44 protein-coding genes and 1 tRNA gene are annotated in these 57,671 nt (G+C 58.2%); 16 read left to right on the top strand and 29 right to left on the bottom strand.

What is annotated here, in order from left to right:
* Positions 1–71: 71 nt before the first annotated feature.
* From glsA to J5W70_RS00215, 3 genes are all read right to left on the bottom strand, one after another.
* Positions 72–1,013, bottom strand: coding sequence for a glutaminase A (glsA, locus tag J5W70_RS00225; protein WP_022397049.1), 942 nt, complete (start codon positions 1,011–1,013; stop codon positions 72–74).
* Entirely contained in the window at positions 1,006–2,574 is a 1,569-nt protein-coding gene (gene gadC, locus J5W70_RS00220) for a glutamine/gamma-aminobutyrate antiporter GadC (RefSeq protein ID WP_290503835.1), read from the bottom strand. Before gadC ends, glsA begins: the two co-directional genes overlap by 8 nt.
* Positions 2,575–2,853: 279 nt before the next feature.
* A complete protein-coding gene (locus tag J5W70_RS00215; RefSeq protein ID WP_022397051.1) occupies positions 2,854–3,273 on the bottom strand; it encodes a hypothetical protein in 420 nt (139 codons plus the stop codon).
* A 143-nt stretch (positions 3,274–3,416) separates the two neighbouring features.
* Here J5W70_RS00215 and J5W70_RS00210 point away from each other — a divergent pair, with 143 nt between their 5' ends.
* From J5W70_RS00210 to J5W70_RS00200, 3 genes are all read left to right on the top strand, one after another.
* A complete protein-coding gene (locus J5W70_RS00210; protein ID WP_180973716.1) occupies positions 3,417–3,581 on the top strand; it encodes a hypothetical protein in 165 nt (54 codons plus the stop codon).
* 266 nt (positions 3,582–3,847) lie between these two features.
* A complete protein-coding gene (locus J5W70_RS00205; protein WP_022397053.1) occupies positions 3,848–9,601 on the top strand; it encodes an RHS repeat-associated core domain-containing protein in 5,754 nt (1,917 codons plus the stop codon).
* On the top strand, positions 9,598–10,149 hold the full coding sequence (locus J5W70_RS00200; RefSeq protein WP_022397054.1) for a hypothetical protein: 552 nt from the start codon (positions 9,598–9,600) through the stop codon (positions 10,147–10,149). Before J5W70_RS00205 ends, J5W70_RS00200 begins: the two co-directional genes overlap by 4 nt.
* A 545-nt stretch (positions 10,150–10,694) precedes the next feature.
* Here the strand turns inward: J5W70_RS00200 and J5W70_RS00195 are convergent.
* On the bottom strand, positions 10,695–10,961 hold the full coding sequence (locus tag J5W70_RS00195) for a hypothetical protein (protein WP_146020083.1): 267 nt from the start codon (positions 10,959–10,961) through the stop codon (positions 10,695–10,697).
* A 68-nt stretch (positions 10,962–11,029) separates the two neighbouring features.
* On the opposite strand from J5W70_RS00195, the gene J5W70_RS00190 reads away from it, so the two are divergent.
* Positions 11,030–11,218, top strand: a complete 189-nt coding sequence (locus J5W70_RS00190) for a hypothetical protein (RefSeq protein WP_146021375.1) — start codon at positions 11,030–11,032, stop codon at positions 11,216–11,218.
* Between the two features lie 210 nt (positions 11,219–11,428).
* Here J5W70_RS00190 and J5W70_RS00185 read toward each other — a convergent pair whose 3' ends face one another.
* The 5 genes from J5W70_RS00185 to J5W70_RS00165 all read right to left on the bottom strand — a co-directional run bounded on the left by J5W70_RS00185 (position 11,429) and on the right by J5W70_RS00165 (position 15,365).
* Complete coding sequence (locus J5W70_RS00185) at positions 11,429–12,049, bottom strand: tyrosine-type recombinase/integrase (protein WP_257228351.1); 621 nt, start codon at positions 12,047–12,049, stop codon at positions 11,429–11,431.
* A 64-nt stretch (positions 12,050–12,113) separates the two neighbouring features.
* Positions 12,114–12,188, bottom strand: a tRNA-Gly gene (locus tag J5W70_RS00180).
* 235 nt (positions 12,189–12,423) lie between these two features.
* Positions 12,424–12,810: a hypothetical protein gene (locus J5W70_RS00175; RefSeq protein ID WP_146020081.1), complete on the bottom strand. Its 387-nt coding sequence runs from the start codon at positions 12,808–12,810 to the stop codon at positions 12,424–12,426.
* A gap of 287 nt (positions 12,811–13,097) precedes the next feature.
* The gene (gene proS, locus J5W70_RS00170) at positions 13,098–14,618 is read right to left on the bottom strand and encodes a proline--tRNA ligase (protein WP_022397058.1); all 1,521 of its coding nucleotides are present in this window, start codon (positions 14,616–14,618) and stop codon (positions 13,098–13,100) included.
* Between the two features lie 54 nt (positions 14,619–14,672).
* Positions 14,673–15,365, bottom strand: coding sequence for a site-2 protease family protein (locus tag J5W70_RS00165; protein WP_022397059.1), 693 nt, complete (start codon positions 15,363–15,365; stop codon positions 14,673–14,675).
* A gap of 103 nt (positions 15,366–15,468) precedes the next feature.
* Between J5W70_RS00165 and J5W70_RS00160 the strand changes: the two genes are divergently transcribed.
* The 6 genes from J5W70_RS00160 to J5W70_RS00135 all read left to right on the top strand — a co-directional run bounded on the left by J5W70_RS00160 (position 15,469) and on the right by J5W70_RS00135 (position 21,600).
* Entirely contained in the window at positions 15,469–16,188 is a 720-nt protein-coding gene (locus tag J5W70_RS00160) for a hypothetical protein (RefSeq protein WP_022397060.1), read from the top strand.
* Positions 16,189–16,263: 75 nt separating this feature from the next.
* Complete coding sequence (locus J5W70_RS00155) at positions 16,264–17,172, top strand: nucleotidyltransferase family protein (protein ID WP_257228303.1); 909 nt, start codon at positions 16,264–16,266, stop codon at positions 17,170–17,172.
* Between the two features lie 12 nt (positions 17,173–17,184).
* Positions 17,185–18,279: a phosphotransferase enzyme family protein gene (locus J5W70_RS00150; protein ID WP_022397062.1), complete on the top strand. Its 1,095-nt coding sequence runs from the start codon at positions 17,185–17,187 to the stop codon at positions 18,277–18,279.
* Between the two features lie 29 nt (positions 18,280–18,308).
* Positions 18,309–19,235, top strand: coding sequence for an NAD-dependent epimerase/dehydratase family protein (locus J5W70_RS00145; RefSeq protein WP_022397063.1), 927 nt, complete (start codon positions 18,309–18,311; stop codon positions 19,233–19,235).
* Between the two features lie 437 nt (positions 19,236–19,672).
* Positions 19,673–19,999, top strand: a complete 327-nt coding sequence (locus J5W70_RS00140; protein ID WP_215832859.1) for a hypothetical protein — start codon at positions 19,673–19,675, stop codon at positions 19,997–19,999.
* 230 nt (positions 20,000–20,229) lie between these two features.
* On the top strand, positions 20,230–21,600 hold the full coding sequence (locus J5W70_RS00135) for a replication-associated recombination protein A (protein WP_022397065.1): 1,371 nt from the start codon (positions 20,230–20,232) through the stop codon (positions 21,598–21,600).
* Positions 21,601–21,865: 265 nt separating this feature from the next.
* Here the strand turns inward: J5W70_RS00135 and J5W70_RS00130 are convergent, their stop codons facing one another.
* From J5W70_RS00130 to J5W70_RS00115, 4 genes are all read right to left on the bottom strand, one after another.
* The gene (locus tag J5W70_RS00130) at positions 21,866–23,083 is read right to left on the bottom strand and encodes a tetratricopeptide repeat protein (RefSeq protein WP_022397066.1); all 1,218 of its coding nucleotides are present in this window, start codon (positions 23,081–23,083) and stop codon (positions 21,866–21,868) included.
* 26 nt (positions 23,084–23,109) lie between these two features.
* The gene (locus J5W70_RS00125; RefSeq protein WP_022397067.1) at positions 23,110–25,338 is read right to left on the bottom strand and encodes a tetratricopeptide repeat protein; all 2,229 of its coding nucleotides are present in this window, start codon (positions 25,336–25,338) and stop codon (positions 23,110–23,112) included.
* A gap of 109 nt (positions 25,339–25,447) precedes the next feature.
* The gene (locus J5W70_RS00120) at positions 25,448–26,041 is read right to left on the bottom strand and encodes a manganese efflux pump MntP (protein ID WP_215832858.1); all 594 of its coding nucleotides are present in this window, start codon (positions 26,039–26,041) and stop codon (positions 25,448–25,450) included.
* Between the two features lie 797 nt (positions 26,042–26,838).
* Positions 26,839–27,558: a GDSL-type esterase/lipase family protein gene (locus tag J5W70_RS00115; protein WP_022397069.1), complete on the bottom strand. Its 720-nt coding sequence runs from the start codon at positions 27,556–27,558 to the stop codon at positions 26,839–26,841.
* A gap of 142 nt (positions 27,559–27,700) precedes the next feature.
* Here J5W70_RS00115 and rpoN point away from each other — a divergent pair, with 142 nt between their 5' ends.
* Both rpoN and J5W70_RS00105 read left to right on the top strand, forming a co-directional pair.
* Entirely contained in the window at positions 27,701–29,098 is a 1,398-nt protein-coding gene (rpoN, locus tag J5W70_RS00110; RefSeq protein ID WP_215832857.1) for an RNA polymerase factor sigma-54, read from the top strand.
* 150 nt (positions 29,099–29,248) lie between these two features.
* Positions 29,249–30,403 carry an MFS transporter gene (locus J5W70_RS00105; protein WP_102726718.1) on the top strand — a complete coding sequence of 385 codons (1,155 nt, stop codon included), beginning with the start codon at positions 29,249–29,251 and terminating at the stop codon, positions 30,401–30,403.
* Positions 30,404–30,426: 23 nt separating this feature from the next.
* Here the strand turns inward: J5W70_RS00105 and J5W70_RS00100 are convergent, their stop codons facing one another.
* A complete protein-coding gene (locus J5W70_RS00100) occupies positions 30,427–31,377 on the bottom strand; it encodes a zinc-binding metallopeptidase family protein (protein ID WP_022397072.1) in 951 nt (316 codons plus the stop codon).
* A gap of 3 nt (positions 31,378–31,380) precedes the next feature.
* Positions 31,381–32,523 carry a metabolite traffic protein EboE gene (gene eboE / locus J5W70_RS00095; protein ID WP_022397073.1) on the bottom strand — a complete coding sequence of 381 codons (1,143 nt, stop codon included), beginning with the start codon at positions 32,521–32,523 and terminating at the stop codon, positions 31,381–31,383.
* 217 nt (positions 32,524–32,740) lie between these two features.
* Between eboE and J5W70_RS00090 the strand changes: the two genes are divergently transcribed.
* Positions 32,741–35,113, top strand: coding sequence for a glycoside hydrolase family 95 protein (locus tag J5W70_RS00090; RefSeq protein ID WP_022397074.1), 2,373 nt, complete (start codon positions 32,741–32,743; stop codon positions 35,111–35,113).
* A gap of 214 nt (positions 35,114–35,327) precedes the next feature.
* Positions 35,328–36,080, top strand: a complete 753-nt coding sequence (locus tag J5W70_RS00085; protein WP_343123158.1) for a GNAT family N-acetyltransferase — start codon at positions 35,328–35,330, stop codon at positions 36,078–36,080.
* Between the two features lie 342 nt (positions 36,081–36,422).
* On the opposite strand, the gene J5W70_RS00080 is transcribed toward J5W70_RS00085, so the two are convergent.
* From J5W70_RS00080 to pheA, 7 genes are all read right to left on the bottom strand, one after another.
* Entirely contained in the window at positions 36,423–37,868 is a 1,446-nt protein-coding gene (locus tag J5W70_RS00080) for a Gfo/Idh/MocA family protein (RefSeq protein ID WP_022397076.1), read from the bottom strand.
* A gap of 489 nt (positions 37,869–38,357) precedes the next feature.
* Positions 38,358–38,966, bottom strand: a complete 609-nt coding sequence (locus tag J5W70_RS00075) for a hypothetical protein (RefSeq protein ID WP_022397077.1) — start codon at positions 38,964–38,966, stop codon at positions 38,358–38,360.
* 133 nt (positions 38,967–39,099) lie between these two features.
* On the bottom strand, positions 39,100–40,368 hold the full coding sequence (locus J5W70_RS00070; protein WP_022397078.1) for a DEAD/DEAH box helicase: 1,269 nt from the start codon (positions 40,366–40,368) through the stop codon (positions 39,100–39,102).
* Between the two features lie 483 nt (positions 40,369–40,851).
* Complete coding sequence (pgsA, locus tag J5W70_RS00065) at positions 40,852–41,460, bottom strand: CDP-diacylglycerol--glycerol-3-phosphate 3-phosphatidyltransferase (protein WP_022397079.1); 609 nt, start codon at positions 41,458–41,460, stop codon at positions 40,852–40,854.
* Between the two features lie 253 nt (positions 41,461–41,713).
* The gene (gene ligA, locus J5W70_RS00060) at positions 41,714–44,098 is read right to left on the bottom strand and encodes an NAD-dependent DNA ligase LigA (RefSeq protein WP_022397080.1); all 2,385 of its coding nucleotides are present in this window, start codon (positions 44,096–44,098) and stop codon (positions 41,714–41,716) included.
* A gap of 24 nt (positions 44,099–44,122) precedes the next feature.
* A complete protein-coding gene (locus J5W70_RS00055; RefSeq protein WP_022397081.1) occupies positions 44,123–45,739 on the bottom strand; it encodes an alpha-L-fucosidase in 1,617 nt (538 codons plus the stop codon).
* A gap of 44 nt (positions 45,740–45,783) precedes the next feature.
* Positions 45,784–46,941 carry a prephenate dehydratase gene (gene pheA / locus J5W70_RS00050; RefSeq protein WP_022397082.1) on the bottom strand — a complete coding sequence of 386 codons (1,158 nt, stop codon included), beginning with the start codon at positions 46,939–46,941 and terminating at the stop codon, positions 45,784–45,786.
* 141 nt (positions 46,942–47,082) lie between these two features.
* Here pheA and J5W70_RS00045 point away from each other — a divergent pair, with 141 nt between their 5' ends.
* Positions 47,083–47,862 (top strand): hypothetical protein, encoded by a 780-nt coding sequence (locus tag J5W70_RS00045; protein ID WP_022397083.1) that lies wholly within the window; start codon positions 47,083–47,085, stop codon positions 47,860–47,862.
* Between the two features lie 397 nt (positions 47,863–48,259).
* Positions 48,260–48,793, top strand: a complete 534-nt coding sequence (locus tag J5W70_RS00040) for a TlpA family protein disulfide reductase (RefSeq protein WP_022397084.1) — start codon at positions 48,260–48,262, stop codon at positions 48,791–48,793.
* A 62-nt stretch (positions 48,794–48,855) separates the two neighbouring features.
* Here the strand turns inward: J5W70_RS00040 and J5W70_RS00035 are convergent, their stop codons facing one another.
* The 7 genes from J5W70_RS00035 to dnaA form a co-directional block, all read right to left on the bottom strand.
* Entirely contained in the window at positions 48,856–49,827 is a 972-nt protein-coding gene (locus J5W70_RS00035; protein ID WP_022397085.1) for an RluA family pseudouridine synthase, read from the bottom strand.
* A gap of 16 nt (positions 49,828–49,843) precedes the next feature.
* Entirely contained in the window at positions 49,844–50,620 is a 777-nt protein-coding gene (locus J5W70_RS00030) for a Nif3-like dinuclear metal center hexameric protein (protein WP_022397086.1), read from the bottom strand.
* Between the two features lie 13 nt (positions 50,621–50,633).
* Positions 50,634–52,688: a DUF4340 domain-containing protein gene (locus J5W70_RS00025; protein ID WP_022397087.1), complete on the bottom strand. Its 2,055-nt coding sequence runs from the start codon at positions 52,686–52,688 to the stop codon at positions 50,634–50,636.
* A gap of 27 nt (positions 52,689–52,715) precedes the next feature.
* The gene (locus tag J5W70_RS00020) at positions 52,716–54,287 is read right to left on the bottom strand and encodes a DUF7088 domain-containing protein (RefSeq protein ID WP_022397088.1); all 1,572 of its coding nucleotides are present in this window, start codon (positions 54,285–54,287) and stop codon (positions 52,716–52,718) included.
* A 42-nt stretch (positions 54,288–54,329) separates the two neighbouring features.
* Positions 54,330–55,112, bottom strand: coding sequence for an ABC transporter permease subunit (locus tag J5W70_RS00015; protein ID WP_022397089.1), 783 nt, complete (start codon positions 55,110–55,112; stop codon positions 54,330–54,332).
* A gap of 54 nt (positions 55,113–55,166) precedes the next feature.
* Positions 55,167–56,102 (bottom strand): ABC transporter ATP-binding protein, encoded by a 936-nt coding sequence (locus J5W70_RS00010; protein ID WP_022397090.1) that lies wholly within the window; start codon positions 56,100–56,102, stop codon positions 55,167–55,169.
* A 162-nt stretch (positions 56,103–56,264) separates the two neighbouring features.
* Complete coding sequence (gene dnaA / locus J5W70_RS00005) at positions 56,265–57,671, bottom strand: chromosomal replication initiator protein DnaA (RefSeq protein WP_022397091.1); 1,407 nt, start codon at positions 57,669–57,671, stop codon at positions 56,265–56,267.

Here is a 57,671-nt window from a genome sequence, read left to right as displayed (position 1 = left end):
GGCCGGGATACAGTAAACCCGCGGGTATCCTTTCGGATCTTGGCTCCGCGGGTTTACCTTCTCATCCCGGATTAGCTCCGGAAAAGGTTCAGATTCAATTCCTTGATAATGGATTGAAGAGCTGCCTGGCCCTTCACGGTGTTTCCGGCGGGGTCCAGGGGCGGGGAGAAGGCCGCCATGGCCATCTTGCCGGGGACCACGGCCACTAGGCCGCCACCCACGCCGGACTTGGCCGGAACGCCTGCCTTGTACATCCAGTCCCCTGTGGAATCATAGAGGCCGGACATGCACATTTCCGCGAGGATGGGAGAAACGTTCTCATCCTTCACCACCCGCTTTTTGCTGACGGGGTTGACGCCCCCGTTGGCATAGCAGGCGCCCATCAGCGCCAGCTGGGAGGTGGTGATGTTCAGAGAGCACATGCGGGTGTACAGGTCCACGATCATGGGCGGCGTATTGTAAAAATAGCCGTAGCTGTCCAACAGCCACGCGATGCCGCGGTTGTGCTGGTTGGTGGCGCTTTCCGACTTGTAAATCTCCTGGTTCACGGTCAGGGCCGTATTGGCGAAGTTGTTGAAATTATGGATCATGTTCGCCCATATTTCATCGGAGTCCGAACCGTTGACCAGGCTGACTGTCGCCATGGCCCCTGCGTTGACCAGGGGGTTGAGGGGCTTGCCGCCGTGCAGCTCAATCGCCATCACGGAGTTGAAGGGCTCCCCGGTGGGGTCTGCCCCGATCTTCGTGCGCAGCTCCTTCATTCCGATCAGATCCATGACGTAGGCCAGGTTGAAGGCCTTGGAGATGGATTCAATGGCAAAGGGCGTGTCCGCGGAGCCTGCGGTCAGGATATCTCCGTTGACAGTGACTACGGCAATCGCCAGCAAGTCTGAGGGGACTTGCGCCAGAGCGGGGATGTAGGAGGCGTTTTTGCCTCCCTGGACCGTTTTGGCGTAGGCGTACGCGTTGTCCACAGCCGTCTGGATTTGTTCATTGGAAGGGACGTTACTCATGGGATATGGTATGGATTGGGGTTACTGTAGAATGGGTTCCATTGGTTTTTTCCCATCCGAAGGGTTCGAAGGCGTCTTCAGGATCCACAGGCCGCTTCCAGGAGGGCTTGGCCATGGCATGGATGATGAAAGGAATGCCGGCGAAGATGAAGGTGCCTATCACCAGAAGCATAATGTACATCGTATTGCTGCCGACGGTAATTTGGTTCGGCGGAATGAAGCTCACCAGGAAGGCCGCCAGGCTGGCCAGGAAGCCGAGGCCGCCTACAATCCACATGCCGAGGGTCTTGCCTCCGGGAATGCGGAAAGTGCGGGGCGTATTCGGTTCCCGGTAGCGCAGATAAATGCCGGAGGCGAACATCAGCATGTACATGATGAGGTACAGGATGATGGTAAGCTGGGAAATAATCTGGTAGGCGGACTGCACGGAAGGCATGATCACGAACATGATGGAAAGCAGGGTGACGATGCAGCCCTGAATGAGCAGGATGCCCATCTGGACGTTGTTCTTGTTCCGCTTCTGCATGACGGGCGGCAGGTTGCCAGCCAAGCCTACCTGGTACAAGCCTTTGGAAGGACCTCCCACCCACGCTGTTACCTGGGCCAGAACGCCTACGGCCAGCGCAAGCGCCAGAATCCAGTTCATCCAGCCGAGGCCGAAGAAGCTGAAGTAACTGTCATAAGAAATCAGCAGGCTCTGCACCAGGTTAATCTGGGAGTTCGGAATGATGAAGCCGATGGCCAGCGTGCCCAGAACGAAAATGAGTACCGTAATGATGGCGGAAATCAGAATGGCCAGCGGATAGTTGCGGCCGGGGTCATTCACGTCCTTCACATGCACGGCGGACATTTCCATCCCTGCGTAGAACAGGAAGATGCTGGCGGCCAGAACGAGGTTGTTGAAATTGCTCATGTCCGGTATCAGCTTGTCCCAGCTCATGTCCAGCAGAATCGGGTTGCCTCCGGCCCAATAGCTCAGGCCCAGCAGAATCAGGATGGCGCCCGGAATGATGGTTCCGATGATGGTGCCCCATTTGGTGACGCCTGCGGAAGTCTTCATGCCACGCAGGTTGAGCAGGGTAGCTGCCCAGTACACACACAGCACCACGATGAGCACATACCACTTGTTGGCGGCAAGAGCTTCATCCCATCGCTGTCCGGGCCCCATGAAAGCCAGGGAGACGGCGGCGAAGGTCAGTACGGTCGGGAACCAGATGGTGCTTTCAATCCATTGCAGCCAGATGGCCAGGAACCCCCATTTTTTCCCGAAGGCTTCGCCTACCCAACGGTAAACGCCGCCTTTCTGCGGCCATCCGGTGGTGAGTTCCGCGGCTACCAGGGAGACGGGCACCAGGAAAAAGACCGCTGCAAAAATATAGTAAAAAACGGAACTGAGTCCGTACGTGCTTTCCGCAGGCATGCCGCGCAAGCTGACAATGGCGGAAACGTTAATCATGGCGAGCGTAAATACCCCCATGCGAAGGACGGATTTTACCGCCGGAGCGTTATTGGTTGTAGCGGGACCTGTTGGAGAGGTCCCTGATTGAGTCGTATTATTCATTGGTTTATTCCGGGTTGAGAATTGGGACAGCGTATAGAAGTGCCGACACCGACCTTATCTGAACGACCAGAAAAAGAGCTCTTTCGTTGAAGAGATGGTGCAGATAGGGGTGCCGGAGTCTGTCTTAACGGCGGTTACCGCTTTCCGGATGGAGAAGGAAAGCCGCCCGCTTTCATGCTGGCGCTTTTTTGAGCGGCAAAGCAGGAGCATACGGGTAGAACGTCCGGAATGGCTCTCCGGCTGCGGGGGATTATCTGCCAGGAATGAAAATGAACGCTACTAATGCCACTTAAGGGGATTCCATTGTTTCAACCCAGTTTTCTGTTTCCCGGGGGACGGCTCCGTGTAGAAAAACGGGTAAGAACGGAAAATGGATTGGTATGGTCCAATTTTTCCCTTCTGGCGGAATTCCGGAGGGGGGCTTCGGCTTGTAATGATCATCGCCCTTTTGACGGGGTTCCACTCGTAGGAATAAACCTTGACGGGAGCTCCCTGCGGGACGGCTTCTCCGCGAACATTCCTGGAAGCCTGGGAGACTCCGTATTGGGAGATGGTGAGGTTGTTGGAGGAACGGCTGAAACTCAGCATGCCGTCCCTGGAACTGGTGATGCTGTTGATGTTCCCCTGGCTGTTTTTGGAAATCTGGACCTGGGAATCGTAGGACTGTTTCGAAATAATGGCCCCGGTTTTGGTGGTCATGGAATGGACGCTGCCGGTGGAGAGATTCAACGTCTGGGAAGAACCGTCCGGCTGGACAACTTTAGCGAATGCGGCGTTGCCAGTGGTGCAAATATCATCGCAGGGATCAGAACAGGATTGGCAGGGATTGCTTTCCTTGGTCGGTGGAACGCTGCTGGAGCTGGAAGACTCGGAGGGACGCGCAGTTCCGCGTGGAGGCCCGTTCCGAATACGTGGACGTGCGCGAACAGATCACCGTGAAAGCTGCCCTGGGTGCCACGCGCCTGGACAACAAGACCGTCTTCCTGATGCCCTGCAAAGAGGCATAGGTATAAATGTGCGGTAGCATAACGTGTCCGGATGTTTGCCTGTAAAGTAAAGATCATCAATTATTCAGACAATACAAAAAATCCATTATTTTACAAAAAATCCGACGTTGTGCTATCACACCTCATGAATGGCCGAGGGAGATAACCCACTGCACTTTTTTTTCTGTATATTTCTCCCGGAAAGGTCCCTGGCAGCCGCCAGTCTTCCGGGCATTTTCCAGGGCGGTTGCACCTTCATATCAACATCAACAAATTAAATTAAAATCATGAATACTCCTGTTACTTTACTTGAAGCGGAATTTCCCCTGGACAAATGGGAAGGCCAACTGAAAGGCGACCAGCCCCATTTGAATGTGGAAGCTCCCGCTCCCGAAAAGACGACCCTTTGGGACGGCTACATCAAAATTGAAACCGCAGGCTCTTATGAAATCAAAATCGGCGCGGACGATTATGGTTATTTTACGCTGGGAGGCCAGACAGCCAGCATTGCCGATTCGGGACAATACCGGGAATCCGATCCTGTCACCGTGGAACTGGAAGCGGGATGGCACCAGGCCTTCCTTTCCCACACCAACATCGACTACAAGCCGGAATCCGGCAACGTCTCGCGTTTCGACTCCTACCTCAACGGAGTCCAGGTGGAGCTCTACGACATCGTACCCGCAGAAAACAAGCCGGTGGTATGCAAGAAGGGATGTGACGGCAAGGAAGTTTGTGAGGACCCGGACACCCCCAGCGGGGGAACCACCCCCAGTTCCTCCCCATCCTCCGCCCGCATGTCCTCCCGGCTGGCCCGTTCTACGGTGTCCGGCTCCTCCGCAGGAACGAACGTGGCGGCGGATGCCTCCCAGGAAAGCATGTATTGGCAGTGCAACTTCGGCCTGTTCCGGGGATTGCCCGGCGTACCCGGAGGCCAGATTGAAATCGTGGAGGAGGAATTTACAGAACGCCTCTGGTCCCCCTCCGCCCTGTTGTTCCGCCATGTGCTGCACAGCAAATTGCTCAAACCCACGGAAGGCTTGAGCAACAACTGCATGGTAGCTGTTCAGAAAGGTTCCCTGCTGGTTTATTACTTCATCACCCAGGGGGAAGAGGACAACGGAAGTGTGGGCAACATCGGCTACAACACGCGCCTGACCAACCGCGCCCGGATGCTGGGAGAAGATTTTACACCAGTCGTTTCCAATCCGGTTTACATTGAAGTGGCGGAAGCCAATGGCTGCAAGATGGTCTATTCCGTGGAAACGGGAGATCCCGTGCGTTTTACGGCATCCAGCGGCCAGCAGCTCACGGAAGCGGATTTTCATGCCTTCATGGATGTGGTGTATGCGGAAGATGGTTCCCTGCGGCAGGTGAGCAATATTTCAGACGGCCTTGCCAGCGTGCAGGACGTGACGGAAGCGGGCTATACGCTGGCCCTGTACCTTCCTTCCCAGGTAGGAGCCAAGGATGAGACGACAGGGCTTTATGCCGTGACGGGGGAACCGTTCAAGCACTTTGTTTTTGCCCGCAATGAGGAAGGGGACAAGGCGAGCGTGACGGAAAGAACGCCCGGAAGGAATGATTTTGTCACAACCTGGTGGAAGAATGGAGAGGTATGGTGTCTGGGCAAGGGCACGGGAGACTCCGCTATTCATACGGTCAGGACGCGCACGGAGGTCTCCGAAAAGGAATGGAACCTGCTGACAGAAGTGCGGATGGGGGAAGAAGGAATGGCGGTTTCCAGCCTGATGGAGAACTACAAATCCACCCCGCAGGGCAATCTGCTGATGAGCAGAACGGAAGGTTACGGTTCCGACATGGCCCGCACGACTTCTTATGAATATTCCGCCAACGGGGTTCTGACGAAAGAAACGCGTCCGGACGGTTCCGAAGTCAAGTACGAACAGGATCGTCTGGGTCGTCAGACTCTCGTTTCCACTCCGTATAAAGGCTTTGCGGAAAAGAGAGTGAAGACGACCTACTGCGAAGCGAAGTTCAACGATCACGATCCCGCAGAAGTGACCACCATACTTCGGCAAAAGAACAAGGCGGACGTGCAGTTGAACCAGACGCTTTATACCTATACGGAAGAAAACGACGTCAGGCGCGTGGAAGAAAGGACGACCGCGCTTGGGGCTGAAGGAACGCGGCTGGAAGTGACGGAAACATGGCTGGCCTCCGCGCCCAATCCGTATGCCAGGGGACGCCTCAAGATGCGCCAGGGTATTGACGGCGTACAGAGGGTTTATTCTTACGAACTTACAATCTGGCATGGAGCGGCCTATACCGTGACGGAGGAAACGCAAATCGACGGAGCGCCCGTACCGGGGCAGAGCCGCCGAATGGTGTCCTTCATCTCGGCGGAAGGCAACACGGTCAGGACGGAGGAATACATCCTGCTGACGGATGGAACCTGGTCGCTGCTGGACAGCGCCGGCTACGAGTTCGACCTTCAGAACCGCTGGATCAGGAAGACGCGCGGCAACGGACGAATAACGGAACGGGAACTGATGTGCGACGGGCGTCCCCTATGGGAAAAAGACGAAGACGGCATCCTGACCAGCTATGGCTATGACAGCGCAAGGCGGTTGGTGGAAATGATCCGCTCTGCGACGGAGACTACCCCTGAAACCATCATCTCCTATACGAGGGATGCCCTGGGGCGTGTAGTTGAGGAGAGAAAGGACATTGGAGCCATGAGCACTGTGCGCCGGACGGCTTATGACGTGCTGGGACGCGTCAGCTCCGAGACGGATGAACTGGGAAGGGTTACGACCTATGCCTATAGCGACGACGGATTAACGACGACGGCGACGCTTCCCCATGGAGCAACCCTGATTCGGACGACTGCCCCTGACGGTACTCTTCTCTACCAGGGAGGGACGGGACAGAAGGAACTGTCCTACAGGATTGACATCATTGAGGATGGCATCCGGAAAGTCACATTGGAACCTCAGCCAGAAGGAGACCCGGTAGCAACGTTCCGGGAAATCACCAACGGTTATGGGTTAGTCATCCGCACGGCTACAGCCAACGCCTTGGGCAGTTTCTATTACAGCCGGTTCACGTATGATGAACGGGGGTATCTTGTCAAGACGGAGGTGGATGCGGGAACGCCTGCTACCGCCATGGCTCCAACCTTGAAGGAATACGACGCCTTCGGCAATGTAACGAAGGAAACATGGAAGCTGGACGATCATCCCGATGCCACCAATTCCCGCATCACGATTTATTCCTATGCGGCTGAACAGGGGGATGACGGCATCTACCAGATCACGACCACGACTATGAACAACAGCCAGGGAACAACCTATTCCCTTACGGAAAAGGTTTTGATTTCCTCCCTGTCCGCAACTTTGGAAGACAAAACGGTTTCTATTGACCCGAGAGGGCAGGAATCTGCTTCCTGGACGGAGTATGCCGGAGATGCCAAGCGAATCAGCAAGAACAAAATCCCGGGTTGTGAAACTGCGGCAATCTCCCTGATCGTGGATGGCCTGGCTGTGTCCCGCACTGATTATGCCGGAGTAACGACAAGTATTGCCCGCAGCTACACGGAAACAGGCATTGTTCTCGCCTCCACGGATGTCCGCGGCAATGTGACAACAACTGTCCAGGACATCGCCGGGAGGACAGTCAGCGTAACGGATGCTGCGGGGAATGCCACTACTTACGCTTATGGGGAACCGATCGACTCTCCTACGGTCATCACGGACGCTTTGGGGTATACTTCCTACTACGCCTATGATATGAGAGAAAGGAAGATCGTGGAATGGGGAACGGGCATCCAGCCTGCCGTCTTTGCCTACGACAACGCCGACCATCTGATCAGCATGCGAACGTTCCGGGTGAGCGGGGAAACCATTACAACCGACCCGCGGGAACGGACTGATGGCGACACGACTACCTGGACTTACGAGAAGGCCAGCGGTCTTTTGCTGTGCAAGACCTATGCGGATGAGACTCATGAGAATATATCTTATAACGTTTTCAATATGATTACTTCAAAGATAGATGCAAGAAATGTGACTGTTTCTTTTATTTATGATCTCAAAAAAGGAGTAAATACTTCTATTATTGCCGATGATGGAACTCCAAGAATTACCTATGCTTATAACCACTTGGCGCAGATGACCCGTGTGACGGACGATGCCGGTACCAGGGACTTTACCTACAACCAGTACAATGAACTGGTGACGGAAACGACGACGGGACTGGCTCAAAGCGCTTTGACTCACCAACGCGACAGCCAGGGCAGGGATGCGGGCTACAGCCTGCAATACGGCAATTCCACCGTCCAGCAGACGGCGCTGGGTTACGATACTGCCGGAAGGCTCTCAACCGTGGAACTCAACGGAATGGCAACTCCTTTTGCCTATGGCTACAATGCCAATAACGGCCTGCTGGAGACGCTGAATTATCCCAATACGCTGAAGAGATGGTACACACGGGAAGAAAAGCGGGACCTGGTTATTAAAGTGGATTATCTGCGTCCGGGAGGTCAGAATTATCCGGCCAAGGTTGATTACACCTATGACTCCCTGGGGCGTCCCGTGACGAAAAAGGATTATTTCAACACACCCGGTCCCGATTTGACACATGCCTACACGTATAATGACCGTGGCGAGCTGACTGCCGATGCCATGAGCCGGGGAGGAACCTACAGCTACGCCTATGACAATATCGGCAACCGGGAAATGTCCCGGGAAGGCACGGCTGTTCCCACTGCCTATGAAACCAATGAACTCAACCAGTATATTTCCATTGGGGAGGGAGAGCAGGCTGTGTTCGTTCCGGAACATGACGCTGCCGGGAACCAGACGAAAATCAGGACCGCCACGGGAGAATGGACCGTTGCCTACAATGCCTTGAACCAGGCGGCGAGTTTCACGCAAGGCGGCAAGCGCGTGGAATGCCGTTACGACTACATGGGAAGGCGAGTGGAGAAATCCGTTTATGAGGGAGAAGATCTTGTTTCCCGCAAGCGCTTCCTGTACCGGAATTACCTGCAAATCGCGGAACTGGATGCCCACGATACAACGGAAGAGTCAACACCTGTTCTGCGCAAGACCTACCTGTGGGACCCGATGGAATCTTCAGCGACACGCATTTTTGCCATGAGGCTGTTTGATGAAAAGGGAATCTATCAGGAAGACTTGTATTACACGCATGACTTCATGAAAAACACGATAGCCCTGTTTGGCATCCAGGCAGGAAGAAGAGCCTTGTATGAATACGGGCCTTATGGTAGTGTGGTCAAGATGGAAGGTAATGCAGCCGAGCTGAATCCGTTCCGCTTTTCAAGCGAGTATTCCGATGACGAATTGGGATTGGTCTATTATAATTACAGATATTATCATGCCCTCTCCGGGCGGTGGCTGACGAAAGACCCCATGGAAGAATATAGTACGTTGAATATGTACAGATTTCTCAATAACAATTTGGGAATTGATCAACTTGGATTAATCAGCGTATCTCAACAACAGCCGTTCCCCAGTGGGCTTCCTCGCGTGGAAGGACCTCCTGAATTGAGTTATAAAAACATTTCAAAGAAGGCAGGCAAGTGTGGGCACTTCCGTTGGGATATTCAATGGATTCTTAAGGGAAAATCGAGCCCGGATGGAGTAATATATCAGGAAGTCGAAGCCGAGGTAGAGATGAAGTTTTGCGGGGCAGATCTTGAGCCACAAAAAGGAAAGGAAAAACAAAAGGAAAGCTGGAACATTGGTGGGGGGATGAAAGATACATGGTCATATCCTAAAATGTTTTCTTACGAGGAACATCCTACGGAAGGGGAAGTTACTTTTAAGGGAACGGCTTACTATACATCGGAAAAACCTGGTATGGCAAAACCTCCTACATGGAAGTATCTAGGAGACGAGGTGGAACCTCTGTGTAAAGGAGGAGTTTGCCTTGCCGATACATCCCACAATGGACTTGGAAAAAATCCGACAGCGGATTCTAACAAAGTGACAAGAACCTTGAAAATATCATGGTGCTGTTGTGAATCCAATAAAGATACCAAATTTGAATCATGAGAATGTTACCCTCTGCATGCTGTATTGGAGCTCTATATGCTTTGATTTCCTGTACCCACAAAAATATCACTCAAGACGATATTGGTCATATTGAAATCATTCATAATCAAATTTATACAGAATTAAAGGATGTTTCTTTGCCTGGTTATAAATATTATTCCTGGCCGGATTATCCCTCCGACAGTATTCGGGAGATCAGGGAGAGGGCGAAACGCCTGAAACGAGGAATGGATGAACAACAGGTGGTTGCCCTGATGCGTCCTTTAGTTGTAAATCCGCCTTTGATTCCAGGAAAGTACAGGGATCCGGAGGTTGTAAGAAAGGAGTTTCATTTTAATGCCTCTTACAAAGATTTGGTGAAAATTAATGAGTCATTCTATGATCCAAAACGTTCTGATAGATTCTCCATCTTAATGAAAATTCCTTTTTCTAAGAAAACAGGGAAACTCCGGAAAGATGGACAGGAACTTGATTTGGAAGTAATGGTTTTTCCCAATTGGGATGTCTATTATTTGCCCATTTCTGAAAAACGTCCCATATATCAATAACCAATATATATAATAAAAGAAATGAAGAGCCCCGAAATATTTCGGGGCTCTTTTTTGCTCAATGGCATTTTACCTGTTTTCTTATCATGTGACTTTTGATGCCGAAAAATGGCTTGAAATGAAAAACGTGAAGTAGCCTTATGATAGTGTAATCAGGATGGAAGGTAATGCAGCCGAGCTGAGTCCGTTCCGTTTCTCAAGCGAGTATGCTGATGACGATGTAGGATTGGTCTGTTATAATTACCATTATTTCAATCCTATGGATGGCAGATGGATCAGTAGATATCCTATTCAAGAGTCTGATAGCTGAAATTTGTATGAATTTACTAGGAATAATAGTATTTACATTTCTGATTTTTTAGGACTGCTGTTTTTGTTCTTTCTACCTTCGATCCGAATGATCCTCAACTAAATGGGTCCCAAGTTAAAATAGCCGATAAAGATATAAAAGCTATAGATGATTTTTTAGCGGATTTTGATGCAGTAGATGAAGATATGCGGTAAAACTTAAGTAAAACACTGGTAAAGAGTGGTTGGTCAGTAGATCAGTAAAAAACTCCCAATTCCTGCCTTGATGAGGTTCTCCCTTTAGGCAGGAATTTTTGTGATCTGATATTATCAGGAGACCAAGTTTTTATGGATGATTTTCCAAAAGCGCATAAAGCCCTCATGAAGAATCCATATTTTATTGTAAAGGGCTCCCGGATGTTCCGGGAGCCTTTTTGTTTTTCCATTTTCCTGATGGATTTTTCGGGAAAGAAGAAGTAGGTTGGGAATTGTTTCCCTGCCTCTCCATGAATATTCCTCTTCATTGCCTGCTGCTCCAGACTCCGGGAGAACTCCTGGAAGGGAAAAAGACTTCCTCCGGCTGGGGTATGCCGTGGAAGCCTTTCCGTCCACACAGGACGCCTCCTGCCTGGATGATGCGGAACCGGAAGAACTTCCGCTGCATGCCTATGCCCCCGGCTGGCGCCATGGCGACCTGCCTGTGGTTCGTTCCCGCCGTGCTTCTCTGGTCCGGATGCTTGCCGATCCCCGCTGGCAGAAGGAGGATCATGCCCGACAATGAACCGGCACAAGTCCGCAGGAACATTCGCCAGACGCAGAACAGTAACTGCCGTTGCGCGCAGACTGTGGAAACTCAGAGGGGCAAGTCTCCGCCTGTTTCCTTTCGCTGCTGGAGGATTCTTTTCAATGTATCCGAATTTCTTCAGCAGAGCGTTGAATTCGATGGAAAGTTTGCTCGACGTATGATCCGCCTGCGCGTGACGCATTGCCGCTACCGGAAATACGTAATCGCTCGCACAGTTGCAAGCCGTCTGTCCAGAACTTCCTTCAAAGGCAAGATGATGGGCTTGTTCATGTGTCTCTTGGTTTTTTGGGCCGTCATCGAAATGCTTCCACCTTCCATGTCAATTTGCTTCCATTGGAGGGTAGCGATGTCGTCCAAACGCTGGCCTCCTGTATAAAGGCAGACGCGTATCATGTCGGGCCATTCCCCCGGCAGGATTTCGGTCAATCGTTGAGCTTCCTCGACTGTAAAAGCGCGCCTTTCGGTAGCATCGGCACGGTTGATCTTGCTGGGACGCACCCCCTTGAAAGGATTGTACGGAAAGAGCCGTTCGTTGACTGCCTGTTGAAAGGCCGCATTCAAACCGTATAGGTAAATGCTTACCGTCTTGGAACTCAGCAATTCCAAATATTTTTCCATGAACCTTTGCGCCTGGGCCTCCGTCACCGTGTCCAGGGGCATTTCCTGTTTGGGTCCCAGAAAGTCGAGAAAACACCGGATAGCCTTCCCGTAACGAAGTGGTGTTAGCGGTTTTGAATCTGCTATGCACCGGAAAGTCGATGTATAGCATAGTGCATAACAAAACCATGTAATAGGACTGAATATCACACAATCTGCTACCAAGGGAGGCCTTGTAAAATGAGGGGTTTGCAATAACCCCGAAGGCAAAAAATGGAGCGGATGATGGGATTCGAACCCACGACATCAACCTTGGCAAGGTTGCGCTCTACCCCTGAGCTACATCCGCTTTGGATGACCGGAGCCTTACGGCATCCGTGTGGCAGAAAATATATAGGGTTATCCGGATTTGGCAAGATTTTTTTAGAGAAAAATTCATGTTCACCGGAATAGGGCCATGCTGCCGTACCTTTTAAAGAGGACTGATGGTTCTGTGGAAGGAGCGGGGAGGACGGGAAGGTGCCAGGCTGCTTTTTCCGGTTGTTCCCGTTTGACTTCGGGGAAGGCGGCGTTTTGTTGCTCTTTCAGTTCCGCGGCCGTTTTGGCTCCATGTTCCAGCAACAGTTTTTCCTTGGCGGCGTCATGGCGGTTCCTGGCGTGGTCCAGCATGGAAATCGTTCCCCTATGTACGGCATTGACGTTGGCTCCCTGTTCCAGATAAAATTAACCTGCTCCGTATTGCCGCGGCAGATGGTATTCTTGAGCGCCGTATCTTCGTTAACCGATCGTTTGCAGTGTGGTTCCGTAGGTTTCAGCAGTTGCTGGGCCTGGGGCATGCGGATGACGGTAAAGGCGTACGGGGTGAATTCATCCGGCTCCGGGGCCAGGCGGTTTTCCGCCACGGCGCGGACGAGTCGCTTGACGTTTTCCGCCAGCAGGCCTTCCGAGTCCAGGCTGGTTTGCGCTTTCAACCGGGCGAAGGCCAGCAGGTTGTCCCTTCTGTCCCGCCATCAGGAGACGCAATCCTCCAGAGGATGACTGTGGTCGGCATCTCGGGGTGGTCTTAACCGGAAGAGCATGTATTTATCCCTTATAACGGCGGAATGGCGTCGGTGTCCGAAATGAAGCGGTTTTTGCGGAAAGAATGTGTAAAATCTTGAAGAACTCCCTGTTTCCATAAAAAACGGGGCTGTTCCGGAAGGCGCGTTTTCCGTGCCCTGGAACAGTCCCGTGAAGAAAAGGGAGTCAATGGAGGAGATTAGTAGCTTCTGGCCCAGAGGACGCGGCGTTCCGTCATGCGGCCGGTGAGGATGCAGGGAGCGGGTTCCCCGCGGCCCAGTTCGCCGAGCGGGATGCAGCGTATGGAGATGCGCAGGCGCTTGGCGAGTTCCTCTTCCTCTTCCGGGGATCCGTCCCACGGCACCTGGAGCCAGTCGGCGTCGCCTTCTCCGGTAAAGTTTTCTTCCAGTTCCCGGAGGGTGGAGGCGGGGCGGATGTGGGCGTCCCGGAAGGCGATGGCCCGTTGAAGCAGGGTGTCCTGGATGTTCTGGAGAATGTCCGTGACGGTATCAACCAGTTCCGTTTCCGGGACGAAGGATTTTTCATTGACGGGCAGGTCGCGCCGCTGGAGGCAGACGGAGCCTTTTTCCAGGTCCCGGGGGCCGATTTCCAGGCGCACGGGCACTCCCTTCTTCACCCATTCCCATTTCTTGGCGCCGCCGCCCAGGTCGCGCCTGTCCACCAGCACGCGGAGCGGCTGGCCGTGGAAATTCTTGGCGCGGAGGGTGTTCGCCAGTTCCTCGCAGTGGTCCAGAATGGCCTGGCGGCTTTCTTCCTTGGGCGTGACGGGGATGATGACGACCTGCTGGGGGGCGACGCGGGGCGGGCATACCAGGCCGTCGTCGTCGGAGTGCATCATGATGAGCGCCCCGATCATGCGGGTGGAAACGCCCCAGGAGCTCGTCCAGGCGAACTGCTGGGTATTGTCCCTCCCGGCAAAGCAGATGTTCTGGGATTTGGAGAAGTTCTGCCCCAGGAAGTGGGAGGTTCCGGCCTGGATGGCCTTGCGGTCCTGCACCATAGCTTCCACCGTGTAGGTCTGTTCCGCGCCGGGGAAGCGTTCCGCCTCCGTCTTTTCTCCGGGGATGGTGGGAATGGCCAGAACGTCCCTCTGGAAGTCCTCGTAAACCTTGTGCATGGTGAGGGTTTCCTCAATGGCCTCCTCCCGGGTTTCATGGGCCGTGTGGCCTTCCTGCCACAGGAATTCGGCCGTGCGCAGGAAGATGCGGGGCCTCATTTCCCAGCGCATCACGTTGCACCACTGGTTCACCTTGAGGGGCAGGTCGCGGTAGCTGGAGGTCCAGCGGGCGAAGGCCGCGCCGATGACGGTTTCCGAGGTGGGGCGGATGACGAAGGGCTCCGTGAGCTCCCCGGTGGGAATCATGCGGGTCTTTCCGGTGGCTTCATCTTTCTGCGCTTCCAGCCTGTGGTGCGTGACCACGGCGCATTCCGTGGCGAAGCCTTCGGCGTGCTCCGCTTCCTTCTCCAGATAGGAAATCGGAATCAGGAGGGGGAAGTAGGCGTTCGTGTGGCCGGTGTCCTTGAAGCGCTGGTCCAGGTCTTTCTGGATGAGTTCCCAGATGGCGTAGCCCCACGGCTTGATGACCATGCAGCCGCGCACCTCGGAATTCTCCGCCATGTCGGCGGCCTTGATGACTTGCTGGTACCACTCGGGGAAGTCCTGGGCGCGGGTGGGGGTGATTGCAGTTTGTTGAGACATATTGGATGGTATGTTGAATGGAGCGGGCGCGGCCCGCAAAGGAAGCTCGGAATATTAAAAGGGGGCGTTTCTGTATTCCCGGTAATTGCTGTAGGCGAAGAGGGCCATGAATATGGGAATGAAGTAGCCGTGGAAGAGCTGGAAGCTGAGCAGCCCGATGAGGATGGACGTGATGAACCCGGTCATGAACACTTTCCTGGGGGAGCGGATGAACTGGGCGATCAGCTGGCCGCCGTCCAGGGGGTAGATGGGCAGCAGGTTCAGGATCGTCCACCATTCCCCGATCATGATGAGGCAGGAGAGGATGTAAAGCTGGGGGGAGATGGCCGCCGCCGTGAAGGGGCTGATGGCCAGGTCCCAGAAGGTCAGGTTGTGCGCGGTCATGACCGGAGCGACGATGTTCCAGGTAATCCACAGGCTGATGATGCCCAGCAGCAGGGTCATCATGGGGCCCGCCAGAATCATGAGGGCCCTCCCTCCGCGCGTCAATTGCATGCCGTGGCTGCTCGTCAGGCCGCCGAAGAGTTCCAGGACGATCGTCTGCTGGCCGCCGCCCAGCCTGCGGCCCACCAGCGCGTGCCCCATTTCATGGGACAGGATGGCGACGAAGCCGGCAATGACGAACAGGGCCGGATAAATGAGGCCTTCCACACTGTTGATGCTGAGAGCGCCGCCGAAGATGGCCAGCACCACCCAGAAGCTGGGGCGGATGTAAACAGGTATCCCGAACAGGGTGAAATGAATCATGCGCGAGAGGGTAAGGGCAGATTCCCCTTTTGCCAAGCCCGGAGAATGTGCATGCACCGTTTTGGCGTTGGTACGGTGCAGGGGATTGTGTTAAAAGGCCTTCATGAGGCTGTTTCCCATCATCCTGTGCTGTGCCGTTCAGGCCGTACGGGGGTATGACGGACCCCCTCCCCTGACGGAGGTGGACGGCCGTTCCCCCATCCGCATGGGGGGGGAATTGCTGGGCGGCTACCGTTCGGACTACATCCACCGCGGGGAGAAGCTGGGCCCCAATTCCGTGGAAGGCCAGATTTCCGGCGGGGCCTCCCTGTCGGACTCATGGGCGGTCAGCGGGGAACTCTTCGCCATCCGCAACTGGCAGGGGCGCAATTTCAGCCAGACCACCCTGCACGGGGAGCTTCAATATTATCTGGCGGACGAGTGCACGGCCGGACTGTTTGTCAACGGGCAGTGGTATGATTCCTGCCCCCTGAAAACCGGGGTGGAGCCCGGCCTGTCCCTCAAGTGGAACCCCATGCCGTCCTGGTCGTTCAGCGGCTCCTTTCTGTATGATTCCGGGCAGGAGGGGGTGTACTCCCAGTGGGGCGTTACCTGGCAGCCCCTGCTGTGTGAATCCGTCGCCATGGTGAATACGGTTTCCCTGGGTTTTTCCCATGATTACCTGGGGAGAAACGGCTTGAAGGAACTGATGGTGCGCACGGGCGCGCGGTGGGCCGTTTCCGGCAGTCTGCGGTTGGAGCCTTTCCTGGGATGGTATTGCGGCTACGGGCGTGACGATTTCAAAAAAGTGGTGCTGGGCCTTTGGTGCTCTTACGTTTTTTAACGGGCGGATTTCTCCGGTTTTCCGGCATTTTCCAGTTGCCAAACGGGGAGGCTTGGTCATAATGGCCCGCGTATTATGAAGCCTACACTTCTTGTTTTAGCAGCTGGTATGGGTAGCCGTTACGGCGGTCTCAAGCAACTTGACCCGATGGGTCCCAATGGTGAAGTCGTTCTCGACTATTCTGTTTATGATGCCATCCGGGCCGGTTTCGGAAAAGTGGTATTCATTATCCGCCGTGACTTTGAAGATATTTTCAAGGAAAAGGTCGGCAGCCGCTTTGCCGGCAAGATTGAGGTGGATTACGCCTTCCAGTCCCTGGACGACCTGCCTGAAGGCTTTTCCGTGCCGGAAGGCCGTGAAAAGCCCTGGGGCACCGCCCATGCCCTGCGCGCCGCCCGCCACGTGGTGAAGGAACCCTTTGCCGTGGTGAACGCGGATGACTTTTACGGCGCGGACGCCTTTGTGCAGGCCGCCAAGTTCCTGACTTCCACCACGGATGAACCCGGAAAGGCCCATTACGGCATGATCGGCTATCCGTTGAAGAACACCCTCTCCGACAACGGGGACGTGAATCGCGGCATCTGCTCCATCAAGGAAGGCCTGCTGGACGGGGTGGAGGAATTCGTGAAAATCCAGGCTGATGAAGACGGCGTGGTGCGCGGCAACAACCTGAAGGGCGAACGCCTGCCCGTGGACCCCGGCGAACTGGTTTCCATGAATTTCTGGCTCTTCTCCTCCTCCTTCATTGAGCTGACGGAAGACCGTTTCATTGACTTCCTGAAGGAACACGGCCAGGAGCCCAAGAGCGAATGCTTTATTCCCACCGTGGTGGACGCCCTGATTCATGAAGACCGCGCGGACTGCGCCGTTCTTCCCACCTCCTCCACTTGGTTCGGCATGACCTATCCCGGGGACAAGCCCATGGTCGTGGAAGGCATCAACAAACTCATCAAGCAGGGCGTATACCCTGAAAAGCTCAACTAAGCCTCTTTTCCCATGCACGATCTCAAGGCTGTATCATCCCTGTTCGATCTCCGGGGCGACTTCGTCCACGGTTACTCCTACGGCAGCGGCCACATCAACGACACCTACTGCATCTGGGTGGACCAGGCGGGCCAGCGCATCCGCTACATCCTCCAGCGCGTGAACCATAACGTGTTCAAGCAGCCCATCCCCCTGATGGAAAACGTGAAGCGCGTGACGGACCACGCCCTGAAGCGCCTGAAGGAGGAGGACTGCCCGGAAGCCTACCGCCGCACCCTCACGCTGGTTCCCTCCGTGGACGGCAAGCCGTACGCCCTGGATGCGGACGGCAACTGCTGGCGCGTGTACCCGTTCATTGAACGCGCACGCACCTATGACCAGATTGAAACTACCAGGCAGTGCCAGGAAGCGGCGCGCGCCTTCGGCGAGTTCCAGAAACTCACGGCGGACCTGCCCGGAGAACCCCTGTTTGAAACCATCCCCGATTTCCACAATACCACTTCCCGCCTGGAGGCCCTGAAAAAGGCCATCCAGTCCGACCCCCTGGGCCGCGTGAAGGAAGTGCAGAAGGAAATAGACTGGTACCTGGCCCGTGAAGCGGACTGCCATCTGGTGGTGGACTACCTGAAATCCGGCGAACTGCCCCTGCGCTGCACGCACAACGACACCAAGCTGAACAACGTGATGCTGGACGACGTGACCGGGGAAGGCATCTGCGTGATTGACCTGGACACTACGATGCCCGGTTCCGCCATCTACGACTTCGGGGATATGATCCGCACGGCCACGTCCCCCGCCGCGGAAGATGAAAAGGACATCTCCAAGGTCACGATGCGCATGTTCATGTTTGAGGCGCTGGTGCAGGGTTACCTGAGCTCCGCCAAGAGCTTCCTGACGCTTCTGGAAAAGAGCCTGCTGCCGTTCTCCGGCAAGCTGCTCACGATGGAATGCGGCATCCGCTTCCTGACGGACTACCTGTCCGGAGACGTGTACTTCAAGATCCACCGCCCGGAACACAACCTGGACCGCTGCCGCACGCAGATGGCCCTGGTGGAATCCATCGAGGCGCAGATGGATGAAATGAAGGCCGTTGTGGACCGCTACTAACCAATACCTACCAACATCGGAAAAAACACATGAAGATTCTCGTAACCGGCGGCGCCGGATTCATCGGTTCCCACATTGTGGAACACTATCAGGACAAGGCGGAGGAAATCCGCGTGCTGGACAACCTGCGCACGGGCTACCTCAAGAACCTGGACGGGCTCAAGCACACCTTCATTGAAGGCTCCATCTGCGACCGCGAACTGGTGCGCCAGGCGGTGCAGGGCGTGGACTACATCTTCCACATGGCCGCGCTCGTCTCCGTGCCGGAATCCATGAGCAAGATCGGAGAATGCATTGACATCAACGTCAACGGCCTTCTGAACGTGCTGGAGGAAGCCTCCGCCGCCGGGGTCAAGAAAATCGTGCTGGCGTCTTCCGCCGCCATCTATGGTGACAACCCCACCGTGCCCAAGCTGGAAACCATGTACCCGGAACCCAAGAGCCCCTATGCCATCACCAAGCTGGATGGGGAATACTACCTCAACATGTTCCGGGCGGAAGGCAAGGTCAACACGGCCGCCGTGCGCTTCTTCAATGTCTTCGGCCCCCGGCAGGACCCCAAGGGGGCCTATGCCGCCGCGGTGCCCATTTTCATTGAAAAAGCCGTCAAGGGAGAAGACATCACCGTGTACGGCGACGGCACCCAGACGCGCGACTTCATTTACGTGAAGGACATCGTGGGGGCCCTCACCTTCGTGGCGGAGCATCCGGAAGTCACCGGCGTGTTCAATGCCGGGTACGGCGGCCAGATCACCATTGAAGAACTGGCGGACAACATCATCAAGGCCGCGGGTTCCTCCTCCAAGGTGCTCCATGCCCCGGAACGCGCCGGCGACGTGAAGCATTCCCGCGCCTGTGCGGACAAGCTCCGGAGCGCCGGATGGCAGCCCAAACACACCCTGCCGGAAGGCCTGGCGACTACGCTGGAATATTTCAAGGGCATCCTGGGCAAGTAACTTTCCGGAACCTCCGGGTTCATCATCATTCAGGGACTGTCTCCGCTCCTGCGGCGGAGACAGTCTTTTTTCATGCCGGAATGGCTCATGTATGACAAATTCCGCCGATGCTATCATCTGAATCATTCAAAAAGACATTTTGCCATAATGGGAATGGCAGAAGCGCAGCATTCCGATAGGAATGAAAATTCATTCATCATCAAGCAGGTTTCCCGGAATGAGGCAATACTTTGCAGCTACAATAAGATGATTGGCGGAAGTTGATATTTCGTATTTGTTAGAGAAAAAAATTTCTTACAGGAAGGGCGGTCGCCGGGATTGAATATCATTGACAGGAGGAAGGGTTAATAATAGAGACCAAAAACGATATGCATCCCTTCAGAAGTACTTCTGCCAATCATCTAGCTGCGTTTAATGATCCCTATCTTGAACTGGTCATGGCCCGCCGGAAGGAGGAAGCCCGCTGGGGATGGATACCTTTTGCCGCATTCGTCTCCTTTTTATTCGTGTACCGTATCTTCGGCTTGTTCATGCCGAGCAATGATGCGGACGGCTCGGAACCCTGGCTTTTCGTGCTGGCGCTGGCAGGCTGGGGGCTTCTGGCGCTCATCCACATGATTGTGCTTCCCATCTGGATGCTGATCGCCTCCCTCCGTTACTGGGAGGTGAACCGCAGGATGCTGGCGGTGACGGGGCTTCTGTTCAGTGTTCTTGCCCCTGTCTGCATGGTTCTGATGCTGTCCTGCTGGTCCGTGTCCGGTTGAAGCGGGGCTTGACCGTTCCACTGGCCGCCGCGGGGAAGGGGCATTCTGCGGCGTGAGTCCGGTTGCCGCGGGCTCCCCTGGCTGATGGCCGTTTGGCGGGGCGGGTAATTTCTTCTCCCCTCTTTTTCCTCCTCTTTCTGCGGGGAGGGGACGGCGTTCCCTCCGTGAAACTTGCCGGATTCCGGGGATTGGCCTTTTCTCCGGCCTTCCCAGTAGGTAAAATGCCTTCAATGGATCTGTTCAGTTTACAGGAAGCGGACGCGAGAGAAGGCTTCGAGCCTGGAGCGGATATGTCCGCCATGCCCCTGGCCGCGCGCATGCGTCCGCGCACCCTGGATGAAGTGGCGGGACAGAGGCACCTGCTGGCGCCGGGAAAGCTGCTCAGGCGCGCGATTGAAACGGACAGGTTCACCTCCCTGATTTTTTACGGTCCTCCCGGCTGCGGGAAGACCACCCTGGCCGCCGTCATCGCCCGGACGACGAACGCCCATTTCATGATGCTCAACGGTGTGGAATCCAACGTGGCGGACATCCGGGAGAAAATCGCCCAGGCGCAGATGAGGATGAGCATGCACGGGCGGAAAACCGTCCTCTTCGTGGATGAGCTGCACCGGTTCAACAAGGCGCAGCAGGACGTCCTGCTCCCCCATCTGGAAAAGGGAACGGTCAGGTTCATCGGCGCGACGACGGAGAACCCCTACTTTGCGATCAACTCCCCCCTGCTGTCCCGCTCCCAGGTTTTCCCGCTGGAACCCGTGCCGGAGGAAGAGCTGGCCGCCCTGCTGAAGCGTGCCCTGGCGGACGCGGAGCGCGGGCTGGGAGCCTCCCGCGTGGACATGGAGGAGGAAGCCCTGAACCACCTGGCCGCCAAGGCGGACGGAGACGCCCGGAAGGCCATCACGGCGCTGGAAGTGGCCGTTCTGTCCACTCCGGAGGGGGAAGACGGCGTTATCCATGTGAACCTCTCCGTGGCGGAGGAATCCATCCAGCGCAAGGCCATCAAGTATGACCGCCTGGGAGATTCCCATTACGACACGATTTCCGCCTTCATCAAATCCATGCGCGGCTCTGATCCTGACGCCGCCCTGTACTGGCTGGGGATGATGCTGGAAGCCGGGGAGGACATCCGCTTCATCGGGAGAAGGCTGGTCATCGCCGCGTCGGAAGACGTGGGGCTGGCGGATTCCAACGCTCTGCGCGTGGCGCTGGACGCGGCGCGCGCGGCGGAAATGATCGGCATGCCGGAGGCCCGCATCCCGCTGGCGCACGCCACCGTGTACCTGGCTACGGCCCCCAAGAGCAATTCCGCCTACATGGGCATCAATGCCGCCATGGATGACGTGCGCAACGGAAAAACGCTGGCCGTGCCGGAGCACCTCCGGACGCCCACGCGCAAGAAGCTGGCCGCCGCCGGCGGTGCGGACGCCGCCAGGCTGGAATACCTGTATTCCCATGATTATCCGGAACATTACGTCCCCCAGGCCTACCTGCCGGAAGGCCGCGTTTACTACACCCCCACCGGAAACGGGCTGGAACTGCGCATCAAGGAGCGCATGGAATACCGCCGCAAGCTGGCGGAGGAAGGCGGGAAAAAGGGCTGAACAGGGCGCTTCCCTTGTCCAAGCTGACGGCGCCAGCATGCCGGCAGATGCACGGGCCGCCTCTCAATTCGTTTTGATTTTTCCGGGAATGCGGCTCCATTCGTCGACAAAGAAGGAAGGAAACGCTTGCGCCAGCTCCTGCATGGGAGCGGGCAATCACTTTTTCCGGGAAAAAGGGGAAGGCAGGAATTCCCGCGGGAACATCCTGCCTTTTTGAAGGTTTTGATAGGGAGAAGGCTTGTGCGCCTCCGCTTTCCGGAAGGAATCAGGGTTCCTTGGTTACGATGATGTCGCAGTCCGCGTCAAACCAGCCCTGGCCCTGGCAGTCGAAGACCAGGTCCGGTTTTTCGGAACCGGAGAGGCGCAGGGTGAATTCGCGCCCGTTTTTGTCTTGCTGGTCCTTGGGCAGTTCGCTGACCACGCGGCTGCCCCTCATGAAGCGGGGATTGCGGATGTTGCAGCCGCCGCTGTTCATCTTGAAGGTGATCTTGTAGTTGCCGGGGCCGTTGAGCATGCTGCCGATGTTGACGCGGGTGGGCGTAAATTCCGGGCGCAGGTCATAGCCCGTAAAGCGCGGCTCCTTGAGGGTGACGGGTTCCGTCAGGAAGCGGTAGTAGTTCTGCGCGCCTGTTCCCATCAGGGTCTTGGGGGAGATTTTGGCGATGTCCGCCAGGGTTTTCAACGCCTGGTCCTTTTTCCCCTCGCTGCGGTAGAGCCAGAACCTGGCCGCCATGACCTGCTGTTTCTGCAGGGGAGTCAGGCCGGGGATTTTGAGCTGCTTGTCCACATAGGCATGGGCGGCCTTGTAGTCCTTCTGGCCGCCGTTTTTGCCGGAGTCTTCCACCATCCGCTGCACCTTTTCAATATAGGGCAGGTGCTTGAAGGTGTATTTGAAGTGCATGCCCCTGGTGTCTTCCGGGTCCGCCTTCTTGATTTTTTCCAGAATGTCCTTCCTGGCGGAGGCCGCGTACGGGGGAAGCTGCTGGAGGCCTTCCCCGTAGAGAAGGGCCGCGTTCGCGCCGGAAGAGGCGTCCGCCTTTTCCCACAGGGCATTGGCCTTTTCCTGCTGCTTCACGGCTTCCAGCGCCTGCTTCATGACGGCGGGCAGCGTTTCCTTGGAAACGCCTTCGGACAGGAAGACCATGCCGCCGGCGGGGGAAACCACCTGGATGGCCGGGATATTCCAGATTTCACCGGGAGGCTTGGGCAGCTTCTTTTCCTCTTCCGTCATTTCCTCCCGTTCGTCCTGGATGCACCAGAGGACGGGTTCCGGGGAGTCCTTGGCCAGGTGCTCCACGGCGCGGGTGACTTCGCGTGACTTGGGGGACCAGTCCGTTCCGGCCCACACGACGATCATGTATTTGTTGACGGTTTTGGCCTCGTCCTTCACGGCGCTGTAGGCCGGAAGGGCCGCCTGGACGGGCGCGGACAGGAGGAGGGCTGCGGCCAGCAGGCCGGGAACGATGTTGAGATGATGAAACATGGCGTTAATGGAAAAGGGTGCAGGGGTTATTTTTCGTAAACGAGGATGTGGCGCAGGTGCATGAATTCCGGCTGGGCGTTCTTGGCTTCCACCTTGATCCACTTGGCCTTGGTTCCTTCCGGAGCGGTGATGACCCATTCCTTGGGCATGTTTTCCGTGGCGGCCAGGGGGAACCAGGTGGCTCCGTCCGTGGAGGTGGAGACCTCCATCTTCTTCATGCGGTCTTCATTGCCGTTGCGCTTGGTGACTACCAGCCCGGCCAGGTCTACGCCGTTTTTCAGTTCCACAATGACGTTGGGGTTCGCTTCCTTGTCCGTATGCTGGGAGCCGCCGCAGGGGCGCAGCAGGTTGATGTGGTCCCACGGGCTGTCCCACTGGCAGGTGGTGGAGCACCGGACCATGCCGTCCGCGGGCACCAGCTTCCAGCCCTGGGGGATGGCTGCATTGACCGTGTTGGCAGACGTATCGGCGTCAGAGAAGGAGGCGGCCGCTTTGCTCAGGGTCTGGAAGGCCGGGATGGAGCGGGCCATTTCCGTGGCGTAGATGGCTTTGCCGTAGGCTTCCTTCAGCTTCTTGGGATCGGGGGCTTTTCCGGAGGCTCCGGCTTCCCCCGTCTGCTGGGCTACCTTGGCGAAGGCGTTGGAGAAGACGTCCGCCTGTCCGTTTTCCACAAAGGTTTTAACGGCCCATTCCAGCGCCTGGCCGAAGTTGGTGCCGTCTCCCGTTTTCAGGTGCGTGGAGAGGACCGTTTCCAGATAGGCCGCCTTTTCCTGCGGATTGGTCAGGAAGGCGGACTGGGAATCCAGCACGGGCTGGAATTTCACCGCCCAGGAGGTGGGGGTGGTGGCGATGGTTTCATGCAGGTCCCGGAACCAGGCGATCCGGTCCTGGGATGGGATGTCCATCAGGAACTTGTTCTGCACGTCTTTCAGGATGTCGAACGCGGCAAAGCCGTTCCCCTTGTAGTGGGAGAGGGCGTCTTTGGCGTACACGTACCAGTCGATGGGCTGCATGCCTTCCTTTTCCATCAGCAGGCGCTGAAGCTCCGTGCGGAAGAACGGGTGCAGCGGGGTTTGCTTGAGCGCTTCCCCCCAGGCCTGGATGGCCTTGTCCTTGTTGCCGGCTGCTTCGTCCAGGCGGGCCTGCGCGGCCCACAGGTAGGCCTGGTCCGCCTTGGCGTTGTCCGCAAAGACGTTTTCCATCAGCAGGTAGGAGGTGGGGGCCTGTCCGCCGAAGATGTGGTTGTGCATGCCTCCGTCCGGTCCGCCGAAGCCGCCTTTCCATTCACCGCGCTTCACGCGCACCGCATAGGCGCAGTGGCCGGGCTGCCCCACCGGGTAGGCCGGGATGCCGTGGGCCTGGGCAGCCATGGTGCCGAAGTAGGAGAGGCCGCCGCACACGCCGCCGATGACCTGCGTGTTTTCCGCGGAGGTGTTGACGTCGCGCCACGGCACGTAGAAGAGAGGCCCCTGGATGGTGTCTCCGAAGAAGTTGTTGCCCGTGTAGGGGGCGGCCCAGCAGGCGTCCGTATAGCGCCGCCAGGGGAGGTTGACGTGCTCATTGCTCCATTCGTAGGATTTGTCGTCCCACGTATGGCCCACGACGAAGCGCATTTCCCACGGGCGCAGCTTGATGAAGCCGGGATGCAGCTTGTTTTCCTGATGCAGTTTCTTGAATATCTGGTAACGGCGCACCGGGTTGCTGTTGGCGGAGTTGGTTTTCAGCTTTCCCGCCATGGGGCCTGTGGAAAAGACGGAGGCAAGCCCGGTGGCGAGGGACTGGTAGTCCCGGAAGTCCGCGCTCCTGCTGTCCGCCTTCCAGATGTCGGAAAGGATTTGAAGGCCCTCCGGGGAGTTTTCCGGAATCAGGCCCGCGCCCAGGTAGAGTTCCATCCATGCCGGGTCATGTAAAAAGGCCTTGATGAAGGCCGCGTCCTGCGGGCTTTTGGAGAAAACGGCCTTCACGTTGTCCGGTCCCGTGACGCGCAGGAGCTCGTGAATGTCCAGCAGGTGGCGGTATTGCTTGTCCTGAAGCAGTTTTTGCTCCGATTTGGTTTGTTCTCCAGCCTTCAGGAGGGAGGAGCGGAGTTCCGTTTGCAGACCGGCAAAGTCACCCGCGGCTATTTTCTGCGCCAGGGGGGCAGGAAGCTGGCTGGCGGCGGACGGCGTTTCCGTTTCAGGTTCCGTCAGATCCTGCGCCATGCAGACGGGCGCGGCGAGCAGGGCGGTGCAGAGAAGAAGATGTGAAATATTCATGTGGAAAAGCTTGTTTAAGAATAGCGGAAAAAAGGAGCCGGAGCCAGTTTGTTTTCCGACTTACTACGGCGCCGGAACAGTATTTTTATCATCCGCCGCGGGGCATCTTTCAGCATAAATGGTCACAGAGCATTTTCACGCCCAGGCCGATGAGGATGAGCCCGGCTCCCGCTTCCAGGTGGAAGGTGGGGAAGCGGTGCAGCCGCCGGGTCAGGAAGAAGCCTGCCGCCGTGCACAGGAAGGTGGTGAAGCCGATGGCGGCGGCGGGGAAAAGCACGGCGTGGAGGGTGGGGGATGCGTCGCACTGGGCGGAGGATAGGTAGATGCTGACGCCCGCCACCAGCGCGTCTATGCTGGTGGCAATCCCCACGGCCAGGAGGGTGGGCAGCGTCAGGCTGGTGACGTGGGGCATCTGCTCTTCTTCGTTGCGGTGGTTCCAGCCCTCGCGGATGACGTTGACCCCCAGGAAGGTGAAGACGACAAAGCCCAGCCAGTGGTCCCAGGCGGCAATGTACTGGTGGACGGAACCCGTAAGCAGGAAGCCCAGCACGGGCATCAGGAATTGTCCCGCCCCGGTGGACACGGAAAGCTTGATGCCGTTGCTCAGGCGTTTTTGCTTAATGAGCAAGCCGTAGGAGAACGCCACGACAAAGGCGTCTACGGACAGGGCGAAAGCCAGGAATAACAAGTCGGCAAGCGGCATGCTCATTGCGGAGAGGCACTCTAGGACATCCCCCGCAAAAAGCAATTTTTTTGTTCCACACGGTTTTTCCAGGTTCCGGGTGCATGGGAGAGAGAAGAATCGGCACGTTCCCCATGAGGGACTGCCCAAATGCATGGAAGTCTGTTGTAGAGAGACTTTTCCGTTTTTCGTCAGGAGATTCGCCTATGCAATATTACTCTTTTCAAATGCAAAAACTGCTGAATAACAGCCTTTGCGTGATCGGGGGATCAGTTAATTTGGCGTTGGCGGTTTCTTTTACGCCCAGGTGCAGTAATTCAACGGAATAGCGATTGTCATGAAGAAGATAATGAGAATGGGAAAATTCGTGGTGTTCTCTGTTTTTAGAATTTCCCCTTGATAGATAAAAATTTTGTTTATTCATTAATTTACTCAACGTCAATATTTTAGATTACTTGCATATTTTCTTGCTTAAGAAAATGAATGAGACGGTAAAAAGTAATGCGGCAATAGATGAAAATATAATAGAAAATGTGCTATGGAACCATTCATCAAAACACAGTTCTCTAAGTCCGGAACATACACATAATACGTTGAAGATAGCTACACTAACGAGAATAAATTTCATTTTCAAAGGGTATTAAGCGAAGTAATTTAATCCTGAGTAGTGAAATTCTCAAGCATAAAGGCCTGAAAATGTTTCTGCAGGAGCCGTAAATTTCCCCCAATGATATTCCCGGCGCTACGGCTCCATAAACTGAATGCTGGAAGAGGGACATTTCTTCCGTCCGTCATGCGGTGAAGAAGAAAGGAGAGGATTACTTGCAGTATTTTTTCATGTAGGGCAGCACGGCGTTTGCCCAGATGGCATAACCCTTTTCCGTAAAGTGCAGGTTGTCCCTGCTGATGCCGGGCAGGAGCTTGCCTGCGGGGTCCAGAAAGCGCTTGTTGATATTGGCGTAGGTGGTGCGGGGCAGTTTGCACTGGGCCAGGATGGCATTGATTTTATCATTGTGCTGGCGCAGCTTGTCCTGCGGCCCCGTGCCGCGGGGGAAAATGCCCAGCAGGAGCACATGGGTGTCCGGGAACCTGACCAGCAGGTGCTCCACGGCGCCCAGAATGCCCATGGCCGTTTTTTCCGGAGCTTCCCCAGCCTTGAAATGGCCGGTGTTATTGGTGCCGATCATGACGATGCAGAGTTTGGGTTCCGTCTGGGCCGGTATGCCGGAATCCGTGATGCGGTAAATCAGGTTGGTGGTCTGGTCTCCGGAAATGCCGAAGTTGCAGGGATGGTAGGGTTTGAATTCCTTTTCCCATACTTGTTTTCCTTCTCTTTTCCAATAGTCCGTGATGGAGTCTCCCAGGAAAAGGACGCCGCAGGGATTGTTTTTCACCTGTTCCACCTGCTGTTCATACTGCTGCCTCCACCATTGGGGCTGTTCCCGCGGCAACGGGAGCAGGGGGGACGGCAGGTCGGCCGCCGTCGCCATGGAGAGGGAGGCCAGGAGGGAGAACGCAATTGCATGCAAGGTTTTCATTTACTTTCATAGTATACGCATGTTTTTTTTAAACGTTACATGAAAGTTGTGGTCTTTTTCCGCTTCTGCTGTGCGCTGGCAGCTCTTGCGCCGGGGCGTTCCCCCTTGCCAGATTCCGGGGGGTGGTGTAGCTTGTGACAGTATGAGTGAGGTATCCCTGCAGCATGGAATGGCGCGCCAGATGGCCGCCTCCCAGTCCATGCAGGCCGGGATGCAGATTCTCCAGGCCTCCGCTCTGGAATTGAAGCAGCTTCTCCGCCACGCGCTGGAGACCAATCCCATGCTTGAGGAATTGCCGGACACTTCTCCGGAGGCCCTGGAGGACGGCCCGGACGGAGACGCCTGGAATGAGCGGGAGGACGGCTGGAACGAGTTTACGCCGGAAGGCCGCCCATCCGCGGAGGCCGCCGCACGCCGCGATTTCATGTATGAGTCCATCGTGGCTCCGGAATCCCTGAAAACCCATTTGACGGACCAGGCGCAGCATTCCGCGCTGACCGGGCGCGCCCGGGACGCCCTGTTCCTGCTGATTGACGCCCTGGACGACCGCGGCTTCCTGACGGAATCCCCGCAGGAGCTGGAGGAACGGGAGTGCTTCAGCATGCGGGATATGCAGGAGGCCCTGGCCGTACTGAGGGGGATGGACCCTCCCGGCGTGGGAGCGGTGGATTTGAGGGATTCCCTGCTGATTCAGCTTGAGCAGCGCGGCCTGAAGCGTTCGCTTGCCTTCCGCCTGGTCAAACGCTGCTGGCGGGAGCTGGCGGCGCACAAGTATGAGGAGGCCGCGCGCCTGCTGGACGTGGAGCCGGAAGCCGTGGCGGAGGCCCTTGAAGTGATCCGCAGCCTGACGCCGGATCCCGGCTGCGCCTATGCTCCCGGCGGCAATCCCCATCTGCTTCCTGACGTCATCGTGGAGGAAGGGCCTTCCGGGGTTCTGGATGTAGTCCTCACTTCCGAGTACCTGCCGCGCCTGTCCATGAATGAACGGTACATGGAGCTGATGGCGGAGAGCTCCGGCAGCCGGGAGCTCAGGCAGTATCTCCGCAAGGCATTCCGGGAAGGGCAGGAGCTGCTGCGCGCCCTGGACATGAGGCAGGAGACCGTGCTGCGCCTGGCCCGCGCCATTGTGCGGCGGCAGAAGGATTTTTTCAGGTTCGGCCCGTCCCGGCTGAAGGCCATGGGCATGGAGGAGGTGGCGGAGGAAATGGGCGTGCATGTCTCCACGGTTTCCCGTGCGTGCCGGGACAAGTACCTGTTGTGCAAGTGGGGAATGAAGGAGCTGAGGGCCTTTTTCAGCGCGGGCGTTCCGGCTGAGGGGGGCGCTTCCCCGGACGGAGCGGGCGCGGAGGCCGTGGCGTCCGGCGCCGTTCAGGAGCTGATGCGGCGGTTGATTGCAGAGGAAGATTCTTCCAAACCCCTCAGTGACGCCAGGCTGACCGCCGCGCTGCAGGAGCAGGGGGTGAACATCGCCCGCCGCACGGTGGCGAAGTACCGGGAGCAGATGAAGATTCTGCCCGCCTCCCTGCGCCGGGGGATATGACAGTCCACTATATTTTTTTAATGGTTTATTGATAGTTTATTATCAATAATTTATGTCTTGTTCTGCGGGAATGCTTTCCCTGTTTTTATTTCCGGCGGAAGAGGCGGTTGACTGATGCGGCTTTGGTGCTATAGTCCCCGCTTTATCGTGATGCGTACATTTACCTGGCCTATTGCCCTGCTGCTGGCGGGGCTTCTTTTTCAGACGGTGGCGTTTGCCGTTCTGAATACGGTGGTTCCGCTGTGGATGGAACAGTCTGACGCCGCCACCTGGGAGGCCGGGCTGGTGGGGGCTTTTTTCTTTCTGGGGAACCTGGCGGGCACGCTGATGGCCGGCGGGGTGATCCGCAAGGCCGGGTTCAAGGGTAGCTACCAGTACGCGTGCGTTTTATGCGCGGCGTCCACCCTGCTGCTGCTTGTGTTTCCCGGCGCGCTGGCCTGGAGCGGCCTCCGGCTGCTGACGGGGATAAGCTGCGCCCTGGTCTGGGTGGTGGTGGAAAGCGCCCTGCTGAGGGCCGGAACGCTGAAAACCCGCGGCATTCTTCTGGCATCCTACCTGGTGGTTTATTATCTGGGAACGGTGCTGGGCCAGCTCCTCCTGGGCTGGTTCCCCAGTGACATGTCCCTGGTGGTGACGGAGGTATGCGTTCTGTCCGCAGTGGGCATGATTCCCCTGCTGTTTGCCCGCCTGGAGTCTGATTCCGCGGGCGCCCTGTCTTCCACCCATGTGGAGGTTCGGACGCTGCTGAAACGCCGCAGCGTATTCCTGGGCGTGGTGGGGTGCGTTATTTCCGGCGTGGTGCTGGGAACGATTTATTGCCTGATGCCCCTGTTCCTGAAACACCAGGGCATGAACCACTCCTCCGTGGGGTACTGGATGGCCCTGCTGATTGCCGCGGCCATTCTGGGCCAGTGGCCCATGGGACGGCTGGCGGACAAGTACGGGCGCGCCTTCGTCATGAAATGCCAGTCCCTGCTGGTGGTGGCCGCCTGTGCCGGACTGGTGCTGAAAGGCGGCCTGATGGCCCCCTCCCTGATCGCGCTGGGGCTGGCGGGTTTCTCCCTGTACCCCGTCGCCATGGCCTGGGGGTGTGAAGAGGCCTCACGGGATGAGCTGGTGACCATGAACCAGCTTCTGCTGCTGAGCTACTCCATTGGCACGCTGGCCGGGCCTTCCCTGACCTCCTTCCTGATGCAGCGGTATTCCGACAACTGGATGCCGATGGTCATTGCGCTGGTGGCGCTCTCCTTCATGCCCGTGCTGATGCTGGGCGGCGGCCACGGAAGAAGAAAGCTGTCCCGGTAAAAGAAGAGGGGGAGAAAGAGGCGTCAGGGTTTTTTCTGGTCCGCCGCGGCGTTTTTCTCCGGTTTGGGCACGTCATTGTCCGCCACCTGGTGAATCATGTCCGTCAGGGCGTGCACATAGTCCTCCGTATGGGAATCCGTAATGGCGTACTTGCACAGGCATGAGACCGTGGGGATGCCCAGCGCCGCGTAATGGCGGTCATTGCCCGCAATGGCGGAGGGCTCCCGGTGGAAGGTGGGGGGAGCCTGCTCCCAGGATTTGGTGAAGGGAGTGGCGCACTGGCCCGCGAATTCCTTGCCGCGGAGCGTGGTCATGAACAGCACGGCTTCCTGCGGGGATTCCGGTTCCGGCTGTTTCTGCTCCGCAGCGGCGGCCAGTTCCTGCGGTTCCAGGTTGATCATGCCCAGGATGTTGGCCGCGCCGATGCTGCCGCTCAGGGTTTTGGCGTGGACGGAGGCTCCTGAGGAGGCGGATGCGGGTTCCGCTCCGTTTGCATACGCGACGAAGTAAATGTTGTGGTTGGTGGGAATGTCCTTGAGGCCCCTGGCCGTTTCCAGCAGCAGGGCCGCTCCGCTTCCGTTGTTGAACCGTTCGCTGGAATCGTAATTGGCCCCCACCACGATGCTCTGGTTGTTGGAATACAGTCCGGGCTTGTAAACCAAGACGTTGTAGATGGCGGTCCCCTTTTTCGCATCCCCTCCGGAAACGGGCTGCAAGGTGACGGCATAACCCATGTCCGAGAAGCTTCCGGCGATGTATTTGGCGGCGGCTTCCATGGATTTGGGCTGCCGGGCGTTTCTGGGCCCGATGTCTTTTTGCAGGACTTCCGTATGCTTTTCCATGCGCGCGCCCAGGCTCCGCGGCGTATCCGGGCTGCCGGAGGAGGAAGCGGGAAGGAGGGTGCAGGAGGAGAGGCCGGAGGCCAGCAGCAGGAATCCGGCGGTCAGGGCGGCGTGTTTGTGAATGCGGGTCATCTCTTACAGGGTTTCAACGTAATGCAGTTCACGGGCAATCTGGGCGGCCAGGGGAATTTTCAGATGGTCCGGCAGGACGCTCCACGTATAGGTTTCCACCTCCAGGTGCGGGTTCAGGCCCGGATGGCTGCGGAGGAAGGCGTGCGTTTTCAGGATGAAATCCTCCGTGCCCCGCAGGGGCGGTTCCGGGGAGGCGTACAGGGGAATGTGGTAATGAATGCGCCATTGGGAATCCCGCGTTTCTTCCGCGTAATCCCGCCCGTAGGCCAGGGCGTTCGGCAGGTCCGGGAAAAGCATGGTTCTGCCCCGGTGGAGGATGCTGGTCTGGTGGAAATAAACGCCGTCGTCAAACTGGCGGAGGCGTTCCAGGTCTTCCTCCCCGCGTATGCGGCATTCCAGGGCGTTGGAGAACTGCACCTTGCAGAGGGAGATGTTGTTTTCCTCCCAGGCGGAGAGGGTGTCTGCCGGTTCCTCCCGCAGGATGGCGAAGTGGCAGGTGTCATACGTCAGCCCCAGGTGGCGTTCAATGAGTTCGGGGCGGCGGGAGTGGTTGCGCAGGCCGTTGAAAAAGCGGATGGCGCCCTCCGTATCGTGGAAATGGCCGAATGGCTCCGGCTCCAGCCCAAGCTGCATCAGGCGTCCGGTCTGCCTGCTCAGCACGTCCAGGAATCCGCTCATGGCGTCCAGACGGGAGAACATGCGCTCCTCCTCCGCATGGAACCAGCTGTGGGAGGCGGGGAGCGTGCTGACGGTCAGCCTGTCTGCGTTTTCATCCCCGATGCGGGCCAGGATGCGGAAGAGGTTGCAGGTGTATTCAAAACGTTCCGGCGTGGTCCAGTCCGGCTGGAAAACGTGTTCCTTCACCCGCTGGCCGTGAAAGTTCCCGTAGGGAAAGCCGTTGAGGGTTTCCACGCGCGCGTCGTGTTCGTCCAGCCATGATTTCAGGGCTTCCACGGCGTGCGGCGTTTCCAGCAGTTCCGCTGCCGCCCTGGCGGACAGGCGCAGGCCGATGCCCAGGGGGCGGTCCTTCAGGGGGGAATTCAGTGCGGCCAGTTCCTGCCGGATGCGGGGAACGTGGGTCTGGAGGGCTTCCCGGGTTTCCGCCCAGGATTCGGCGGGATGGATGTTGGTGCAGTAGGAAAGCATGGCGGGGCAGTATGTGCTGTTTTGGGGAACGGCGTTCCACTCCGGGGGAAAATGGTGGAAAATGCGTGCGCATGGGACGTTCCTCAAGCCTACATACGGTTCCGCAGTGAGGAAAAATTTCATGGAATTGCGGCTTTTGGCGTCATCCGGAAGCGTCCTTTCCGGCGGAAAGAATGGCTTTGAAAAGGCTCCGGATATATGGTAGTATCTTTCCGTTATGCGTCCGTTCTTCTTGCTCCTTCTTGGTGTTCTGTTCCACGGGGACGTCCTGCGCGCGGCGGAGGAATCAACGGCCTGGAAATCCTCCCTGGTCCGGTTCAGCCGTCCGGCGGAATGGAAGGAGACGCGGCCCCAGAAGGGAACCGGGGACAACTCCTGGGCGAAGGACGCCACGCCGATCGGCAACGGAAGAATAGGAGCGCTCATTTACGGAGGCGTGGAAAAGGACCGCCTGGAGCTGACGGAAATCAGCATGTGGTCCGGAGGTTTTTGCAGTGCGGAAGCCAAGGACAAGGGGCCGGATTCCGTCAAATTCGGATCCTACCAGCCGTTCGGCACGCTGGAAATCACGTATCCGGCAGCAGAGAACGTGCAGGATTATAAAAGGACGCTGGATGTGGCGGAGGCGCTGGCCTCCGTGTCCTACAACTCCGGGGGAGTCCGTTACCGGAGGGAGTATTTCGCCAGCGTTCCGCACCAGGTGGTTTCCATGACGGTGCAGGGGGACAGGCCCCGTTCCGTGGAAGCCTCCTTCCGCTTGGCGACCTTGCATCCTCAGGACAGGATTACGGCCACGGCCGGAGGGGGCAGGGGAATGATTCTGATGCAGGGTTCCCTGAAAAACGGATTGACCTATGAGGCGCGCATTGCCGTTCTTCCCAGGGGTGGAAGTGTCACGGCTGACGGCGGCTCCATCACCGTCCGGCAGGCGGATTCCTGCCGCGTGCTGGTTTCTCTGGCTACGGATTACGTGCTGGACGCTTCCCGGAACTGGAAGGGGGAGCCGCCCCGCAAGAGGAATGAAGCCGTTCTGGCCCGTGCGCTCAAGGCGGCTCCGGAGCAGTTGAAAGCCGCCCACCGGGGCGCCTACGGCAAGCTTTACCACCGCGTTTCCCTGGACCTGGGAGAGACGGAGGACGCCACGGCGGAACTCCCCGTCAACGAGAGGCTGAAGAGGTACAGGCAGGCGGTGGACGCCGGAAGGGACGCCCGTGATCCCGATCTGGAGGAACTGGTGTTCAACTTCGGCCGCTACGTCATCCTTTCCTCCTCCCAGCCGGGGAATCTGCCCGCCAACCTCCAGGGCCTGTGGAATTACAGCCTGATTCCGCCGTGGGATTCCGACTACCACAATAATATCAACATCCAGATGTGCTACTGGGGAGTGCTCCCCTCCAACCTGGCGGAATGTTATGACCCGCTGGTGGATTACATCCGGGAAATGGCGCCCGCCGCGCGTAAAATCACCCGGGAGGAGAAAGAGTTCAGGACGGCTGGCGGCAAGCCCGCTCCGGGCTGGACGTCCAGGACGGCCCAGAACATTTACGGGGGCCAGGGATTTAAATGGAACAAGCCCGCTTCCGCGTGGTATGCCCTGCATCTGTGGGAACGCTACCTGTTCACGATGGACAGGGAGTATCTGAAAACGACGGCTTACCCGATGATGAAGGAAATCTGCCGTTTCTGGGAAAGCCAGCTCAAGCCCCTGCACACGGGAGGAAGCAACTTCCGGACGGAGGACAGGAAGGTGACGCCGGAAATAATCTCCCGGGAGTTGAAGGACGTGAAGGAAGGAACGCTGGTGGCTCCGATGGGCTGGTCCCCGGAACACGGCCCCAGGGAGGACGGCTGCGCGCATGACCAGCAGATCGTGTGGGAATTGTTCCATGATACCGTACAGGCCGCGGAAACCCTGGGCGTGGACATTGCCTGGAGGAAGGAACTGGCCGCCAAGAGGGATCTTCTGGCCGGTCCCAGGGTGGGGGAGGACGGCCTGCTGCTGGAATGGATGATCGCCCGCAAGCCGGGCGGCTCCTGGGACCCGCGCCACCGGCACACCTCCCACTTGTTTGCCGTTTATCCCGGCAGCCGGATCAGCCCGGAAAAGACGCCGGAATGGGCGGAAGCCGCCCGCAAATCCCTGCTGGCGCGCGGAACCACGGGGGATTCCCGCCGCTCCTGGACCTGGGCGTGGCGCGCCAGCCTCTGGGCGCGTTTTCTGGACGGGGAAAAGGCTTATGAGATGATTCGGGGCATGATGCGCCACAGCATGATGGACAGCCTGTTCACCACGCATCCGCCCATGCAGGTGGACGGGACCATGGGCATCGTGGCCGGCTTTGCTGAAATGCTGCTCCAGTCCCGCACCGGCCGCCTGCATCTTCTGCCGGCTCTGCCGGAAGCCTGGAAAAACGGGAGCGTGCGCGGACTGAAAGCCCGCGGCAACATTACTGTGGACATGGACTGGAAGGACGGCAGGGTAACGCAGTTCCGCCTTTCCTCCCCGGTGGCGCAATCCGTCCGGGTGGCCGCCAATGGCACGGAAAAGACGTATGAACTGACGTCGGAGACGCCCGTCAGGGGCAGTTGAGGACCCCCGGTGTCCCTTCACGCCGTTACAGTTGTTTTTCAGCAGGTACAGCCTTGTTTCTGTTGTAAGGCCCCCATTTGCCAAGGGAGAAATGCGTCCGCTGGTGCCCGGATGAACGAAAGAACTTATTCTTGTAGCGGAAAGTGGGGCACGGAATGAGTTTTTGACATTTCCACAGACGGATATTAAAATTAGTAAAATGGAAGATGCGCCTTTGAATGCGGATTTTATCAATTTAACGGCGGACAATCTGGCCAGTGAACATTTATGCTGCATTATCCGCAGCCGGGTCCCCCATCCGGGCGTTGAAGCAAAGCGGCAATGGCTTTCCAGCCGGATCAGGGAAGGCCACGTCTTTAGAAAGTTAAATGCCAAGGGAGTGGTTTTTATTGAATATGCCCCTCTGGAGACGGCCTGGGTTCCCATCCTTGGGGACAACTACTATTATATATATTGCTTGTGGGTTTCCGGCAGCTACAAGGGGAGAGGGTATGGAAAATTGCTGATGGAATATTGTCTGGCTGATGCCAGGGAAAAGGGCAAATCCGGCGTTTGCATGCTCGGAGCTGAAAAACAGAGAGCCTGGCTTGCCGATCAATCCTTCGCGAAGAAGTTCGGCTTTGAGGCGGTGGATGCTGTCAGTCATGGCTATGAACTGCTTGCTCTTTCCTTTGACGGAACAACGCCGAGGTTTGCGCCGAATGCCAAAAAGGGGAGAATTGAGAGCCGGGAGCTGACAATTTATTATGATATGCAATGTCCCTTTGTGCATCAAAACATTGAGATCATAAAACGGTACTGTGGAGAGAATGATGTTCCGGTATCTCTCATCAGGGTGGATACGCTGCAAAAGGCAAAGGAATTGCCCTGCGTCTTCAATAACTGGGGCGTGTTTTACAAGGGGAATTTTGAAACGGTGAATTTGTTATTGGACATTGCCAATCTAAAGAGAATCCTCAAGAAATGAGTTGAGTCGGCGCTTTCATAAATTATTCAGGCTGTGTGGTTATACCTTCCGGGTGCAAGGCATTCTTCCTTTCCTGCCTTTTTCACTAACAGCAGGCAGGGAACCAATGCTTATTGCGGGTTTTCATGCTCCGCCTTTATGAACGTGAGCGCCCGTTCCATCAAGGAACAGGGGGGCTGCCAATGGAACAGCCTGCCTCCTTTTACCCCTGCAACCGCTGTTCACGCCAATAAAAAACAGGCACGCCTTGCAGCGGCCTGTTTTCTGAACGGGGAATCCGCCCCAGCCTGAAAGCCCGCTGTAAAGGCGGAAAAGCTCCAGGCCGGATGGGGAATGAGTTTTTTACTGAACGATGCCCAGCGGGGCGGTCGTCTTCCAGTCTCCGCGGGTGAAGTCCGGGAACACCTGGGGCATGCCGCCCTGGGCCACGGAGTATTCGGAAAGCTCGGAGACGGAGGACCAGAAGGCGCCTTCGTATACGTTCTGGTCCATCGGTTCGCCCTTGCGGAGGCATTCGATGATGCGGTAAAGCATCACGAAGTCCATGCCGCCGTGGCCGCCCATCTTCAGGGCCAGCGGGCCGACTTTCTTCCAGAGCGGGTGATCGTACTTTTCAAAAATGGGGGCCAGTTTTTCGTTGCCTTCAATCCATTCGTGATAGTTGCCGTTGCCCAGCTTTTCACCGGCCACGCGGGTCGGGAAGCCGGCCAGCGTGCCCAGGGTGCCCTGAATGAGGTTCAGGCGGGAGTAGGGGCGCGGGCTGGTTTCATCCCATTCCACCAGGATGGTGCGGCCCATGGTGGTCTTGATGATGGAGGTGTTCATGTCGCCGCAGGCGAAGTCCAGCTTGTTCCACTTGTGGTCCGCCGGGAAATTCTTCTTGGCATAGGCGGCGCGGCCCAGGGCCGGGCTGGAGAAGGAAACGAGCCTGCCGAAGCAGTCGTCCTTGCGGGCCAGGTTCATGTACTGGGCGATGGGGCCGAGGCCGTGCGTGGGGTAGACGTTGCCGTTGCGCTTGGCGTAGTGGTAGGTTCTCCAGGAGCCGGTGCCGCGGTCCACCTGCTTCATCTGGCCGCGCAGTTCGTGGATGTAGGCGGCTTCCCCGTACAGCAGGTCGCCGATGACGCCCTGGCGCACCATGTTCAGGTACATGAGTTCTTCACGTCCGTAGTTGACGTTTTCCATCATCATGCAGTGCTTCCGGGTTTCCTCGGAGGTATTGACGATTTCCCAGAGTTCCTTGATGGAGACGGCCATGGGCACTTCCACAAAGGCGTGGGCACCCATCTTCATCACGTCGCAGGTGACGCGGCAGTGCCATTCCCAGCTGGGGCAGACGATGACGGCGTCCGGCTTGACTTCCTTCATCATGCGCTTGTAGTCTTCCGGGCCGTTCGTGAAAATGGGAGGGCGCTTGCCCGTCTTCTTTTCCACCAGCGCCGCGTTGCGTTCCGCCCAGTCCTTGTACAGGTCGCAGATGCCGACGACTTCCGCGCCTTCAATGACGGCCATCTGGCCCACGTGCATGGAGCCGCGTTCACCCACGCCGACAAAGGCCACGCGCACCTTGTCCAGCTTGGGGGCCCTGAAGCCGCCCATGTAGATGGCGCCGGGCTTGCGCGGGGGCCACGTGGTCATGGGACCGATGTTGTTCGGGTCCGGAACGATGATCTTTTTGGGAGCCAGGGGAGCTACTTCCTGGGCGTTGGCGAAGGAACCGGCAGCCAGGGCGCCAGTAGCCAGACCCAGGGTCTGAAGGAAACGACGGCGTGATGATGAATTATCCATGGATGGTAATTATATGGAAGGATTTGAGTCCTTAGTTTGCCATACATACCCGGACTTGAGAATCTTTCTTTCACGGATGGTGCAAAAAATGCATTCTCCTGCGGGAGAGAGGTGCTCCGCGCCGGAGGCGTCAAAAGAGGGGAAGGCAGGCTCCTTCCGGGAGGCGGGCATGAAAAAGGCCCCATTCCTGCCGCAGTGCGGGAAGGACGGGGCCTGTCAGGTGCATCACCCGGTTGTGCCGATGTTGCATGCCGTTGCTTGGGAGTGAAGGGGGGTGAGCGTATCGCTGCACCGCGTTCCGAAGGATCGGCCCTGCATCGGAGGACATCCGGAGAGTGTTGCGTGGTGTCGCCGGCGCTGGCTGTTGTTTCCTTTCCTGGCGACGGGGAAGATCATTCCGTTTCCTGCGGCTTCTGTTCAGGGAACCTTGACGGGGTCCGCATGCCGTGGAATCGGGATCATCTTCCCGGTCGTTTTGAAGTGGTCCGGTTACTGAGCCGTGCCGGCGGCGGGAAGTTTTGACGCGGCAAGCCTGGCATAAGCTTCATTCAGCGCCTTGCCCAGCCTGGGGCGGAAAACGGTGGTGGTCGGCAGCTGCGTGCCTTCCATGTCACAGGAGCGGAGGATGTCGGGAATGGACGGGGCCAATGCACGTTTCATGATATTCATGCAGTCTTCCAGGTCCACTCCGTATTTTTCCTCCATCAGGTTTTCAATACGGTCCGCCATCTGCTCCATCCTCTCAATCTGTTTTTTAGTCAGAATCGGCTGAATGGTCGCGTTCGGGTCGGGGACGTAGCTGGTCAGCATTTCAATGGCCCGTTTCAGGTCGTCCGGCAATTCCGTTGCATTGCCGCTGTTGAGAACCTGAGCCAGAACCTGATAGCTGCTGGTAGCGTTTTCGTCATAATCATGAATGCCTGAGGCCAGCGCCACGCCTGCGATGCTCTGCACGTAGCGGGCTACTTCCGGGGAATAGTTGCCTTCCACAAACGTGGAGGGAACGTCATCCGCGTAAGCCTGCATGGCGGCCTGGCAGGCGAGGGAACCGACGGTACCCACGCACAGTGTCTTGATGATGGACGAGATGATTTTCATGATTGAAACTCCGGTTGAAGCTTCCCGACTGGAACGGTCCGGTGAACCGTTTGTAGCAAGTGAGACTGTGCAGCCCCTGATTTCGTTCAAAAGTTTTTTTGAATGATTAAAATCATGCGCCCGCACGGCTTCCCTACCTTCCGGCGGAATTCCGCCTTCCGTAACTTTTCCGCGGCCCCCTGCGGGAGGCGGAACGGTTTTCCTGCATGGAGTTTTTCCTTTCCCGGTGCGTGCCGGGAACCGTCTGCAATTCAGACGGTATGGTGGCGCTGGAGGAATGGACGGGAAGGAGGCGCCCCAGCAGCTTGTGCACGTCCCTGGCTTTTTTGATTTCATCCGGGGAACAGAGGGCGATGGCTTGCCCGGCGGCTCCGGCGCGTGCCGTGCGGCCGATGCGGTGCACATAGACTTCCGGTTCTTCCGGCAGATCGTAGTTGATGACGAGCTGCACGTCTTTCACGTCAATGCCGCGGGCGGCGATGTCCGTGGCGACGAGAATGGGCGTTTCCCCGGAACGGAATTCCCGGAGCATGCGTTCACGCGTGCCCTGGCTCTTGTCGCCGTGGATGGCGGAGGCCGGGTGGTCCTTTCCGGTCAGGAAGGAGGCCAGGCGGTTCGCGCCGTGCTTGGTCCGGGTGAAGATGAGCGTGCGGCCCGGCTGTTCCTGCTGTTCCAGCAGATCCAGGGTAAGGGGCCTTTTTTCCGCCTGGGAGCCAACCATGCAGAGGGACTGTTCCACCCTGTCCGCCGTGGCGGCCGGGGGGGTGACCATCACCGTTTCCGGTTCCTGAAGCAGGGACTGGGCCAGTTGCAGAATGTTGTCCGGCATGGTGGCGGAGAACATCTGGGTATGGCGTTTCTTCGGGATTTTGGCGACGATCTTTTTCAGGGCCGGAGCGAAGCCCATGTCCAGCATGTGGTCCGCTTCGTCCAGAATCAGGGTTTCCACACCGCCCAGGTTGACGGTCTGGCGTTCCAGATGGTCAATCAGCCTGCCGGGCGTGGCTACCAGAATATCCAGGCCGCCGGCCAGCTTCTTGAACTGGGGGGCGTACCCCACGCCGCCGAAGATGACGGCGGTGGACAGGTTCAGCCCTTTGGCGTAGGCGCAGATGTTGTCATGAATCTGCGCGGCCAGTTCCCGGGTGGGGCTCAGGATGAGCGCCCTTACCTGGCGGGCAAGCGGCTTTCTGGGATGTTCTGAAAATTGTTGAATAAGGGGCAGGGCGAACGCGGCCGTTTTGCCGGTTCCGGTCTGCGCCAGTCCCATCAGGTCCTTGTTCTGCAGCAGCAGGGGGATGCAGGCTGCCTGGATGGGGGTGGGGGTCTTGTACTCCAGTTTCTCCAGCTGGCGGAGAATGGGAGCCGACAAGCCAAGCTCCCTGAATGTGGTTGATACCATGTTTATTGATGTGTCTGTGAATGCGCCTCGGCTGCAATGAACTGACGGAATCACGACAATAGCGGAACAAAAAGAAGCCCGCAGGAGCGATACTGAAAGGATCAATACGGAGACGCCCGTATTCCGCCAACCGCAAATGACTATCAAAAATCAACAACCAAGCACCATTCGGCGGGAACAGGGCCATAAAAGCACGGCAAAGGACAGCCGTCAAGAGAAATAAAAACGTCCTGCACGTCATGAATCCTTTTCCGTCAGTTCCGGAAGAGGCTGGAGATGGAACCCGGTTGGCGGCCATCAAGGAGGAACGGCCTGTAGGAGCATGGAGCGCGGCAAGTCCTTGCGGCAACTGGATACTGGATTGAGCTTTAGCTAATTACTTCTTTAAAAAAGCTTGTGCCCTCCTGCGGAATATCAAGTCAGTTTCCGTAAAGGCCTGCGGCTCTCTTGGCACGCATCACAGGCTGTCCGGAGGGATGTATTTCAGCGCTGCAGAAATTTGCGCGCGCCCACGCAGTAAACGGCCCCGGAATACACGGTCAGGATGATGGAGCCCCACAGAGTGAACTGGTACAGGAAATTGGAAGCTCCGGATCCGTGCCACAGGCAGAGCGCCGCAAGCTGGTCCAGGAAGGAGGGCAGGTATTCCGGCGTGTGCGTCCAGGTCAGGGCCAGCAGGGAGGCGATGCAGAAAGCCAGCTGGAAGGCGGTTTTCCATTTGCCGGACGTGCCCGCGGGAATGATGACGCCGTGGTCCTGGGCAATCTGGCGCAGGCCCGTGACCAGGAATTCCCGGCTGATGATGAGAATGGTGACCCAGACGGGGCATAGCCCCACGCCCGTCAGGTAAATGAAGGCGGCGGAAACGGCAATCTTGTCCGCCAGGGGGTCAATGAGCTTGCCGAAGGTGGTGACCTGGTTCAGGCGGCGGGCCAGGTAGCCGTCCAGCCAGTCCGTGCAGGCCGCCAGGATGAAGGTGACCAGTGCGGCTAGGTATCCCCAGGAATACTGGTCCGCGATGCTGACTGCTGCCGTGAAGACGACTACCAGGGCAATCCGTGTCAGGGTAATGGCGTTAGGCAGGTTCAGCATACGCGGTTTATTAGGGAGCAGATGCCGGTCCGTAGCAAGCTTTTTTGCAGGATTCAGGAATTAAATTCCCGGAATGCGGCACACGGAAAAAATCAGACGGAACATGGAAGGGAGAAGAGATGGACGGAGGGCGCGCATCGGGCGTTTTTGCCTTGAGCTCCGGCGGGATGGAACAGGCGGAAGCCTGCGGCATGATGCAGGGAACGGGTTTCTGTAGCGTCGATGGGAAACAGCGTAGGGTAGGGATGGCGGCCTATTCCCCGACCAGCTTGTTGAAGTCTTCCTCGGAGATGACGGGAACGCCCAGCTTGAGGGCCTTGTCCCGTTTGGAGCCGCCGCCGCTGCCTGCCAGGAGGTAGGAGGTGGATTTGGAAATGGCTCCGGTGGCTTTCCCCCCGTGAGCGGCAATGAGCTGTTCAAAGTAGTCCCGCGGATGGCTGAGCGTTCCGGTGATGACGAAAGTCTTGCCGGACAGGGCCCCCGCCGGGATTTCCAGAAGGTTGGCCCGGTAGGACTGGGACTGGGGATTGATGCCCAGGCCGCGCAGAACGTCCATCGTATGGTTCCCCGCTGCGGAGGTGAAAAAGCTCTGGAGGGATTTGGCCGCCGCCACGCCGATTTCGGAGCCATAGCTGAACTTGGCCGTGTTCTTGCGCAGGTAGCCCGTTTCCAGATAGGGGGCGGTCAGGCGGTCGATTTCATCCGTCAGTTCCTGATGGCGCTCCTGCACCGCCTCTGCGGAAAGCGCGCCTTCCTTCACCGCCTTTCTGTTTTCACGGGTGTTGGGGTTGGTTTTGGCGGCTTGTTCCATCAGCTCGTCCTGGCGCACGATGTCCCGGAGGTAGGAGGAGTCCGCCACATGCTCCAGGTCCGGGTGCGTGTCCGCCAGCGCCTTGGCGACTACTTCCCCTACCAGGGGAATGCCGAAGGCGATGAGCCAGCGTTCCAGCGGAAGCTCGCGCGCGTTTTGCAGGGCGTCCAGCGCTTTCTGGGCGTTCTTTTCCCCATAGCGGCGCGGTTCCTCCGGCGTGCCCAGGTTCAGGTTGGCGAGCTGTTCCAGCTTCAGGGAGAAGAGGTCCAGCGCGGAGGCAGCCAGGCCGGAGCTTCTCAAAGCTTCCGCCACGGAAGAGCCGATGCTTTCCACGTCCAGCGCGGAGCGGGAGCAGAAGTGGGTGATGCCCGACACGGCCTGCGCAGGACAGGTGAAGTTGGTGCAGCGCCAGGCCACTTTTCCCTCCTCCTTCATGATGGGGTTGCCGCACGCGGGGCACAGGCCCCCCGTGGCTTCCAGAATGCTGTAGGGCCTGGCATCCGCCGGACGTTTGGAAAGGTTCACTTTCAGAACGGCGGGGATGATTTCCCCCGCCTTTTCCACCAGCACGGTATCTCCGATGCGGACGTCCTTCCGGTCGATTTCATCCTGGTTGTGAAGGGTGGCTCGCGCCACCGTGGAGCCGGACAGCAGCACGGGCTTGAGTTCCGCCACGGGCGTCAGCACCCCGGTGCGGCCCACCTGCACGATGATGTTCAGCAGGGCGGTTTCCTTCTGTTCCGGGGGGAATTTGTACGCCGCCGCCCAGCGGGGGGCGCGCGCCGTGGCTCCCAGGGCCTCCCGGGTGGCCATGGAGCTGATTTTAATGACGGCGCCGTCCGTGCCGTAGGGGAGCGTGTGGCGGAGCCTGTCAATGTCCCGCACGGCCTGACGGGTGGATTCCAGGCTGTCCGTATAATACACCGGATCATTGCAGGGAATGCCGCAGTGGCGGAGCATGTCCCAGAAATCCTTTACATTCGTGAGTTCCGGCCCTTCATACGCGCCAAGCCCGTGGGCCAGGAAGGCCAGGGGACGGGCGGCCACCTGCCGGGGGTCCAGCTGCTTGAGGGTTCCGGCGGTGGCGTTGCGCGGGTTGGCGAAGGCGGGGAGACCTTCCGCGTCCCGTTCCTCATTTAGTTTGGCAAAGGCTTCATTGGGCATGAAGACCTCCCCGCGCACTTCCAGCACGGGAGGGGCGCCAGGGGGAAGGGTGAGGGGGACGCTGCGGATGGTGCGGACGTTGGCCGTCACGTCATCCCCCACGTCTCCGTCCCCTCGCGTGGCCGCATAAGCGAGCCGCCCGTCGCGGTACATGATGGAGAGGGCTACCCCGTCAATCTTGGGTTCCACGGAGACGGGCACCGTTTCCGTTTTCAGCGCCTTGACCAGCTTGTTGTAGAATTCCACCAGTTCCTCGTCCGGAACAGGGGCGTCGCGCTGCTCGAAAATGTCGTCAATGGACAGCATGGGCACCGCGTGCCTGATCTGGTTGAAGCCCTGGAGCGGCGCCCCCCCCACACGGCGCGTGGGTGAATCCGGCTCCGCCAGTTCGGGATGGGCCTTTTCCAGCTTTTCCAGCTCCAGGAACAGGGCGTCATATTCCGCATCGGAGATCTCCGGTTCCGCCTGTTCGTAATACAGCCGGTTGTGGCGGCGCAGTTCGGAACGCAGGTAATCCACGCGGTTGCGCACGTCTTCCTCCGTCTTGCCGGGCTGGACGGGGGCGGCGCTTTCCTGCGGTTCTCCGGCTTGGGATCCCGCTTCATTCTTTGCCTGCTGTGACGGCTGCTTGCCGGCCGCCAGGGAAAAAAGGTCTTCCTCCATAAGGAAAATGAGTGGAAAAGAGGGCTATTTGCTCAGTTTGATGACGGAACAGGGCGTTTTGGAGTGTTCGTGCGCCTTGAACAGAACCGTTCCGTTGACGACGGGCAGGGCGGTGTTGTCTCCCAGCAGCACCGCTTTGGAGTAGCCTGCGGGAAGGGAGACGGAGGTTCCTTCCTCGTCCTCGTATCCGGTGGAATCCAGCGGCTGCATGCGGGCGTATTCCGCGCCTTCCGTCAGTTCCTTCATGGTCCCTTCGCTGGGCGGCTGGGCCGGTCCCTTGTCCGGCGGCGGAACCAGGAAGACGAAGATGTCCCCCTGCCGGTTGATGGAGGCGGGCTGGTCCAGTTCCGTGAAGGCCCGCGTGCCGTACACGGCCTCCCCGTTGATCTTGAGCCACTGGCCCACGCCGCGCATGGTGGCGGCCACTTTTTCCGGAACGGTTCCGTCCGCCATCGGGTTCACGTTCAGCAGGAGGTTGCCTCCCTTGGTGACGCATTCCACCAGTTTTTCAATGACGGTTTCCGGAGACTTGATGTTGGTGTCATACCGGTTGTAGCCCCATTTGTCGCTTACCGTCATGCAGGATTCCCAGTCCACGCCGGGATAGCCGCGCCGGGGGATGAAGCGTTCCGGGGTGATGTAGTCCCCGCAGCGCAGGTCCAGCGTGCCGGCCTGGTCCCGGTTCAGGCCGGAATAGGCGTACAGGCGGTTGTTCATGATGACGCCGGGATTGATGGAGCGCACCATGTCCATCAGTTCCGGCGCTTTCCAGCCCCTGGCCCCTTCCATGGCTCCCTGGGAATAATCCCACCACATGATGTCAATGGGAGCGTAACGGGTCATCAGCTCCCGGACCTGGGCGTGCAGGTACTTCTGGTAGGCGGCGTGATCCCGCGGGATGTTTTTTCTTTTAAGCATTTCCGCCTGTCCCGCGGGGTAGCAGAGGTCCGGACAGATGGTGTTGTCATAGGACGGGTGGTGCCAGTCGATGACGGAGTGGTAAAGGCCTACCTTCAAGCCGCGCTTGCGGCAGGAGTCCACGTATTCGCGGATAATGTCCCGGTTCACGGCGCTTTTGGCGTCGTAATCCGTCTGGGCGCTGTCAAACAGGCCGAAGCCTTCATGATGCTTGCTGGTGAGCACCACGTATTGGCACCCTGCGTCCCGGGCAAGCCGGGCCCATTCTTCCGTCAGCCCTTCCTTGGGCTTGAACAGGGGCAGGGCTTCCGCAGCGTAGGAATCCGTGTCCACTTCCACGTTTTTCTGAATCCATTCGGAACCGCCGGGCTTGCCTTTCCATTCCCCGGCCAGCCCGGAATACAGGCCGTAGTGGATGAACATGCCGAATTTGGCGTCCCTCCACCATTCCATGCGACGGTTGCGTTCTTCCGCCGTTTCCTTCACGGCAGCGTGGTTGGCGTCCGCGGGGAGGGGAAGTCCGGGGGCGGCTGCCGAGAATTCCGAGGGAACCGTGGCGGGGGCGTTTTGTTCCGTCCTGCCGCTGCGCAGCCGGGCCGCGAACTGTTCATCCAGGGCCAGCGTGGGCTGCCCGTTCTCCGTAACGATTTTAGTGGCGGACTGCTGGGCCAGAGAGGGAAGTGCCAGGGTGAGGGCCAGGGCGGCAATCGTAGCGATTTTCATGGTTTTTCAGGGTGGTATGAAGCGGGGGAGAAAGATTAAGCCGGTCAAATGACGTCCGTATCCGCGTAACTGCCCAGGATTTTCAGCATGGAGCAGTGCTGTTCCAGCTCCGGGAGGGTCTCCCGTAGGGGGGATTCCTGAATGTGGCCTACGGCGTCTATGTAAAAGACGTACTCCCAGTTGATGACCTTGGAGGGGCGGGATTCAATGCGGATCAGGTTGTTGTTGTGCCGCTGGAAGCAGTTGATGACTTCCGCCAGGGTGCCGGGCTTGTGCTGGATGCGGATGAGCAGGGATGTGCGGTCCCTGCCGCTGGGCTGCGTTTCCTGGCGGCCGATGACGGCAAAACGGGTGGTGTTGCAGGCCTGGTCCTGCGCGTCTTCTTCCAGAATGTTCAGGCCGAACAGTTCCGCGGCCAGCGGGCAGCCCAGGGACGCCGCGCCCATGGAGGCATTCTCCTTGGCAAGGATGCTGGCCTTCGTGGTGGAGGAGGTTTCCACGAGCTCCGCGTTCGGGAAGTGCCGCAGAATCCAGTTCCGCGTCTGGCCGAGAACCTGCGGATGGGAATACAGGATGCGGATGTGTTCCCGCGGGATGTCCGCCATCAGGCTGTTGCGGATGTTCAGATTGATCTGGGCGCAGATTTTGAGGGGGGAGGTGACGAAGAGGTCCATCACGGCGGTCACGGAGCCTTCCGAGGAGTTTTCCACGGGCACCACGCCGTACTGGGCCTTCCCGCGGTCCACCATGTCAAACACGTCCTTGAAGCTCTGGCACGGGATAAGTTCGCAGCTTTTACCGAACTGCTTGAGGGCCGCCTGGTGGCTCCACGTGCCCTTGGGGCCCAGGTAGGCAATGGTAAGCCCCCCTTCCAGGAAGAAGGAGCAGGAGATGATTTCACGGTAAATGGCCTGGAGGGAGGCCTCCGGCAGCACGCCCGCGTTCAGGCGGTTCAGCTTGCTGAGCAGGGCCGTTTCCCGTTCGGGAACGAAGATGGGGGAATTCCCCTCCTTTTTAATGCGGCCGACTTCCTGCACCCATTCGGCGCGGTTCTTAAGCAGCTCCACAATCCGGGCGTCCACCTCGTCAATGGCCAGACGCGCCTTCGTCAGGGCGATGGTCTGTTCATCCGTGTTTCCGCTTTTCTGCTGCCGGGGGGGATTGGCCGGGGAGGCGGAATCCCCGTGTTGAATGTTCTCCATGTCTCTGTGAAAGCTGTGTGTTTAAAGCCGCGTCAGGGTAGCGGTTCCGGAGGGGCAAATCAAGATTAAAGGGGGGGCTTCTCCATGGCGGATTTTTCTTGCATGCACGGAAGATGCAGGGTAGGTTTGCCTCTCTTTAATATGATGAAAAAAACATTGTTGCCGACTGCCGTGGCATGTTTCCTGGGCGCCGTTTCCCAGATAGCCTGCGCCAGCGGACAGGACGTGAACGTTTATGTCTCCCAGGTCTCCCTGTCCTTCCCTGATCCTGCCGGCGTGGATGACATGTTTAACAGAAATAAGGATGCCGTGGAGGTGGTGCTGGGTTTCGTTGCTCCCAAGGGCTGTAAATTCGTTAAGGGCGGTGAGGACTCACAGCTTGAAGTTACGGATGGCCGCGGCGCCAGGACAAAAGCCAAATTCGACAATTTCTTTACCCGCATTGGTGATTCCGGAGCCTTTGCCAAACATTCCCTGAGGCTGAAACAGAAACCTGTGTTTCCCCTGAAGCTGGACGGAGTGGTCAACATGAAGGTTTCCGAAGGAAGCAGGACTTTTCCGGGCCAGGAGTTTGACGCGCGGAAGGGCGCCAAATTCAAGGTGGAGGGCATGGAAATCACCGTGAAGGATGCAAAGGACCACGGCAAGGCTTCCGGTGAGGTGGAACTGGAATTCAGTGATACGCTCCATGTGGAGGAGATAACGCTGACTGACGCGGAGGGCAGCAAACTGGAGATACCCGGCGTGTCCAAAAGTTCGTTCAGCTTCGGTTCCGTTCCTTCCCGCACTTATACGTACCAGGTAAAGAACATGCCCGCTAAAATGAAAGCTACGGTGGTGGCCAGCAAGGGCGTCAAGGCCATGGATGTTCCCGTGAAGGTGACCGTGGATTTGAATGCTCCGCCCAAAAAGGGGGCATAAGGGAATATTTTTATGTTGGACTGTTTTTTACAAGGGCCGGGAGGCCCTTGTTCCCGGTTGGCTGTTTGTTGATGGGACGCGGGGGCGGTTGTTGAGCCTTTGCCGGGAGAATGGGGGCCGCCAAAAAATCGGCGGTTTAGCTCTTGTGCGTTTTCTGTCCAGCCGCCAAGTTAGGTTCCGGCCTTCTTCCTGAAGAACCGTGGTGCGGCGCGCCGCTGAATTCTTTCTTTTCCCGCTCCCGGCAGGTGAAAAACAAATGCAAATTCCTGTTCCTTCGTTCAGCTTTTTTCCCGGCCTTCTCAAGCCGGCATTACCTGCCTGTTTTCCTCCTCTTCAGAATACGCTCCGGCGAATAATCTTGCTTGACCGTTATTTTTTTATTGATAATGATGGGTCTATGAAAAAATCCATCAAACTGTGCTCTGTTGCTCTCATGCTCGCCGGATGCGGTGTGGCCGGAATATTTTCCGCCAGCGCGGATACTCCGGCTCCCAAGGCCGGGGAGGCTGCCGTTTCCGCCGTGGGGAAGGCTCTGGAAAAAGCCGATTTTTTAACCAAGGACAGGCCGAACCCAAAAGCCAAATATTATCTTTTCCTGTATTCCGCCAGTTGGTGCGGCCCCTGCTGCCGGGAAATGCCCCACGTGGTGCGGACCTACCGGAAGATCCGCCAGACCGATGATGTGGAACTGGTGCTGTTTTCCTGTGACAAGACGGAGGAGGCCGCCAAGGCATGGGCCAAGGAGGAACGGATGAAATTCCCCATCGTCAAGCCGAAGAAAGGGAACGGCATTCCCGGTTACAAGCCGGGAGGCTCCATTCCACGGCTGGGAATTGTGGATGGCACGGGCAAGATCATCATCACAGGGCATCCCGCCACGCTTCTGAAAGACTGGCGCAAGTTCTGCAAGCCGGAGGAAGGCAAAAAATAGGGGCTTCCTTTGCCTTTTGGCGCTCCCTCCGCCGTTTCCGAAATACGGAAAACAGGGCCGCTTCAGCTCTGCTCCCCGTTTTTCCTCACCGGGCGCGGCTCCGGAACGGCTCCGTAAAGCCCGTTGGGAAAGAGCTGGAGCCACGGCGTATATTCCGGCGGGATGGGTGCTTCAAACTCCATGCGCTTTCCCGTGCGCGGGTGGTCGAAGCCCAGCCGCCACGCGTGGAGCATGAGCCTGCCGGGTTTCGCCTTCTGCCGGGCGGGTTTGGCGTAAATGGGGTCCCCGATGAGCGGATGGCCCAGATGGAGCATGTGCACGCGTATCTGGTGGGTTCTGCCCGTGTGGAGCGTGCACAGGACCAGGGAGGAATCCGTGGCCGGGTCTGCGCACAGCAGGTCGTAGTCCGTAATGGCGGCTTTCCCGGTGCCCGGATTGACCACCGCCATTTTCAGGCGGTTCACGGGATGGCGCCCAATGTGGGTGAAAACCGTGCCGGAGCTTTGGGAGGGAATGCCCTGGACAACGGCCAGGTACCGTTTTTCCGTGCTGCGGGCCGCGAACTGCGCCGTCAGGGACTGGTGTGCTCCGTCGTTCTTGGCAATGACCAGGCAGCCTGACGTATCCTTGTCCAGGCGGTGGACGATGCCGGGGCGTTCCACGCCGCCGATGCCGGAGAGGTCCCCGCAATGGTGGAGCAGGGCGTTCACGATGGTGCCGTCCGGGTTGCCGGCGGCGGGATGCACGACCATGCCGCTTTCCTTGTTGATGACCACCACGTCTTCATCCTCATACAGGATGTCCAGGGGAATGTCCTGCGGCCGTGCTTCCGCCGGTTCCGGCTCCGGAATGCGGACGGTGATGGAATCACCGCGGGAAACTGGGTTTTTAGGCTTGGCGGGAGTGCCGTTGACCAATACGTCCCCGCTTTTGATCAGGCTCTGGATTCTGGAACGGGAAAGCTCCGGAAGGTGGGCGGCAAGGTATTGGTCCAGGCGGATTTTCCCGTCGGCATCGTCCGTGGTCAGATTCATGATCCGTGGCGTTTGGTCAATGGCTGTAGGCGGAGGGCGGCAGGTCGATGAAGGCATAGTCCAGACCGTAAACGTCCTTGAGCAGATGCCCCAGGGCTTTTACGCCGAACGTCTCCGTGAAGTAGTGGCCGCCGAAGACCAGATTGACGCCCAGTTCATGGGCCATGGGGATGTTCCAGTGGGAACCCTCCCCGGTCACGTAGGTACGGCAGCCGAGGGCTGCGGCCTGGACAAGGTCGTCCCCGGCTCCTCCGGAGCAGATGAAGACGTCGCCAGCCGGGGCATCCGGGGAGTCCGCCCAGAAAGTTTGAATGGACGCTCCGAGGACGGTTTCCAGCCGCTGCGCCAGCTCCCGGCACGTGCCGGGGAATTCCCCGTGCGTACCCAGGGAAACGCCGTGGTAGTCCAGTCCTTCATTGGAACATGGCCGGATTCCGCAGGCCTTCGCCAGCAGGGCGTTATTTCCGTACACGGGGTGGACGTCCAGAGGAAGGTGGGCGGCGTAAATCGCCAGGTTCCCGTCCATGGCGGCTTTCAGCTTCCGGTATGCAATGCCGGTAATGGGCTGCATGGTCTGCCAGAAAATGCCGTGATGAAGGAGGAGCAGGTCCGCCCCCGTCTCCAATGCCGCATGGATAGCCTTCTCCGAGCCGTCCACGGCGGCGGCTACCCTGGAAACGGCTCCTCCGTTTTCCAGTTGAAGGCCGTTCAGGGCGCGGGATGCGTCCGGAATGGAATCCACGGAAAGGATTCCGTCCAGAAAAGCGGTAACGGTTTGCAGATCAATACTCATGCGGGAGGAATGGTCAGTTGTCTTCCGAGAGGCTGGCGCCGAGCAGGCGCACGGCGTCCATGTTCAGGATAAAGTAGTTGGGGGATGTATTCACCCTGCCGTAATAAAACCTGCTGTATCCGGCCTCTCCTGCCGGAGCGATTTCCAGCGTGATGACTTTTTCCTCCGTCTCCGGTTCCGGGGCGAAGGTGATGTCGCTGGGGCCGGCCTGGGACTGCACGGGGGCCGCCTCCTTGTAAACCTGGAGGATGAGTTTCAGGCGGAAAACGGGGTTCTTCAGGGCCTCGTGCGCCGTGGCGTCCGTATAGGGCAGCCAGGTGCTCACCTCCATCTTTTCCAGCTCGTCCAGATAGCGGTTGGCGCGGTTCGGATTGATGTTCAGGGTTTCATCCTTCCCATCCTTGGCAGCGGTCCAGGAATCGTCCAGACGGTCGAATTTCAGGATCAGGGGACCGCCGGAGCCGATGCGTTCCAGATGCATTTCCTTGAGGTCGAACCTGCTGAAAGAGAAAAGCATCTTTTTCTTCCAGGCCAGGGCGTCCGTCAGCAGGTCCTTCATGTAGGCGCTGTCCAGCATGACGACGGTGGGCTTGCCGGCCTGGCGGGCGTACCAGGAACCGTCCGTTCCCTTGGAGAAAAACACCGTCACGGGGGGGCGCGGTTCTTCACCGGGCTTGGGCAGCAGGGACATGGTGAGCGTCATCCTGGGATTGTCCAGCCCGTACACGGAAAGGTCCGTAGCCTTGTCAGAGGCGAAGCCGGCCACCTTCCCCAGCTTGACGGTTTTCAGCAGGGAAACGAGATGCTCCGGATTGGCCTCCTGGTAGCGGGAGCCTTCCGCCGTGTACAGCCAGGTGGGCTTGATGCCCTTTTTCTCATCACCCTGAATAAAGCGGGCGATGGTGGGGTAATCCTGAAAACTCTTGCGGATGGAAAGCCCGGTGATCTTGTAATCCCCGATGTCCGTCAACTGCTTGGAGCGCAGAAGGCCCAGGTCCAGCGGAATGTTGCGCACGCCGGGCACCTCCTTGTTGGTCTCCGTCGTCTGCGCCAGTTCAAAGACGGCCTTGCGGTCGGAAACGGTGGCCTTCACCAGTTCGGACAGGCTTCCGTTGTCGGAAGGGGGGTAAATGCGGAGCGTAACGGGCTGTTCCTCCGTTTGCAGGGATTTGCCGTCCTCCGTGGGGAGGCCTGTGAAATTCCTGATGGAGACGGAGGTGATCTGGTCGTCCGTCATGTCCGGCACGCTGGTTTCCTCCGGATTATACACGCGCACGGCGGTCAGCTTCTGGAGCGTGCCCAGCAGCACGTCCATCATGGCCGGGTCCGTATCCAGGGAAAGGGGGTACGTGATTTTCCAGGGGCTGCCGGGAGTCTTGCGCTCCAGGGCGATGCGCTGGCCTCGGTTGTTGATTTCAATGGAGGCGGGCATGGCCGGATGCAGGAGCAGGGGGCGGTGGTCCCGGAGCTGGCGGATGCCGGACTTGAACAGGGGCAGGATATTGCCGGTGCCCACCAGGATGCGGGTGTCCCGCCCGTAGAAATCCGTCTGCATGTAGGTGGTATCGTCCGTGGTCTTGTTCTCCGGATCGTCCACCAGCCAGGGAGCGAGGGACCCCAGCGTGTAGCGGGCCACGGTGGAGGAGCGCTTGCCGTCGTCGCTCATCTCCTTCAGGGTGATGGTGACGGGCGTCGTCTTCACGCCGAACTCCTTCAGGGAGGCGGAATCAATCTTGTGCAGGGGCAGCGCGTCCACGATGCTGGTGGAATATGTGTACTGGAGGATGGCCGCCGCCGCGCGCGGGTCCATGCGGTCGTCCCACGGCTTCTCGCACCACCAGACGCCGTTGGGCTTGCGGCGGAACTCCGCAACGTCCCCCACGCAATTGATGCGCATCCAGGAAACCTCGTTCATCTCCTCCCGGGTATAGGGGAAAAGCCGTTCTCCGGAACTGAAGGCGGTGCGCCCGATGATGCGGGACAGGTTGCCGTCAATGGTCAGGAGCACCGCCGCGCCGATGGCGGCGAGGGTGACGAGGATAAGAAGGATGAAGCGGAATGTGCGCATGTGCTTCCGGTGATGGGCGTGGTGGAGTTAATGGCGGCGCGTGTTCCAGATAATCAGGGCAATCAGAAGCGCCAGCAGGGGAAGGCCGATGTTTGTCAGGAGTTCCAGAATGCCCAGGGCGTTGCGGTCCAGGTTCAGCTTCACGGTCAGGTCATGGCGGGAGCCGAGGCCGCGCAGTTCTTCACGGTCCGTCATCCAGCCGACCAGCGTGCGCATGAAGTCCCGCTGTTCCGGCTTGATTTGCCTGGGCTGGAGCAGGTCCGTATTCCCCAGCAGCACCAGGCGCCCGGTGGTCTTGTTCTGGTTTACGTCCCCGGCGTTCCCGCGGATGAGGGCCGCGCCGATCATCAGGGGCCCCGGGTTGTCTTCCCGCGCGTCAAACTGGGCCGGGAACTGGTTGTACTTGGTTTCTCCGTAATAATCCTCCGTAGTCACCAGCAGGGGGTATGGCGTGATGCGCTTCTGCTCCATGGCCGCGTTGTCGGAATCCAGGATGAGGGAGATGCTCTCCCCTTCCAGCCCGGTGCTGGAATTCCAGAATTCGCGCGTGCAGTTCAGGGAGGGCGCGAAAATGGCGTTAATCTCGAAAACGGAGCGGTTGCCCCTGTTGCGGAGCATCACGCGGTCATTCTGTGGGCGCAGGCCCTGTTCACGGAGGAACCGGTAAAGCTGTTTGGGCGTATCCTGCTGGGGTTCCAGCATGACCAGGATGGCGGCGTTCGGGCGCGCCCAGTACCGCTGGAGCACTTCCGCCTCCTGCGGGGACAGGTCGTACTTGGAGCCGATGATCATGAACCCCGCGGCGTCTTCCGGAATCTCCTTCAAGCCGCTCATGCGGATGGGAACGAGCTGAAGGTTGACGGAACGGCAGATTTTCCCCAGCGTGGTGAAAATGCTTTCCTCCTGGCTGTTGCTCAGCGCCTCGTTGAAATTGCTCTTGTCCGCCGCAATATACATCTTGCGGGGTTCTCCATTGGCCGCCCCGTAAATGCCGGCGGTCATCATGTCTTCAATCTGGAGGGCCACCGCCTTCATGCTCTTGCCGTCCGGGCTGGGGGCGTACACCACGAAGGCGTCTCCGGGCAGGATGCGCACGTGGGCGGCGTCCGCCTGGGTGCCTTCAAACGTCTTGAGCGCTTTTTCCGTGTCTTCCCGGGCATCGATGATGACCAGGTTCTTCTTGAATTCAATCCCGTAAATGTTCGCAATCTCCCGGGCCTTGTTCGGCTGGCGGAGGGGGTCCACGTACTCCACCTTCACCTTCCCGTTGGAATAACGTTCGTACTCCTCAAGCAGGGAGCGCATGCGGGTGTAATTCTGCGTGGTGCGCAGGAAGGCGAACGTGATCTTGACGGGCGTCTTGCGGTTCTGGATTTCCGGAGATTTCAGCATGTTGATGCTCTGCTGGGAAATCTCATAACGCTGGTCTTCCGTCAGGTCCCGGCGGTAATATTCGTGGCAGCCCACGTAATTCAGGCATACGACGATGAGGAACAGCAGGAAAAGCTTGATCCAGGTCATCCAGGGGCGTCTGACCTTGCGGGCGGGAGGGAGGGGGGATTCCGTGGCCGCGGCGGGGTTGTCTGGTGCTTCGCTCATAGATAAAAATGAAAAGGGGTGAAAGGGAAAAGGCGGGGTAGATCAGTGCTTCCAGCGGCGGTGGTCAATGATGCGGATGGTGACGGCCAGCGTCAAGACCGTCATGGTCAGGTAAAAGACGACAGGGCGCGTATCAACCAGCCCGGCGGAAAAGCGGTCCAGATGTTCCGAGCAGGACATGTAGTGGAAAATCCCCGCTGCGGGGAATTCCCCCCATACCACGGGAATAAGCCCCATGAAGAAAATCAGCACCAGCAGACCGATGGTGATGATGCCGGAAATGATCTGGCTGCCCGTCAGGGACGAGGCGAAAATGCCGATGGCCGTGAACCAGGCGCCGACCAGCAGCAGGATGGCGTACGCCCCGGCCCAGTCCGCCAGGCGGTAGGGGAGGACCATGCCCGCATCATACCCGTAAATCCACTGCACGATCAGGTTGGACCAGTCCGCCAGAAGGGGGTACAGCAGCATGGGCAGCCACAGGATGATGTAAAAGGCGTATGCGGAGAAATATTTGCCCAGGACTACCTGCCATGTCTTGATGGGCGTGGTCAGCAGGGATTCCAGCGTTCCTGTCTTCTCTTCCTCCGCCAGGGAACGCATGGTAAGCAGCGGGAAAATGAACAGGAAATAAAACCAGAACATGGGGGAATGCAGGATGAAGAACAAAATGCCTTCCTTCTGCGGGGCCAGCTGGAACGCCTTCAGCGTGCCGGACAGGGAAACGCTCTGCAGGGCCATGACGAAGGCCAGGATGACCCATCCGTACGGGGTCATCACGTAGCTTCTGAGTTCTTTTCTGAAAATGGTAAGTACCGGAGACATGGGGAGAAAAGGAAAATGCGGGGTGGTGGATAGAGAGGGAGAAGAAACGGGCGGTTAATCTTTACGGGTCATTTCCACGAACACCTCTTCCAGGGTGGGGGTGTGGCGGTAAATATGGCGCAGGGGGCAGCCCTGTTCCGCAAGGAGGCGCGCGGCCTTCTCACGGGTATCCGTTCCGGCCTCCGCGCGTACGGTCAGCGTATGCCAGCCATCGGCGTCCGTGCCTTCATGGATGACCTTCTTCACGTGTTCCAGGCTTTCCAGCTTCTGCGTAATCAGCTCCAGATCCCCGCGGAACTCCAGCGTAATCTTGCCGGCGGCGCGGAGGTTGGCTGTCAGGTTAGAGGGGGTATCCGCTGCCTTGATGGTCCCCTGGTCAATGATGATGACCTTGTTGCAGATCATCTCCACCTCACTCAGAATATGGGTGGAAAGAATAATGGTGTGGTTGGCCGCCAGCCCCTTGATCAGCTCGCGTATCTGGCGTATCTGGTTAGGGTCCAGGCCGTTGGTGGGTTCGTCCAGAATCAGCAGGTCCGGTTCACCCAGCAGGGCGTCCGCCAGGCCCACGCGCTGTCGGTAGCCTTTGGAAAGGGTGCGGATCATCTTGCGGCGCACGGGGTCCAGGCCGCATTGCTCCACGACCTTGGAGACGGCGGGCCATATTTGCTTGGAAGAAATGCCTTTAAGCCTGGCGCGGAACTTCAGGTACTCCGTCACGCGCTGGTCGTCGTAAAGAGGCACGTGCTCCGGCAGGTAGCCCAGGTGCTTGCGCGCCTCCAGAGGATTTTTAACGATGTCGAATCCCGCAATCGTGGCGGTCCCGGAAGTGGGGGGCAGGTAGCCGGTCAGCATGCGTAAAGTTGTGGTCTTGCCTGCGCCGTTCGGCCCCAGGAACCCTACGATTTCCCCCTTTTCAATCTGGAAGGAGGCATTCTTTACCGCTTGAAAGCGGCCAAACTCTTTGGAAAGCTGGTCGGCGTGAATCATGGAATCAATGGGAACAGGGTGATTCTAATCCAAACCGCTCCCGTCTCAAGCTTATTCTCCCCTGTGCCGCGGAGACGCCGCCGCCGCTTGAAAAGCAACACATGCTGAAAAGGAACAGCGGCTGTTCCAACATTACTGGGGAAGGGCTGCCGGGAAGGAAAATCAATCCTTCAAATCCTCCTCCAGCCGCAGGACGATATCCCGCACGCGCACGTCCTCCTCCATGCGGGAGGCAACCAGCTTGTTGGCATGGATCACGGTGCCGTGGTCCCGGCCTCCAAAGGCCTGGCCGATATCCTTCAGGGAGCATTCCGTCAGGCGGCGGCTCAGGTACATGGCAATCTGCCGGGGAAAGGCGATGCTGTTGGGGCGGCGCTTGCCGGTCAGGTCGCTCACCTTGAGCTCGTAAAAATCCGCCACGCGCTTCTGGATGGAATCCACGGTCAGGATGCGGCTGGTTTCTTCCCGCAGGATATCGCGCAAAAGCTGCTCGATCTTGGCGATGTCCGGCATGTCCCCGGACAGGGAGGTAAAGGTGGCTACGCGGAGCAGGGCCCCTTCCAGGCGGCGCACGCTCTTCTGGATGCGGCTGGCGAGGAACTCCAGAATCTCGTCAGACACGTTCATGCCGGCCCGGTCGCGCTTGCTGCGCAGGATTTCCAGCCGGGCGTCATCATCCGGAAGATTCAACTCCACCGTAAGGCCGGACTCCAGGCGTGCCGCCAGACGGGAATCCAGGTTGGAAATATCGCATGCGGCGGCATCGGCGCAAATCACGATCGTTTTGTGGGCGTGGAATAGCTCGTCAAACGTATGCAGGAACTCTTCCACCGTCTTCTCCTTGCCGGAAATAAATTGCACGTCGTCCACCAGCAGGACGTCCGCCTTGCGGTACTTGCGGCGCAGCTTGGCGAAGCTCTGCCCGTTCTGGGTGCGGGACGCGTCAATAAACTCATTGGCGAACTGTTCGCCCGTGACGTACACCACATTCGCGGAGGAATCCTGGTGAAGCACCTCATGGCCGATGGCCTGGAGCAGGTGCGTTTTCCCCACGCCGGACTTCCCGTACAGGAAAAGGGGATTGAACAGGGCCCGTTCCGACTGGGCGATGGACAGCCCTGCCTGATAGGCAAAGCGGCTGTCTTCATAAACTACGAACGAATCGAACGTGTACAAATCATTCAGGCATGCCCGGGTTCCCTGGCTGCGCTGTTTCTTTGCCGTGGCGGACGGGGAATCCGCCGCAGGCGACGTTTTGGAGCGGGAGGAAGCCTTTTGTGGTTGGCCTTCGGCGGCCGGCAGGGATGCCACCTCGTCCGCGCAGATGAACTTCACCTGGCGCTCCGTGCCCAGGGCCAGCATGGCGGCCTGCTTCAGCTCCGGCGTATAGCTGTTCTCCACCCAGAGGGCGGCCATGGGATCGTCACACACCAGCGTCAGCGTCTTTCCGGAATCCTCCAGGAGGGAAAACTTGGGAAACCACAATCCATACACCTCCGGAGACATGATTGTTTGCAGGGCTCCCGTGATCCTGGACCAGGTGGCTGACAATTCTGATGGTGGCGTCAT

This window comes from Akkermansia massiliensis (genome assembly GCF_018847375.1).
Taxonomy (GTDB): Bacteria; Verrucomicrobiota; Verrucomicrobiia; order Verrucomicrobiales; family Akkermansiaceae; genus Akkermansia; species Akkermansia massiliensis.
Note: the sequence above shows the minus strand (reverse complement) of the source record. Positions and strands in the feature narration are given on the sequence as shown.

Bases quoted from the DNA above. Each gene is read 5' to 3' on its own strand.
- eboE (WP_022397073.1), bottom strand. From the start codon at position 32,523: ATGCTTTCCTACTGCACCAACATCCATCCCGCCGAATCCTGGGCGGAA.
- J5W70_RS00015 (WP_022397089.1), bottom strand. From the start codon at position 55,112: ATGTCTCCGGTACTTACCATTTTCAGAAAAGAACTCAGAAGCTACGTG.
- J5W70_RS00020 (WP_022397088.1), bottom strand. From the start codon at position 54,287: ATGAGCGAAGCACCAGACAACCCCGCCGCGGCCACGGAATCCCCCCTC.
- pheA (WP_022397082.1), bottom strand. From the start codon at position 46,941: ATGGAGAACATTCAACACGGGGATTCCGCCTCCCCGGCCAATCCCCCC.
- J5W70_RS00025 (WP_022397087.1), bottom strand. From the start codon at position 52,688: ATGCGCACATTCCGCTTCATCCTTCTTATCCTCGTCACCCTCGCCGCC.
- J5W70_RS00080 (WP_022397076.1), bottom strand. From the start codon at position 37,868: ATGGATAATTCATCATCACGCCGTCGTTTCCTTCAGACCCTGGGTCTG.
- J5W70_RS00140 (WP_215832859.1), top strand. From the start codon at position 19,673: ATGGCCCGCCGGAAGGAGGAAGCCCGCTGGGGATGGATACCTTTTGCC.
- J5W70_RS00040 (WP_022397084.1), top strand. From the start codon at position 48,260: ATGAAAAAATCCATCAAACTGTGCTCTGTTGCTCTCATGCTCGCCGGA.
- J5W70_RS00195 (WP_146020083.1), bottom strand. From the start codon at position 10,961: ATGAAGAGGAATATTCATGGAGAGGCAGGGAAACAATTCCCAACCTAC.
- J5W70_RS00155 (WP_257228303.1), top strand. From the start codon at position 16,264: ATGAAGCCTACACTTCTTGTTTTAGCAGCTGGTATGGGTAGCCGTTAC.
- J5W70_RS00105 (WP_102726718.1), top strand. From the start codon at position 29,249: ATGCGTACATTTACCTGGCCTATTGCCCTGCTGCTGGCGGGGCTTCTT.
- J5W70_RS00200 (WP_022397054.1), top strand. From the start codon at position 9,598: ATGAGAATGTTACCCTCTGCATGCTGTATTGGAGCTCTATATGCTTTG.
- J5W70_RS00165 (WP_022397059.1), bottom strand. From the start codon at position 15,365: ATGATTCATTTCACCCTGTTCGGGATACCTGTTTACATCCGCCCCAGC.
- J5W70_RS00035 (WP_022397085.1), bottom strand. From the start codon at position 49,827: ATGAATCTGACCACGGACGATGCCGACGGGAAAATCCGCCTGGACCAA.
- J5W70_RS00205 (WP_022397053.1), top strand. From the start codon at position 3,848: ATGAATACTCCTGTTACTTTACTTGAAGCGGAATTTCCCCTGGACAAA.
- J5W70_RS00125 (WP_022397067.1), bottom strand. From the start codon at position 25,338: ATGAATATTTCACATCTTCTTCTCTGCACCGCCCTGCTCGCCGCGCCC.
- J5W70_RS00160 (WP_022397060.1), top strand. From the start codon at position 15,469: ATGAGGCTGTTTCCCATCATCCTGTGCTGTGCCGTTCAGGCCGTACGG.
- J5W70_RS00120 (WP_215832858.1), bottom strand. From the start codon at position 26,041: ATGCCGCTTGCCGACTTGTTATTCCTGGCTTTCGCCCTGTCCGTAGAC.
- J5W70_RS00045 (WP_022397083.1), top strand. From the start codon at position 47,083: ATGATGAAAAAAACATTGTTGCCGACTGCCGTGGCATGTTTCCTGGGC.
- J5W70_RS00115 (WP_022397069.1), bottom strand. From the start codon at position 27,558: ATGAAAACCTTGCATGCAATTGCGTTCTCCCTCCTGGCCTCCCTCTCC.
- J5W70_RS00100 (WP_022397072.1), bottom strand. From the start codon at position 31,377: ATGACCCGCATTCACAAACACGCCGCCCTGACCGCCGGATTCCTGCTG.
- J5W70_RS00135 (WP_022397065.1), top strand. From the start codon at position 20,230: ATGGATCTGTTCAGTTTACAGGAAGCGGACGCGAGAGAAGGCTTCGAG.
- rpoN (WP_215832857.1), top strand. From the start codon at position 27,701: ATGAGTGAGGTATCCCTGCAGCATGGAATGGCGCGCCAGATGGCCGCC.
- J5W70_RS00215 (WP_022397051.1), bottom strand. From the start codon at position 3,273: ATGACCACCAAAACCGGGGCCATTATTTCGAAACAGTCCTACGATTCC.
- J5W70_RS00130 (WP_022397066.1), bottom strand. From the start codon at position 23,083: ATGTTTCATCATCTCAACATCGTTCCCGGCCTGCTGGCCGCAGCCCTC.
- dnaA (WP_022397091.1), bottom strand. From the start codon at position 57,671: ATGACGCCACCATCAGAATTGTCAGCCACCTGGTCCAGGATCACGGGA.
- J5W70_RS00070 (WP_022397078.1), bottom strand. From the start codon at position 40,368: ATGGTATCAACCACATTCAGGGAGCTTGGCTTGTCGGCTCCCATTCTC.
- J5W70_RS00030 (WP_022397086.1), bottom strand. From the start codon at position 50,620: ATGAGTATTGATCTGCAAACCGTTACCGCTTTTCTGGACGGAATCCTT.
- ligA (WP_022397080.1), bottom strand. From the start codon at position 44,098: ATGGAGGAAGACCTTTTTTCCCTGGCGGCCGGCAAGCAGCCGTCACAG.
- glsA (WP_022397049.1), bottom strand. From the start codon at position 1,013: ATGAGTAACGTCCCTTCCAATGAACAAATCCAGACGGCTGTGGACAAC.
- J5W70_RS00075 (WP_022397077.1), bottom strand. From the start codon at position 38,966: ATGAAAATCATCTCGTCCATCATCAAGACACTGTGCGTGGGTACCGTC.
- proS (WP_022397058.1), bottom strand. From the start codon at position 14,618: ATGTCTCAACAAACTGCAATCACCCCCACCCGCGCCCAGGACTTCCCC.
- pgsA (WP_022397079.1), bottom strand. From the start codon at position 41,460: ATGCTGAACCTGCCTAACGCCATTACCCTGACACGGATTGCCCTGGTA.
- J5W70_RS00055 (WP_022397081.1), bottom strand. From the start codon at position 45,739: ATGAAAATCGCTACGATTGCCGCCCTGGCCCTCACCCTGGCACTTCCC.
- J5W70_RS00150 (WP_022397062.1), top strand. From the start codon at position 17,185: ATGCACGATCTCAAGGCTGTATCATCCCTGTTCGATCTCCGGGGCGAC.
- J5W70_RS00145 (WP_022397063.1), top strand. From the start codon at position 18,309: ATGAAGATTCTCGTAACCGGCGGCGCCGGATTCATCGGTTCCCACATT.
- gadC (WP_290503835.1), bottom strand. From the start codon at position 2,574: ATGAATAATACGACTCAATCAGGGACCTCTCCAACAGGTCCCGCTACA.
- J5W70_RS00090 (WP_022397074.1), top strand. From the start codon at position 32,741: ATGCGTCCGTTCTTCTTGCTCCTTCTTGGTGTTCTGTTCCACGGGGAC.
- J5W70_RS00010 (WP_022397090.1), bottom strand. From the start codon at position 56,102: ATGATTCACGCCGACCAGCTTTCCAAAGAGTTTGGCCGCTTTCAAGCG.